Genomic DNA, 50,241 nt, shown 5'->3' with positions numbered 1-50,241 from the left:
CGGCCGGCTCCCCTCCGCGCCCCGGGCTCCCCTGGCCCGCTCGCGCTCACTCCGCCTCGCACGACAGCGGCACGCCGTAGCCGCGGACCACCGGCCGACAGGGCCGTGCCCGCGCACGACGGGTGTGCCCGCCGCGGTGACCGGACGGACACCTCCCGTCCTCGCGACGGGCCGTTCCCCTGGTGCCGTCCGCGTACGTCGTCGCGGTGCGGAGGTGCCGCGGCACGGCACGGGACGGTGTGTTCCCGGGAACCGCCGGCGCCCCGCCGTCCGGCCTGAGCCGTGACGGCCCCGGCGTCACGGCGTGCGCGGTGCGGAGCGAGCGGCCGGCTGCCCTGCGCGCCGCGTACCGAACGCGGTGCCTCCTCAGCCTGGAGTGGTCTTGTCCCGTACGCCTCGCCGTACCCGTACCCCTGGTCGTTCCGCCGGTGCTCCGCACCGCTCCCGCGCGCCGCTGTGGCGGGCGCTGCTCGCCCTCGTCGTCGTGGGGGTCTCGCTCTTCTTCGCCCTGACCACCCCGGCCCGGCTGGGCCTCGACCTCAAGGGCGGGACCCATATCGTCCTGGAGACCCGCGACGGTCCCGGGGTGCGGGCCGACGGGCCCGCGACCGACCGCGCGCTGGAGGTGCTGCGCCAGCGCGTGGACGCCCTGGGCGTGGCCGAGCCGTCGCTGTCCCGCGCGGGCGAGAGGCGGATCGTCGTCGAACTGCCCGGAGTGCAGGACCCCCGCGAGGCCGCCGAGGTCATCGGCCGTACCGCCCAGCTGACCTTCCACCCCGTGGAGGAGGTGACCGGGAAGCGGCCGGGCGGGGACGCGCGGCGGGGGGACGGCGAGGGCGGCGCCAGGGTGCTGCCCGATCCCGACAGCAAGGGCGCGTATCTGCGGCTCGGGGAGACCTCGCTGACCGGGGAGGGCGTCAAGGACGCCGAGGCCCGGCTCGATACGGCGCAGGGCAGCGGCTGGAACGTGACCGTCGACTTCCGGGGCGGCGCCTCGGACCGGTGGGCCGAGCTGACGGGAGCGGCCGCCTGCCGGCCGCCGGACTCCCCGCAGCGGCGGGTGGCCATCGTCCTGGACGACCGGATCGTCTCCGCGCCGCGCATCCAGGAGAGCGTGGCCTGCCGCACCGGTATCACCGGCGGCTCCACCCAGATCACGGGGAACTTCCAAGCCGACGAGGCCAAGGACCTCGCGGCGCTCATCAAGGGCGGTGCGCTGCCCGTCCCGGTCGACGTGATCGAGCAGCAGACGGTCGGCCCGTCGCTGGGCGCGGACGCGATCCGGGCCAGCGCCCAGGCGGCGGTCATCGGCCTGGTGTGCACGGGGCTGTTCGTCACCATCGTCTACCGGCTGCTGGGCGCGCTGGCCACGGTCGCGCTCGCCTGCTACGGGCTGATCTCCTACGCGGCGCTCGTGGCGCTCGGAGCCACTCTGACGCTGCCGGGGCTCGCCGGGTTCGTGCTGGCCATCGGGATGGCGGTGGACGCCAATGTCCTCGTCTTCGAACGGGCCCGCGAGGAGTACACCCGGCCCAGCCTGCGGCCGGACGAGGCGCGGAGCCGGCGCGATCTGCGGCGGTCCCTGCGCACCGGGTTCCAGCAGGCCTACAGCGCCGTCATCGACTCGAACGTCACCACCCTGCTCGCGGCCGGCCTGCTGTTCTTCTTCGCGACCGGCCCCGTCAAGGGCTTCGGCGTGACCCTGTCCCTGGGCGTCCTCACCTCGATGCTCTCCGCGATGGTCCTCACGCGGGTGCTCGCCGAATGGGCCGTACGACGCGACTGGGTGCGGCGGCGGCCCCTTCTCACCGGCATGGCGGGAGCTTCCCGGCTGCGCGCCTGGCTCGCCGGACGCACACCGCGCCTGGCGTCGCGGCCCCGCCTGTGGCTGGGCGTCATGACGGGGCTGGTCCTGGTGGCCCTCGCCGGGATCGGTCTGCGCGGGCTGGAGTTCGGTGTCGAGTTCACCGGCGGCCGCATGGTGGAGTACACCACCAGCCGGCCCGTCGACGCCGACACCGCGCGCCAGGCGGTCGCGGACGCGGGCTTCCCCCGCGCGGTGGTGCAGGAGGCGGGGGACAGCGGCATCTCCGTACGCACCGAGAAGCTCACCGACACGGAGCGGGAGCACATCCGGGAGGGCCTGGAGTCCGCCGGAGGGAAGGTGACGGTCGAACGGGACGAGAGGGTGGGGCCGAGCCTCGGCAGCGAACTGCGGGACAAGGCACTGATCGCGCTGGCCGTCGCCGTGGGCGCCCAGCTGGTGTATCTGAGCATCAGGTTCCGCTGGACGATGGCCACCGCGACCGTGGCGGCCATGGTGCAGGACGTGGTGCTGGTGGTGGGCCTGTTCGCCTGGCTCGGCAAGCCGGTCGACAGCGTGTTCCTGGCCGCGCTGCTCACTGTCATCGGCTACTCGGTCAACGACACCGTCGTCGTCCTCGACCGGCTCCGCGGCATGCGGCGGGCGGACCGCGGGACACCGCTGCCCGACCTGGCCGACGCCGCGGTGCTGCGCACCTTGCCGCGCACGGTCAACACCGGTATGGGAGCGCTGTTCATCCTCGTCGCCCTCACCTTCCTGGGCGGTGACTCGCTGACCGACTTCTCCGTGGCGCTGCTGGCCGGAGTGGTCTTCGGCATGACCTCCACCGTGCTGACGGCGACGCCCCTGGCCGTCGTACTGGAACGGTGGAAGCCCGAGGCGCGCCGGGAGCAGCCGAGCCGGCAGCGCGACACCAAGAACCCCACCGGGGCCGTGGTGTAGCGGCACGCGGACGTGGCGGCCGGGGCGCTTGACGCTGGCCGCCACGCCGCCGCAGACCGGAAGCCGGGTGTCCCTCGCGGCTGTTGCCCTGGCTGTGCGCACCCGCCCGGTGCTGGTCGTCGCGGCCTGCGCGGTCGGCGCGGCCCCGCTGCCGGCCGGGGCGACGGGGGTGCTCGGCAGCGCGGGTGTCGCCCTGGCCCTGTTCACGGTGGCCGTCGAACGGGACACCACCACCGTGCTGCTGTGTGTGATCACCCTCACGGCCTGGCGGCTGCTGCACGGTCTCAGCCTGCACGGGCTCGACGACGGCCAGGGCCTCGACCTGGTCGTCACGGTCGAGGCGGTGCTCGGGCTGCGCGACCGTCGGCCCGAACTGGCCGGCCGGGCGGCGGAGTCCGCGCCGCCGGGCCCGTCCGCTCCCCGTGCCCGGGAGCAGGCCGGACAGCGGCCGCCGCGAAACCCGGTGGAAACCGGGGGCCGCGAGGGCGAACCTGTCCGGATGAACACCTCGATGATCTCCTACGGATGGCGTGACCCGGTGACCGACGCCGAGATATTGGACCTCGCCCGCTCGCACGGGGGCGCGGCCGTTCCGGGATGGTGGGACGGCGTCCGGCCGCACAGTCTGGGCTGGGTGGGTGCCCGCGACGGCGACGGCCTGCTGGTCGGGTTCGTCAACGTCGCCTGGGACGGCGGCGACCACGCCTTCCTGCTCGACACGAAGACCCGCGGCTCCTACCAGCGCCGCGGCATCGGCACGGCCGTCGTCCGCCTGGCGGCGGCGCACGCCCGCGCGGCCGGGTGCGAGTGGCTGCATGTCGACTTCGAGCCCCACCTGCGGGACTTCTACGTCCACGCCTGCGGTTTCCGTCCCACGGACGCCGGACTGATCCATCTGCCCTCCACCGGGGCCGGGCCCGCGTAGCCGGCCACGGGTTTCCCCTTCTCCGCCGCGATCCCTTGCCGACCGCCGCGCTCTCCCTTCCTCCCCTCGGGGGCATGCCCCCTCACCGCGCGGAGGAACTCGTGGAGCGGGAATTCCGGTGTCCGCCGTGGAATTTCGCTGCTGTTCCCCTTCCGTACAGTTTTCCGCGCGGTGGTGCCTGACAGGATGCGTGGGTCCGCTCGCCCGTGACCGGCGAGATGGCGCACCATTCCTCACCTCGCATCACAGGGCTGGCCATGTCTGCTGACAACATTTCCGTGAGACCCGTGACCGGGACAGCGGCGATTCCCGGAGCACATCCGGACTCCGCGCCCGCCGCGAAGGCGAGGGCGGAGCCGGCGCGGCGCGGACACCGGTACGACATCGATCTGATACGGGTCGTCTGCGCCTGTTCGGTCATCATCGGGCACGTCGGCGGCGAGTGCGTGCAGGCGGTCGGCAAGGACCCGCACAACGGCGGCGCGGTCTACTGGACGGGGCTCTTCCTCGACTCGGTGACGAGTTGGGCCGTCCCCCTCTACTTCGCGATCGCCGGCTGGGCGGTGCTGGTGGGAGCGCCTCCGCGCGACGGGGGGACGCTGCGCAAGCGCTCGCTGCGCATGATCGTGCCGGTGGGCGTCTGGTCGGCGGTCTACCTGGCCTGGGGGCGGTGGCGGGACACGAACGGCGGCCCGACGTCGAAGCTGGCGCTGGAGGCCGTCTTCGGCACCGTCCAGCCCGCCTACCACCTGTGGTACTTCTACGCGCACGTCCCGCTGATCCTGATCCTGGGCTTCGTGGTGCTGCTGAAGGCGGGGAAGCGCCCCTGGGGAGTGGCCGCGGCGCTCGTGGTGGTCGCGGCGGGGCCCACGGCCTTCGGCGACCTCGCCGAACTGACCGGCTGGGACGTCCCGCGCTTCGGATGGCAGACCGGGACCTATTCCCTCGTGTACGCGGTGATCGGCGCCCTGCTGCTCAGCCTGCCGGCCACCCGGCGCGGGCACCGCGGCTGGTGGCTCGCCGGCGCGGTCGTGGCGCTGGCGGCGGTGCTGTGGTCGCAGCACCGCATCCACTTCGTGATCCCCAACGCCAGCGTCCTGGTGGCCGCCCTCAGCGTCTGCGTGCTGATGGCCGTCAACGGGGTGCGGATCCCCGAACGGGTGCGCCCGGTACTGGTCAGGCTGACCGACGCGGGGCTGGGGGCCTTCATGTTCCACGTACTGCTGCTGAAGACGCTCTCGCCCGCCTTCGTCTCCGCGGACCACGGGTGGCTGGGCGCGGCGGGGGCCGCCGCCGCGCTGACACTCCTCACGGTGCTCCCGTCCTTCGGTCTGAGCATGCTGTGGGGGCGGCTGAAGCTGCGGCGCCTACTGGGCTAGCGCGCACCGGGCCGAAGAGAACGGCACGACGGGTGGCGGGCCGGTACCGGAGACCTCTCCGGTGCCGGCCCGCCACCCGTCGTACCCAACCCCTGTGCGGTGCCCTCCTTTCAGCCGGGCGCTCAGCTCAGCTTGCGCTGCACCGCGCGGACCCGGCGTGCCGCCCTGCGCGCCGTCGGGCTGGTGCGCAGCAGCCGGGCGCGGACCGAGTTGCTGCCCCCGGGCAGCGCCAGCGCCGTGAGGCGGCGGCGCTTGAAGTAGCGCATGGTGTCCTCGTCGAGGTGGGCCTCCAGCCAGGCGGCGGCTTCCTCACGCAGGAGGGGGTTGCGCTTGGCCTGCATGCAGTACCCCACCGTCCGTACCAGGGCGCCGAGTTCCTCGGTCACCGTCGCGGGAACCGGGGCGCCGGCCGTGTCGTTCTCCAGGTCGGGGACGGCGAAGTCGACGATGGTCACCGGCACCCGGTTGCTGTTCTGGTACGGCGTCAGCCGGTCCAGGAGCACGTCCGTGCCCACCCTGGCGATCGCGATGCCGTAGTAGGTGGACGCCGTCAGCAGCGCGGTGGAGAAGCAGCCCACCACCAGGGTCGGCCGGCACCGCTCGTAGACGGCCTCGGCCAGCACCGGGCCGTCCAGGATGTGCAGCCGCACCCCCTCCTGGGCGGCGGTCTTCTCCAGCACCCGCGAGTAGCGTGCCGGGGCGGTCGGGTGCGGCTTGAACGCCACGCATGTGTGACCCGCCGCCACCGCCCCGCGCAGCATCCGCGCGTGCAGCTCTTCCTCCTCCTCGAAGGAGAGGATGTCCAGCGCGGCGAGGTACTGGCCCAGCAGCACGGCGGTGGGGCGGTCCGCCGCGACGCGGGCCAGCTCCGGGTCCCCGGCCGCGGCCTTGCCCAGTTCGCCGAGCACCTTGGTGAAGGCGTCACCCGGCACGATCTCGGGCGCCACGCCGTGCTCGGCCAGCAGCATCGGGCGCAGCCCCGGCACCAGGTCCAGGTGCAGCAGCCGCCGGATGCGGCAGCCCAGCCACTGGGGCAGCCGGTCCCGGGTGGGGCCGTAGCTCATCAGGCCGTCGGCGTAGACGTGCACGGCGCTGCCGCCGAAGATGGTGGCCAGCGCTTTGGCGGGACTGACATGGACCGACTCCACGACCAGCTCGACCGGCGCGTCCCCGAGCCGCCACAGGTGACGGAACATCCGCTCCCACACGGGCGATTCGTCCCGGGGCGGGGACCAGGCGCTCGGGTGGTAGGGGCGGATGGCCTCGTTCCAGTCGACGACCTCGTCGAACCGCTCCGCGAGGCCGGCGAACCCGCTCATCGCCGCGAGCCCGGTCGCCGCCTCCGGCGTCGGGGCGTTGCTGGACACCAGCAGGATCCTGCGGGCCGCGTGCCGCGGCCCGAACTGCCCCGCGTCCAGGGAGGCGGCCAGGGTCGCCGCCCCGTAGAGCGTGGAGACCTCGAAGATCTGCACGGGCTGGGACACGGTCAGGCCGCCTTTCCGACGGAGTGGAGGCGCCGCAGCCTGTCGGCGCGCTCGTGGTCCATGCCGGCCAGCGTCTCCTCCAGCACGTCCTGGGGCATGCCCCGCAGCGCGGCGGCCGACATCTTCTTCAGCCGCCTGGCCACGGGGGCGTGGTAGCGGCGGACGTGGGAGAGGTGGAAGGCGATCAACGCGCAGTAGGTGCGCACCGCCTTGGGGAGGAAGCGGTCGCCCTCGGGGTCGTCGGCGAGGTCGGCGAGCAGGGCGTCGTGCGCGGGGATGAAGTCCAGTTGCCGGGCGTCGCGGATCTGGGTGAGGGAGGTGGTCACCCCGCGGCGGTAGAAGACGCCGAGCAGTCCCGCCACGGCGAAGGAGCGCGCCCGCAGGTGCAGCCGCCAGGTCCATAGCCGGTCCTCCGCGGTGCGCAGGTTGGCCGCGAACCGCATCGCGCCGTGGTCGAACAGGCTGCGGCGGTAGACGCCCGCCCACACGAACGGGTAGTCCACCATGGTCTCCGCCTGCGGCGGGGCGATCACGTCCCGGGGGTGCAGCACGGTGTCCCGCACGGGAGCGGGTGCGCGGCGCACCACTCGTCGGGTGTCGGTGCTCTGCACGTGGTCGGTCCGCACGAAGTCGCAGTCCAGCTCCTCGATGGTCCGGACGAGTTGGTCGAGGTACCCGGGGCCGTACCAGTCGTCACCGTCGAGGAAGGTGAGGTACGCGCCGCGGGCGGCGTCGATCCCGCTGTTGCGGCTCTGGGCGATGCCCTTGTTCTCCTCGTGCCGGATGACCGTGGTGTGGGGCAGCCGCTGCTTCCACCGGTCGAGTATCCGCGGGGTGGCGTCGGTGGAGCAGTCGTCGACAAGGATGAACTCGGTCGTCGGACCGGCGTTGTTGGCGAGGCTTCTGAGCGTGTCTTCCGCGAATTCCTGCACGTTGTGGCACGGGACGATGACGGAAAGTGTGAACATGGGCGATCCAGGCGATAAGGCGGAATGAAATGAACGGGCTCATCGGGCGGTACGGTGAACACCCGGTGAACGGCGGGGACCAGAGGGGCGAAAAGAAGGCGAACGGTGGGGTGGGGCCGGCCGGGGTATGGCATCGGGTGATGCGGCCGGAGTTCCAGCGTAAACGTGGGAAAACGCGTCGACCTGGCGCTTTCTGAAGTCCCGGAAAACGGCAATGTGTTCATTGGGGGCGCATAAGGCGCAACACCGAGCAGTTGTCCACCCGCTCGGTGAATTCTTCGTGATTCATCTCACGCCGTCCACGCCCCGGTGCGGACGGCGCCGCCCCGGACGTCCGGAAGGATCCGGGGCTTATCCGTCGTGGTCGGCACCGGCCGCGCCGAAGGGACTGTCGATCACATAGCGCCAGTACCCGTCGGGGCCGCGCCGGGCCACATCCGTGGCGGTGCCCGACACCGTGCCCTCGATCTCCCAGTCCACGATCAGCAGGGCGATGTCGTGCGCGACGTGCACGTGCCGGGGACGTACCCGGATCGGCAGTCCGAGGCCGAGGAACGGGGCGTTGTGCCGGGCGATGCCGGCCCTGCCGTGCACGGCGGGACCCGAGCGGGGCACGAAGGCGGCCCCGCCTTCGTACATCTCCTCGACGGCTCGCGGGTCACCGGTGTTGAACCGCTCGGCGAACGCGGCGGGAACATCCTCCGCCCGCGTCGGGAGCGGGCGGGCGGCGGTGGAGTGGGCAGCAGTGGGGCGGGCATGTGTCATCGTTGCGATCCCTCTTCGGTGCGTGTCGGGTGGGCGCCCGGGACGCGGCAACGGTAGGAGACGCACGCGTGACTCACCGAACGGTAGGCCAGGTCCCACCGGCCCCTCCGACGCCCGGGCTGCCCGACGCCCCTCACGCGCGGGGCACCGCGCCGACCCCGGGCTGCCCCGTGGAGATCACCCTCGCGGCCCTGCGCGGACGCTGGACCACCCTCGTGGTGCGCGAACTGCTCCGCGAGGAGTCCCGCTCCTACAGCGAGTTGGCCGCCTGCCTTCCGGCGCTCTCCGACAAGGTGCTCAGCGACCGGCTCGCCCACCTCGTCACGGCCGGCGTCGTCGTGAGGGAACGCGAACCGGGGTGGCCGCCCACCGTCGGCTACCGGCTCACTCCACACGGCCGCGAGCTGGGCCCTGTGCTCCAGGCGCTCTGGGACTGGGGCGCCGCCGCGCCGCCCGGACCCGCCGGGCGCTGAACCCCTTCGCCGCGCGCACCGCCACGGCTCCACCGCCCACTCTGCTCCCGGACAGCCGAGGGACCCACCCGCCGGGCCGCCCACAGGGTTTGGTCGGTGTCGCTCCCGGCGGGTGGGAGTTCGTCGCTCGGTCAGTGGGGGATGCCGTCGATGATGTCGCGGGCGTCCTGGCGCAGCAGTTCGGCGCAGACGCGGGAGCCGAGTGTGCCGGGGTCGTTGGAGGTCTCGCCCCAGATGTGGGCGTGCGCGAACTTGGAGCCGTCCCTGCTGAACACCATTCCCCTCAGGCTGAGCTGTCCGTCGGGTTCGGTGGTGCAGTACCCGGCGATCGGCGAGTTGCAGTGCCCGCGGAGGCCGTGGAGCATGACGCGCTCGGCGGTCGCTTCGGTCTGCATCTTCGGGTCGTTGAGTCGCTCCAGCAGGCCGGCGACGGGGGCGTCGTCGCGGCGGCACTCCAGTGCCAGGACGGCGGCGCCGACGGCGGGCAGCATCTCCTGCACCGGGAACTCGTAGACGATGCGGTCGGTCAGGCCCAGGCGTTCCAGGCCGGCGCGGGCGAGGACCATGGCGTCGGCCCGGAGGTCACCGGTCTTCCCGTCGAGCTTGTCCAACCGGGTGCCGACCGCACCACGAACTCTCACCACGTTCAGGTCGGGGCGGCGGGCGAGGATCTGCGCCTTGCGGCGCACCGCCGTGGTCGCCACCGTGGCGCCGGGGGGCAGGTCACCGAGGGACTTGACGGGGCTGCCGTCCGGCACGACCAGGACATCGCGCACATCGGCGCGGGGCAGCATCGCGGCGAAGATCAGTCCTTGGGGCAGCGGCTGGTCGCCGGGTACGTCCTTGAGGCAGTGGACGGCCATGTCGATGTCGCCGCGCTGGAGCTGCTGGTCGATGGCCTTGACGAACAGGCCCTTCCCTCCGAGCCGGGCAAGGTCGCCCTGCCACTTGTCGGCCTCGGTGGTGGTCGGCACCGTCTCGATCCTCAGCTCGGGCAGGAGCTGGTGCAGCAGGTCGGCCACCAGCTGGGTCTGGGCGAGGGCCAGGGGGCTGGAGCGGGTGCCGATCCGCAGCACGCGCTCGGGGAAGTCGGTCGTCACGGGTGTCTCTCCTGGGGTCGGTGTTCGAGATAGGCGGGCACGGGCCCGGCGCAGGCCCGGGTGAGGCGGAAGGAGTGCCGCTCGTGCAGCAGCTCCACCGCGATCTCCAGCGGCACCCATCGGCAGGCAGCCAGCTCCCCGTGCTCCAGCAGGATGCGGCCGGCCTCCTGAGGCGTCACCGGCGAGGTGCCGAACAGGAACGTCATGCGCGGCCGCCGGCCCGGTGTGAGGGGCAGGACCCACTCCTGGACGAGGAGACTGCCCGCCGGCCGGTCCAGGGCCAGCTCTTCGCGCAGCTCCCGCTCCAGCGCGTCACGCGGCGTCTCGTCCGCTTCAACGAGCCCGCCGGGCAGGCGCCACGGTGTGCCGTCGTCCGCGCCCCGGGGCTGGACGATCAGCACCCGGTGGGCCTGGTCGGTCAGCAGGCCGTAGGCCGCGGCGGGGAAGCCGGGCGGGGAGGAGTGGCGGCTCATTCTTCCCCGTCGTCGTACCAGTCCGAGTCCCAGTCGTCCGGGCGCGGGTAGCGGCGCTCCGGGGTGTGGGTGCGGATGTAGCGGTCTGCTAGCCGGCCCTGCGTCTCACCGGGCTTCCCCGTGGCGCTGCGGCTCGTTTCCTGCCTGGCGGCCCGGATCGTGTCCTTCTTCTTGCCCATGCTGCGGTTCTGGCCTTCCTGGTGGTGCGGTGGTGGGGCCCACCCCGGCCGGCCCGGTGCCACAAGGGGGAGCACCGGGGACGGTGTCCGGCCGGGGTGGGAGTCGATGGCTGCTACTTCCGACGGCGGCACGCGGTTCCGTGCCGGTAGCGGTTCCAGTGCGGTTTCGCCTCGTCGGCGCCGCGGACCTCGACACGGTGCGGGCAGTCGGCCGCGAAGTGGCCGTGGAACTCACCGAACCCGAGAGCCCATCGGTAGAGGGCGTGGGGCCAGACGAGGCATTGGAAGAACCACATGCCCAGCCGGTCGAGCCGCTCCTTGGGCGGTGGTGGCTCGGTCTCTCCGGGCATGCTCATCGCGAAGGCCGGGCCGCGGCCGATCGCGGTGAGGATGGCCGCGCCTGAGCAGAACCAGACGGGTACGGCGCTTAAGCCGACAGTCGTGAGTGTGGTCACCATGCGTCTTCCCATGTGTCGTTCTTCCAGCTGGCGTCGAGGAGGAGCACCGCTGTCTCCAGCTGGACCGCCAGGTCGTCGGGCAAATCAGTGCGGGCGACGGTGAAGGAGCTGCCGTCCCTGATGTGCTGGAGGGCGGCGCGCCGCAGTTGCCGGGTGAGGCGGTAGGCCGCGCGGGTTCTGGACGTCGTGACGGTTGCCTCCCGGGCACGCCACGCCTGCCGGGCCAGCACGTTGGCCCGCTCCTCGGCGCTGCTGTTCGCCCAGAGGGTGCGGAGGAAACAGCTCGTCAGCGCGCCGTCGATACCGTCCCGCTCCAGCGCAGTGGTCATGATCCGGACGAGGGTGTGCACCCTGTGCTCACGCACGGGGACGGCTGCGGGATTCGGCCGCCCGCCCTTCCAGCGCCTTGACGGCCGCGCGGCCGGCCTCGCCGTAGGGTCTGCCGTGCATCTTCCGCGCGCACGGCAGGCATACGGAGATCGCGGCGGCTGGGCCGGAGCCGCGCTCTTCGTAGAAGATCGGCTCCACGTCCTCTGCTCTGTCGCGGTGCCAGGCGCACCATCCGGCGCTCATGACCGCACCCCCTGGGCCTGCCGGGGCACAGCGGCGTCGTAGGCCCCGCACTCCTCCTCGGTGGCCAGCCGCAGATGCTGGATGCGGGCGGTCCACTCGATGCCGCGCGGGGTGACGAGGCGGACCTCGTCCTCGTCGATGACCGTCTGCACGCGGCCCACCCAGGGCGGCTCGGGCGGGACGAGTTGCCGGGTGGCCTCGTCAACGAGGTAGGCGCCTCGGGCAGGGGCGCTCATGAGGCCCTGCCAAGGTGTCGGGCGCGGCTGGCGGAGTAGGCGGCGCACGCCCCGTACAGGTCGGCCCCGTCCATCAGGGGTGCGCGGGGCGGCACGATCCAGGAGTGGCCCTGGACGGTGTGCGGGGCGGTGACCACCGGGTGCGGAACCGTGACCGTGGACCCGGCGGGCAGCAGAGCCCCGGTCGGGAGGTCCCAGCCGTCAGCGGTGCCGGGAGCGACGAGCCAGTGCACGCCGCGCACGGTGCTGAGGACGGGACCGGCCGGTGCTCCCATGCGGCTGAGGTAGCGCAGCACCGACGTCCAGCCGACACGGGACGGGACGGCGACGACATCCCACGCGCGGCCGGCGGGCAGCTCGGCCACGTCACCCCGGTCCCAGGCGATGAGGACCTGCGGGATGCTGGCGCCGGTAGCGGCCACCCACTGGAGCGGGGGTCCTCCCAAGCCGTGGACAGCGCCATCAGCGAGCTGTGCGCGGCGTAGATGTTCGCCGGACGGACGTCGGAGTGGTACTGCGTCGATGGTCACGGGTCTCGCGCTCCCTGGTCTGCACGTTTGCGGTGCCGACCTGACCTCTGGCGGGGGTGCAGGTCGGCACCAGCTGTGCTGATCACGCTATGGAAGCGCGTGATCACGTTACAGGGACTATGTCACCTATCCGTGTGCGCAATTCTCGCGCGACTAGGACGTGTTGTCCTGGTGGAACGGTTTTTTTGGTTACCAAGTGGTCGAGTTGTACGACAGATCAGCTGAAGCGAGGGTCATAGGAGAGGGTCAACACCCAGGCGGGCGGCCAGCCCGCGGAGCGGTGTTGAGCGGCGTCGCTCAGCCTCCAGCATCTCTCGCACCGTGGCCGCGGCGAGGGTCTGGTACCTGATCCACTCCGGCTGGTCCCGCTCGACCTCCAGCAGTGTTTCCAGCGCTCCGTCCCAGTCCCCTGTCTCGTACTGGGCATGGGAAACGTCCACCCGATGAGCGGCGCTGTGTACAGGGCGGGAGATCGCGGAACGGTCTACGCGAGCTGCCACCTCCAGCGCATAGGCGTGGTCAGCCTGCTCACCTGCAATGGCCACGTTCACCTGCTGCGTCAGCACGTCCACGGTCGAGAACGCTGTGCCGTAAGCCCGGACGGGTCCGGAGCGCACCGCAGCAGCTTCAGCGAGGTTCAGGTATCCACGAGCTTCGTCGTGCCGGTCTCGGCGCGCGGCTGGCGTAGCAGCGGCGACGAGGAGGTTGCCGAACACGGCGAATTCGATGGGCCTGGCTCTGCTGAATGATGGCTCCAGCGCTTCGGCTTTTCGCTCGGCCACTTGCTGGGCCTGTTCCCAGCGCCCCTGTCTCAGCAGGACCCAGGACAGTGTGCTCACGCCCATGCCAGACATCAGCGGATCGGAGGCACGCTCGGCCGCCTCCAGTTGTTTTCGGACGGCGTCGAACGCCCAGGAGGCATGACCAGCTTGAGTCGAGAGAGACGCCGCCAGCTGGTACGAGAGCGCCAGCTGTGCCCACGCTTTCTCGGCGCCCGTGCCCGTCAGCTCCCGAACTAGCCGGTTGCCGTCGCGGAGAATGAGAGGGAGCCGTCCGGCCAGAGTGCTGTAGGCACCCGCCCAGTACAGGGAGGTCGCCTCACGGACCGCGTCCATCCACTCGTCCGCGTCGGGGGCCTCGTTCAACGCGGTGTCCGCCAAGACGCCTGGAAGCGCGTCCACGTCCTGGATGGCGTCGCGGAGGGCAAGGAGCCCTCCGTCGTCAGTCTGGGAGTGCTGCGTCACGGTGGGCTGCCCCAGAAGTCGCTCCAGCTCCACGTCCAAGGCGGACGCGATCTTTCGCAGAGTACCGATCCGGGCGGTGGTCCGGCGGCCTTGCTCCAGCTTCCGAATTGTGTCCACGGACACGCCCGCCTGCTCGGCCAGTTGCTCTTGAGTCATCTCGCCTCGGAAGTCGCGCAGCTTGGCGATGCGCGCACCGATGTGGTCGCTCATGTCTACCCCCGCCAGAGAGTCTGTGCTCTCCACGCTACGCCGGGTATTCGCGGTCCGTTAAGGCTGAGGCTTGTGTGACCTCATTCGGGTGGCTGGCTACCCCTACGCCGAGATGCGGTGGCCGACGACTGGCCGCACCGTGGTGTCATGGCTGCACCGATCGTCGTCCATGCGCCCGATGAAGAGGGCGGGCGCCGCGTCCGCGCGTCCGACACGATCCTCGGCCGCGCCTTCAGCACCACCGACCTTCTGGAATTCCTCCGCCGCGCCGGCCTAGACCCCGACGACACAGCCCTGGACGACCCCGGACTGATCGAGTGGCGCGGCGGCGGCCCCGACGTGTGGGGACCGCCGCCGCCTAAATCCGTCCACCCGGCGGCGGTCGCCAAGTCCACGAGCAGCCGGCTGTCATGACTACCCAGGTACGAGATCGGTTGCAGTCCTTCTCACTGTTCGCTGTCCACATGCCTCACATGCTTACCGACCAACCAGCCGAGGCGGCTCCGTCGGCAGTACTCGGCGGGGCCTTCCGTAGAGGGAGCAAGGTGTCCAGAACCCTCAAAACGGAATGATTCCCCCTCCGGCCGCCCGGGGTCCAGGCAGCCACAGCCCGGCCGCCGGCCGGGTCCGCCACCCACTGGGCTCGCCCCGGCCCCGGCCACGCTCTCAGTTCGTCGCCGCGACCACCGGTGTCCACCGGATCCTGGTGCTGCACAGGGACACCACGGCGGCCGACGCCGCGACCGCGGCCATGCCCCAGGCCAGACTGCTCGCGCTCGCGAGGAAGCCGATGAGCGGCGGGCCGGCCAGCAGTCCGGTCGTCCCCATGGCGGCGACGAGGGTCAGCGAGTCCGAGCCGAGCCGGGCCGCGGCGGCGTAGACGCACGGGGTGACGGCGGCGATCCCCAGTCCGACACAGGCGAAGCCGAGAAGGGCCGGCACCACGCCGCCGCTCACCAGGGCGAAGGCGAGCCCGGCACCGGCCAGCGCGCTGCCGAGAAGGACGACGCGCCCGTCCCCCCATCTGCCGCGCCAGCCGTCGGCGAAGAGGCGGGCGAGCACCATCATTCCCGACACTACGGCGATCCCCAGGGGCGCCACCTCGGCAGATGCCTTGGCTACCTCCTTCATGTAGAGGGTGGACCAGTCGTTCATGGCGCCCTCGGCAATGGTGCCGAACACCATGGCGCAGCACATCCACAGCGCCATACGGGACGGGACGGCCCACCGGCGGCCCTTCTTGCTCCCCGCCTCCGCCTCGCGCGCGGCCGGTTCGTCCGCGAGCAGCCCGGTGCGCGCGTACGCGCCCAGCAGCAGGAGGAGGGCGGCGGCCACGCCGAAGTGGGCCGTGACCGAGGGAGTCGCCAGCGTCGTGACGGAGGCGAGCAGGGCCGCCAGCAGTGAGCCGCCGCTGAAGGTGGCGTGCAGCCTCGCCATGGCGTTGCGGCCGTGTCCCGTCTCCAGCGCGGCGCCCTGGGCGTTCATCGCGACGTTGAGGCATCCGACGAACACCCCGTCCACGCACATCACCAGCAGCGCCACCGGGTAGTCCGGCGCCGCCGCCAGGGCGAGGAGCAGCAGCGCCAGGGCCAGGTGGGAGGCGAGGGCGAGCCGCCGCGAGCCCAGCCGCCGCATCAGCATCGCCACCAGGGGGAACGAGACCGCGGCACCGACTCCCGCGGCCATCAGCAGGACGCCCACCTCCGCGGCTGTCAGCCCGAGGTCCTTCTTGAGGGCCGGGATGCGCGAGGCCCAGGTGGCGTACTGGAACCCGAGGGAGCAGAACAGCGCGGCGATGGCCAACTGGCCGCGGAGGAAGGCACGGCGGGCCGGTGCCGGGGTGGGGCCGCCGTCGCCGGCGCGGACGTCGTGGTCGCGGGACTGGTGCATCAGCTCACCTCGTGGTGCGGGGACGGTCGGCGTTGCGGAGCGCTTCCCGTCGCGGGCGGTCCGGTACGGCCGGGCGGCACCGGTTTGGACATGTACACCGCGTCGGTGCCGTAGCCGCTGCCGGGGGGCAGCACCCGCGGGTGGGGGACGAAGCCGCGCGCGGACCAGAATCCGGCGCTGCCGCCGACGGCGATCAGCGAAAGGCGTGCGTCCCCACGTGCCCGGGCCGCGTGGCCGAGGTGGCGCAGCAGCACCTGGGCGAGCCCCCGGCGGCGCAGGGGCCGTGCGACGACGATGTCGTGCAGGTGGAGGTTCCCGGTGCGGAACCCGGCGCCCTCTTCCCGCCCCGGCCCGCCGCCGCGCCCCGACCGCATGGGCCCGGCGCCCTCCCTCCGTCCCAGTTCCGGGTAGTGGAAGGGCGGGCAGGGCAGGGCGAGCGCGTAGCCCGCGCAGCGCGAGCCGACGTCCAGCAGGAAACACGTGCCCGGCGAGACGGACGCCCTGTCCTGCAGCGCCGCCCGCCCCTCGGACAGGCCGAGCGGGGCGTAGGCGTCGCGCTCCAGTTCCACGATGGCGTCCCAGTCGCCGGGGGCGATGCGGCGTACGCGCACGGCCTCAGCCATGGCGGCTGTCCTCGTCCGCCGCCCGCCCGGTGGCCCGACGCCCCGGCCGCGGTCCTTGGGGCCCCGTCACGAAGCAGGGGAGCGGGGCGATGCCGTTGAAGCCGCGGGTCATGTAGCTGGTCGCGTACGCGCCGCAGGACAGCACCCACACCGGGTCGCCCGACGCCAGGGTCTCCGGCACCGGGACGAGCCCCCGCGCGGGGGAGCAGGTGTCGGCACTGTCGCAGGTGGGGCCCGCGACCACCGCCGGGACATAGGGGCCGGTGCGGCCGGGGAACACCAGCCGGTAGCGCACGTCGTCCATCTCGTAGAGGCCGTTGAACTTGCCGCAGCTGAGATAGAGCCAGTACCGGCGCCCGCCGTCCGGCATCCTCCGCCGCGCGAGGCGGGCGACGTGGGCACGGATCGCTCCGTGGTCGGCGACGAGGTGGCGGCCCGGTTCGACGACGAACCCCAGGGAGCCGCCCGCGATCCGGCGCAGGCCGGCCATGCCGTCCCGGATCACCGCGAAGATCGTGTCGAGGGGCGGCTCCAGCGGCCGTCCGTCGTCACCGAGGTAGCCCAGTGCCGGCAGGCCGCCCCCGAGGTTGACGTATTCCGGACGGATCCCGCGCCGCATCAGGGCGCGCAGGACCTCCGCCAGCACCGCCAGCGCGTCGTGCCAGGCCCGGGCGGTCAGCTGCTGGGAGCCGACGTGCACGGACAGCCCGGCGGGCACCAGGCCCGCTTGGCGCGCCCGCTCCAGCACCCGCACCGCCTCGCCGGGCGGGCACCCGAACTTCTCCCCGAGCGCCCACACGGCGCCGTCGCCGCTGGTCGTCACCCGGCAGAAGACGCGGGCGCCGGGAGCGTGGGCGGCGAGGGCGGCCACGTCCTCCCGGCTGTCGGTGGCGAAGTCCCGGATGCCCAGCCGGTGGGCGGCGGCGATGTCCTGGTCGGACTTGACGGTGTTGCCGTAGTGCATCCGGCCGGCGGGGATCCCCGCCCGCAGCGCCCGCTCCGCCTCGCCGGGGCTCGCCGCGTCGATCCCGGCGCCCCGGTGCGCGAGAAGGGTGAGTACGTCGTCGACCGGGCACGCCTTCATGGCGAACCTGACCCGGGCCCTCGGCAGTTGGCGGCACAGGGCCGCGTAGCGCTCCCCGATGCCGGCCAGGTCGTAGACGATCCGGTCCTCGTCGGCCGCGGCGAGCGCAGCGGCCAGGTACGGGCCGAGCCGCGCGGTGTCCGCCGCCGCCGGGGCCGGCACCGTTCCCGTGCTCGTCACCGGCCCACCGTCCCCGGCCGGCCGTACGGATCGAGGGGCGTGTCCGCGGCGGCGGCCACCAGCCCGCCCCATGCCTCGGTCAGCAGCGCGAAGTCCTCGATGTCGCCGCGGGCTTCGGCGAGCAGCCGCTCCCGGCGGGCGTCGAGCCGGTCGGCGAAGACCGCGTACCGCCCGCCCAGCCGCCGGTAGGCGGAACCGAGGACGTCGAGCCGCTCCACGTTCTCCCGCTGGTCGAGCCGGGCGCTCTCCCTGGCCAGCGCGGCGACGGCCGGGGCGCGGACCTGTCCCAGCTCGTCCAGCAGCGTGTCACCGGCCTCGCGCATCCCGGCGTAGACGGAGTGGAAGTGGAGCATCGAGAGGAGGAACTTGGCGAAGCGCAGCTGGTAGGCCAGGAAACCGGCGTCCGTCCTGCGCTCGGCGGTGTAGTAGTTGACCACGTTCCGGTTGTGCAGGACGCCCGGCAACCGGGCCTCGCGCACCAGGTGCAGCAGGAAGTAGTCGCTGCCGATGGTGTCCCGCGCGGGCGGCAGCGGCACTCTTTCCTGGACCCCGTGGAAGCTGATGTTGCACATGTCCACGCGCATCGGGTCCACCAGCGTCAGTACCGAGTGGTCCCGCTCGAACGGCCGCGTACCCGCCCCGCGGAACGACTCCTCGGCAAGCCCCCGTTTCCGCTCGGCGGGCCAGTGCGCGGGCGCCCACAGGCCGACGACCTGCCGGTAGATCTCCGGGTCGGCCGCCCGGATCTCCCCGATGTCCACGGACAGCTCGCCCACGAAGGAGCTGCCCACCATCGCGACCGGGCGCTGCGCGTACTGTGCCGCCAGCGCCGTCTCGCTCACGCCCGCCGCGGCGTCGGCGGCGCGCTTGCCGAGCGAACGCAGCTCGTGGTGGACGGGGAAGACCGGGCGGCCCTCCACGGTCTGGTACCGGCTGTCGGAGTCCCTGCGGTGGACCGACTCGCAGCCCAGCGCGGCGGCGGCCAGGAACGCCCGGTCGGTGCAGGCCCCGTAGGAGAGTCCGTCCGGAAGCAGCAGGTCCAGCAGCAGTTCCGGCTTGGTGCTCCCGGCCCGCTCGACGACCCGCTGGAGGAAATCCCGCTGCCGTGCCTCGTCGAGGTGGTGCACCGTGAGGCGGGACGAGGCGGGGAGCCGCCGTACGGCCCCGGCGTGCTCGGCGCGGACCGCCGGTGCGCAGGAGTCGAGGACCAGCAGATGGACCTCGGCGTCGAAGTGCTCGACGGCGTGGGCCGCCTCCTCACCGACGGCCGTGATCGTGTGCGCACAGGGCCTGTTGGTGGGCAGCGTCAGACAGATACGGCGCATGTCTCATCCCCGGTGACCTCGGCCTGGTCGGCGCCGTCCTGCCCGTGCCAGGAGTCGAGCCCCAGCAGCCTGGCGCCCAGCCCGGTCAGTTCGGCGGGCCCGTAGCGCAGCGACTCGTGCTTCCTGGCGTCGCCGAGCAGCGTCGCGTTCCAGTCGGGGGTGCTCAGCCGGCGCCAGGAGTCGATCCGCGACCGCCGCAGCGTCCGGTGGGTCTCCAGCGCCGGCATCATCGACAGGTACTGGACCGCGCGCACGCCCTTCCGGGAGGTGTTGGGAGCCACCCCGTGCGCCAGCAGGCCGTTCCAGATGAGCAGGTCGCCGGCCTCCAGCTCGGGCCGTACGACGGGCATCTCCTCCCGGTCGACCGCGGGCCGGATCGGGTCGCGGTCCTCGGGCTGGAGGGCCTTCCACCTGTCGAACCGCCGGAACAGCTCGGGGCAGCACTGGAAGCCGCCCAGCTCGGGTTCGGTGTCGTTGAGCGCGATGATGCCCTGGACGCGCTGGGGCGGTATGCCGAGCGAGGTGTCGATGTCCCAGTGCAGCTCGATGTCGAAGCCGCGCTCCCGGTGCCCGATCAGGGACCTGGCGCGGTTGCGGACGTTGGGCGGGTTGAGGTTGAGCCGGTCCAGGGTGACCCACAGCTCTTCGCAGTCCCACACGTCGGCGAACGCGTCGTAGACCCGCTGCGTCTGGCGGCTGTCCCAGATGAGCTGGTGGTGGTACGCCTCGACGAAGCCGTAGACGTGCAGTTCCCGTTCGAGGTCGGAGCGGAACCGGCGCTCCTCGTACCAGGTGTCCGGGCGGTCCGGGTCGAGGCCCTGGAACTCCCAGGCGAAGTCCAGCAGGCGCCGGGCGGCCGAGGCGGGTACCGCCTCCTTGACGACGATGTAGCCCCAGGTCTGCCAGAAGGAGAAGTCCTCCTCGGACAGCACCCGCAGGGGACGCGTCTTGCGGAGGTCGCGCAGCGCCGTGCGGGCGAGGTAGGTGTCGCCGTCGGCACTGAAATAGGGGATGTCCGATGCGGCTCGGTGGAGATAGCGGTCTGAGGTCGCCATGACGGTACTCCAGGTGCTCACTGTCGCCCTGGCTCGGCCGGGGAGCGGCAGTCTGAACGAACGGGTGATCGCGCGGATGCGTGTGAGCGGATGCGCGGGCGGTCGGGGCCCGCTTGGTGGCTGTCCGGCGGAGCTGTGCGCGGGTGACGGCGGCCAGGCGACGTGCGGGGTGGCGGCTCCCCGCCGCCGTGGACGGCACGGAGGTCCGCGGCCGCTCTCGGGCCACGGGTGCGTGTCGGGTTGCGACCGCTCACCTCGCGGCTCCGGGGCAGCCGCGAGGTGAGCCCCGCGCCCCGTGATGACGGAACGCGGGCCACACGTGCCTCTGCTGTGACTCGCGCCTCACCCAAGTTGGACTAGACCAAATCGAATGCCAACTCCCGCCCACGGCACGGGCGATGGGTTCGCGTCACCCTTCCCGGCCTCCCGACGTGCAAAGAAGAGCGGCGGATCAGGCCTTGACACGGGCCGCTACGCTGAGGGCGCGTTTATTGGTCTACACCAAGACGCGTGGGTGACGGCGGTGCCGCGCACCGCCGTCACCCACGCGTTCCCGAGCCCACCGAAAGGCGCGGTCGATGTCCGAAAAGAGCGCCCCCCCGGCCCACCGCCGGGGAGCCCGTCGGCCCTTCGTCACCCCAGGGGCGGAGGCCAGTTGAGGATCTTCTTGGGCCGGGGCGGGGCGTAGGTGCGCACCTTGGACGTGGACAGGCCGAGGCCGACGAGGGACTCGGCGATCTTCACGGCGGCCGTCACACCGTCGACCACGGGCACCCCGGTACGGGCGACGACGCGCTCGGTCAGCCCGGACATGCCACCGCAGCCCAGGCAGATCACCTCCGCGCGGTCCTCCTCCACCGCGCGGGCGGCCTGTTCGGCGATGGCGTCCACGGCGGCCTTCTCGTCCCGCTCCAGGTCGAGCACGGCCAGTCCGCTGGCGCGCACGGAGGCGCAGCGGGCACTCAGCCCGGCCACGTGGAGGCGCTCCTCGATCAGGGGGACCGTACGGTCGAGGCTGGTGACGACGGAGTAGCTGCGGCCGAGGAACTGCGCGGTGCTCGCGGCGGCCTCGGTGATGTCGACGACGGGGACGTCGAGCAGCTCCTGCAGCCCCTCCCGGCCGTGTTCGCCGTACCCGGCCTGGATCACCGCGTCGAACGGCCCCGGGTGGGCGCGGACGGCTTCCATCACGGCGACGGCGGCCAGATAGCTCTCGTAGTTGCCCTCGACGGACTCCGCGCCGAAGGACGGGGTCAGCGGAACGATCTCGGTGCCGGGCGCCGCCGCGTCGGCCGCCTGCCGGCCGATCGCGTCGGTGAGGGACCGCGTGGTGTTCACATTGACGACGAGGATGCGCATGGTGCGGCCTTCCGCTGGTCGGTTCACTCGGCGGCGACGGCGATGGCCTCGCCGTCCACGTCCTGGAAGGAAGCGGTGCGGTCCGCGATGACCGCGTAGAGCACGGCGGCGAGGAGGGCGCCGATGAACCAGGAGAATCCGGCCACGGCGTGGAAGAAGGGCACCAGGGCGAGGACGACCGCGGCGGCGGCGCTGGGGGCGAACGCCGCGACGGCCCTGGGGTTGTAGCCCCGGCGGTAGTGGTACTCGCCGTGCGCGTCCTCGGTGTAGAGGTCGGGGACGTTCACCCGGGACCTGCGCAGCAGCCAGTAGTCGGCCATGATCACTCCGAAGAGGGGGCCGAGCAGGGCGCCGAGTCCGCCGAGGAAGTAGTTGACCACGACCGGGCTGTTGTAGAGGTTCCAGGGCAGGATGACCAGGCCGAGGACGGCGCTCACCACGCCCGCCCTGCGGAAGTTCAGCCGGCGGGGGAACAGGTCCACCAGCGCGTAGATGGGCGCGACGAAGTTGGCCAGTAGGTTCACCGCCACCGTCAGGGCGATGAGGGCCAGTGAGGCGAGGGCCAGCAGGAACATGTTCGGAATGGTCCTGACGATGTCCGTCGGGCTGGTGATGACGCGGCCGTCCAGTGTGAACTGGGCGCCGCTGAGGACCGCCACGATGACCGCGAAGAAGAGCATGTTCAGCGGAATGCCGATCACGTTGCCGCGGACGATGGCGCCGCGGCTCCTGGCGGAGCGGGTGAAATCGCAGAAGTTCAGCACGAAGGTCCCGTAGACCACCACCCACAGCGCGGCGCCCTGCAGGATCTGCAGCCACATCGCCCCGCCGGTGAGCGGTTCGTCCACGGACAGCGAGACCGAGCCGTCGGCGCGGAAGAACATCCAGACCGCGAGCGCGCACATGGTGAGCAGCGTGGTGGGCGCCGCGAAGGCCATGTAGCGCCGGATCATCTGCATCCCGTAACTGACGATGAGCACCTGGAGGGCCCACAGCGCCAGGAAGGTGATCCAGCCGAGCGTCGACTGGCCGAGCAGGGAGTTGGAGTCCAGGCCGCGCAGGCCGGGGAACATCGCCGTGAGAAGGGCGGTGAGCACGGAGGAGGCCAGATAGGTCTGGATGCCGAACCAGGCGATGGCGACGGCACCCCGGACACCGGCCGGTACCTTCGCGCCCTTGATGCCGAACGCGATCCGGCTCATGACCGGGAAGGGGACGCCGGTCTTGTGGCCCATGACCCCGGAGAGGGTCAGCAGGAGGAAGAGCAGCACGGAGGCGAGCGCGAAGGCCGCCAGGATGCCCCAGATGTTCAGGCCAAGCGCGAACAGGCCGATGGCGAACGCGTAGTTCCCGAGGCTGTGCACGTCGTTGGCCCAGAGGGTGAAGACGTTGTAGGCGCCCCAGCGGCGCCCTTCCTTCTTCGTCGGGGCGAGGTCGTAGGTGTAGAGACCGGTGCTGGCGGCACCGCCGGTCTCCACGGACGGCCGCTCATCCACAGCAGGCATAGGGGCTCCGGGGAGGGAGGAGGGGAGCGTTCAGATGTTTCCACGAAATGGAAGGAGGATTTCGCTGGCCAGAACGTAGTTTTCTCCGAGCGACACCGTCAAGAGGTGGGAACGAAAGAGTCGATCACGCGGAAGAACCCGTGCTGAACAGCACAGAACCCCCGCAACGGCTCCACGGGCGCTGTGCTTCCCGGGCGCCGGGCGCCCGGCGCGGGGCGCGGAGGTACGGGGGAGAAGAGGGAGTGGCGAACTCCGTGGGGCCGGGGAGCCCTTCCACGGAGGTCCGCCCGGGACTCAGCCCGCCGCCGAGTCGGCGGCGTTGTTGCGGAGTGCCTTCGCCACCTCGTCCTTGTGGCTGGGGGCGTGGATCTCGCTGGAGAGAGCGGTCTCCACCTTGAAGTCGATGTTGACGACGGGACCGGTCTTCCCCGCCTCTTCGACCGCCTTCCTCAGTTTCCGGCCGGTGACGGTGCAGCCGCCCTCGGCCTTCGCGCCCGGAGCCAGCTCCCCCAGCCGGAGGCGGCAGGTGCCGAGTTCGGGGAAGAAATCCGGCAGGGTGCCGGGTTCGCCGCCGCTCAGCGTGACCTCCACCCGGGGGCGGACCCGCTCCTCCTCCATCGTGTTCTCCACGGTGACGGGCACGGCCACCGAGGAGCACTCGGGCCCGCACGCCTCCGAGCCCTCGTCCACCTGGACACCGTCGTCTCCACGCTCCGTCTCGACCGGCACGGTACGGCCCAGTCCGGCCACCGCGGAACGCAGCCCGGCATAGGCGCGCTTCGCCGCGCGCGCGTCCTCCTCCCGTACGGACAGGCGCACCATGCCCGCGCGCGACTGCGCGGCGGGGCTCTGGTCGGTCACCCGGGCGTCCATGCCCGTGTAGCCGAGGAGCCGCCGCGGACGTTCGGCGTCCACCCAGTAGACCCCCTCCTCGCTCACGCCGTCCCGGGCCCTGGTGCGGAACCGCAGCGCGTCGGAGGGGACCCCGGGGGGCCGGGAGAAGCGGGAGGGTGCCGAGCGCGCGGGTGTCCAGGGGGCGTCGTCGCCGTCGGGGTGGTAGGAGCTCAACTCCGTGCCCTGGCTGCGGGGTGACAACCAGCCCAGGTCGAGACCGAGGACCCCTCCGGTGCCGGCGGTGTCGCCGGCACCGCGGATCTCCACCCAGCGGCCCGCGAACGCGTCGGTCCGGTCGCCGTCCGTGCCGAAGACCTCCCGCCACATCGTCCGGTCCGCCTTGACGAAGGTGGACGCCTGGGCGATGTGCGCCACCGTCGCGGTGTGCCCGTCCGCCCGGAGCGTGCCGTGGACATCACCGGCCGGCAGGGCCCGCAGATCGGCGGTGACACGGGTGGTGGGCGCGTCGGGAGCAGAACCGGTGCGCCAGTTCCACGCGCCCTTCCAGTGCAGCACCTCGGACCGCTCGACCGCCTGGGCCGTCCCCCGGATGGTGAGGGCGGGCTCCTCGGGTTCCGGTTCCTCGTCCGCACAGCCGGTCAGGAGGACGGCGCCGAGCACCCCGACCGTGAGCAGCGCCCTCCCGGGCCCGTGTCCTGCGTTCTCCGTACCGCGCACGCTTCTCCTTCTTCCGCTTCCCCGCGTGCCGCCACGCGGAGGCGTGGCGGCACGCTGACCGGTCACGCCCCGTTGGATGGCGGCTGGCGGCACGGCGGTTGCTGCGTACTTGTACGTATGGCGGGGGGTGCGGGAGGCGGGCAGGCTGGCCGGGACCGGGGGCGAGGACGGCGGGCACCGCGGCATCGGACGCGACCGCCCCTCCCTCCGCAGAACCTTCCGACCCACTACGGGGAGCTTCCGACAGTGCGCATGCTCAAGACCGCCGCGACGAGTGCCGCGGCCTTCGCTCTCGTGTCCGCCGTGGTCCCGGCCGCCCAGGCGGCGACGGACGGGGCGCCTTCGCCCGCCGACACCTCCGCGGTCTCCGTGCGGCAGAGCGGTTACGTCTTCTTCTACAGCCAGTACCCCAGCCGTGAGGCCACCTGGAAGGCCTGCTACGAGGCCAGGAAGTCCTACGAGCAGAGCGGCTACCAGACCAGGTGCACCGAGATGGCCGGCAACCAGGGGGTCGAGCTGATCTACTGGCGCTGAGCCCGCCGGCCCGGTACGGGGAGGCCCCGTACCGGGCGCATCGTGCCGACAGGGTGCTTGTCCGGTTCCTCCCCGGGCAAGCACCTTTGTGCTCACCGGAGTCCGTCCGGGGACGGCCCGATGGTGACCGTCCGGTGAAGGACAGGACGGTCCGCTTCCTCTTCCGGCTCATTGTGCTCACCAACAACCGCCCGTCCCACTAGGCTCACCCGTCGGTCGGCCCGGGGGAACGCCTGGCCGTCGACGAGGAGGAGAAGAGGATGCGCAGGACCATCACGGGAGCGGCCCTGATCATGGCCGGGATTCTGCTGACCGGCTGTGGCGGCGACTCGGGGGACGGCGGGAAGAGCGAGGGCAAGTCCGCCTCGGCGGCGAAGCCGAAGAAGAAGTGGGGGCCGCCCGAGACCCACAAGGTGACGTTCGAGGTGAAGGGCACGGGCTCCTCGCAGATCGGATGGGCGGCAGGGGACAACCACTTCGAGACGGCGGACCTCCCCTGGAAGAAGACGGCCCAAGTCACCCTCCAGGGCGCCGAGTTGAAGGCCGGCGTGCAGATCTACGTCACCCCGCAGTCCGTGAAGGGCGCCGACGGCACGTTCGTCTTCCCCTCCTGCGCCATCGAGGTGGACGGCAAGCAGGTGGACGAGAACCCCGGCGGGGAGAGTTCGCAGGGCTGCAAGTACACGCTGAGGGGCTCCTGAGCACTCCCGGCGCCGGAAGCGCCGGAAGCCCGCGCGGCAGCCGGGGCACGGGGCCTCGTACGCCAGTGAGGCCCCGCGCCCCGGCGCCGCCGGCCGGGTCGCCGCAGGGCCGGTGCCGCCGTTCCGCCGCGGTCGGCCCGCCGCGGTCAGCCCGGTGTGGTCAGCCGGGCCCTGCGGCGGCGGCCCAGCCAGGTCTGGACGATCACGACGAGGACGAGGAAGGCCCCGCTGACGACCTGCTGGTAGGCGGAGTCCAGCGAGCCGATCTGGTTGATGACGTTCTGGATGACCTTCAGCAGCAGGACCCCGACCAGCGAGCCGCTCACGAACCCCATACCGCCGCTCAGCAGCGTGCCGCCGATCACCACGGCCGAGATCGCCTCCAGCTCCATGCCCTGCCCAAGGATCGTCACCCCGGAGGCGAGCCAGGCGGCGTTGAGGGCGCCGGCGAGTCCGGCCAGCAGGCCCGACAGGATGTAGACCGCGACCTTGGTCCGGGCCACCGAGGCGCCCATCAGCGAGGCGGCGTCCTCGTTGCCGCCCACCGCGTAGACGTTCTGTCCGAACCGGGTGCGGCGCAGCAGCAGCCCGCCCAGGAGGAACAGCGCCACCGTGATCCACACCGGTACGCCGATCCCCAGCACCGTGCCGCGGCCCAGGTCGGCGAAGAGCGAGCCCTTGGCCACCAGATAGGTCTCGGCGCCCTCGTCGGTGAGGTTGAGCATGAGGCCCCGGGCGCCGAGCATCGTGGCGAGCGTGACGATGAACGGCGCCAGCCGCAGCCGCGCCACGAGGAGACCGTTGACCAGGCCGATGCCCCCGCACACCGCCAGCGGCAGTGCCAGTGCGGCCACCGGACCGTACCGGGAGCCCCACGCGGCGAGCACGCCGCCGAGGACGAAGACGGAGCCCACCGACAGGTCGATGCCTCCGGAGACGATGACGAAGGTCATGCCGAGCGCGACGATCGCCAGGAACGCGGAGGAGACGGCGAGGTTCTTCAGGTTCCCGGCGTCGGCGAAGGAGTCGAAGGACACCGAGGCGGTCAGGACCGTCAGCAGCAGGGCCACCAGCGCGCCGTGCCGCTGCGCGAAGGCGCTCAGCCGCTCGGCCCGCCTGCCGCCCGCGCCGCTCAGGGGCCTCCTCGTCCACGGCGGCCTTCCGGCCGCGCCCTGTGGCGGCGGGCCGGGCGAGCGCTCGGTCGTACGCGTCGCGCTCACTGCTTCCCCCTCCCGCGTGCCGCGCAGACCGCGAGCACGATGACGACGGCCTGGGCGATCTGCGTCCAGGAGGGCGGCAGATCGTGTTTGACGAGCGTGGCCGTCAGCAGCTGGATCAGGACGGCGCCCGCGACCGTTCCACTGATCCGCACCTTTCCGCCGCTGAGCGGCGTACCGCCCACGACCACCGCCGTGATCGCGGACAGCTCCATCAGGGTCCCCAGCGAGGTCGGGTCGCTGGCCTGCAGCCGGGCGGTGGCCAGGTACCCGGCGAGCGCGGCCAGCGCGCCGGAGACGGCGTACACGCAGAGCAGCACGCGCCGCACCGGCAGCCCCGCGAGCCGGGCCGCCGGGCGGCTGTCACCGATCGCGAGGAGCTGGCGCCCGAAAGTGGTGCGCCGCACGGTGAAGGCGACCAGCACCACCAGGGCCAGCGCGATCAGCGCCGGGTAGGGGATCCCGAGCAGGTCTCCGGAACCGAGCGAGCGCAGCGCGGGGTTGCGGACGTCCTCCAGCTGCGGCACCAGCACCAGGGCGAGCCCCCGGCCACCGACCATCAGCGCCAGCGTCGCCACGATGGGCTGCACCCCGACGACGGCGATCAGCGAGCCGTTGACGAGCCCCACCAGCACCCCGCCGGCCACCGCGGCCAGCAGCGCCGTCACCGGCCCGTAGCCCAGGTAGAGCGCGACCAGTGAGGTCGAGAGCGCCATCACCGAGCCGACCGACAGGTCGATGCCCTCCGAACCGATGGCCAGCGCCATGCCGAGCGCGACGATCAGCGTCGGCGCGACCTGTACGGCCTGGGTGCGGAAGTTCTCTGCGGACAGGAAGTGCTCGGTGAAGGCGACGTTGAAGACGAGCAGCACCGCGAGGCCCGCGTAGACGCCGTAGGACCGCAGCCAGGCGGTGGGGGCCGTCCGGTCGGCCCCTGCCCCGCGGTGGACCGCTGCCTCAGCCATGCGGCGCCTCCTCGTTCGGCGGGATGCCGGGGCGGGGGCCGTCGTGCTCCGCCGCCGCGGCGATGGTCTCCATCAGCCGGTCCTCGGTCACCTCGGTCCCGGACAGCTCGCCGACCACGGCGCCGTCCCGCAGGACCACCACCCGGTCGGAGCCCGCCACCAGTTCCTCCAGGTCGGAGGAGATCAGCACCACGCCGAGGCCGTCGCGGGCGAGTTCGTCGACGAGTTTCTGCACCTCGGCCTTGGCGCCGACGTCGATGCCGCGGGTGGGCTCGTCCAGCAGCAGTACCTTCGGCGCGGTGGCCAGCCACCGCGCGAGCAGCACCTTCTGCTGGTTGCCGCCCGACAGTTCGCCCGCCTTCTGCCGGGGCGAGGACGCCTTGATGCGCAGGCGTTCGATGAAGGTGTCCACGAGCGCGTCGATGCGCGCCTCGGAGACCAGCCCGGCCCGGGAGAGCCGGGGGAGGATCGCGAGCGCGATGTTCTCGCGTACCGACAGGCCGGGAACGATGCCCTCGGTCTTGCGGTCCTCGGGCAGCAGGGAGACGCCCGCCCGGATGGCGGCCGGCGGCGATCCGGTGCGCAGCGGGGCACCGGCCACCAGTACCCGGCCGGAACCGAGGGGGAGGGCGCCGGAGACCGCCTTGACGGTCTCGCTGCGGCCCGAGCCCAACAGCCCGCCGAGCCCCACCACTTCACCCGGCCGCACCTGGAAGGAGACCCGGCGCAGCTGGTGGGGGACGGTCAGCTCCTCGGCGCGCAGCACCGGCTCGCGCGCGGTGGCCGCGTGCTCCCCGCCGAACCTGGTGGTGCCCTCGGCCCGCACCTCGCCGGCCTCCCGGCCCAGCATCAGCGAGACCAGCCGCAGCCGCTCCAGTTCCCGCAGCGGCCCGGTGTGCACACGGCGGCCGTCGCGCAGCACGGTGACCGTGTCGCACACGGCGTACAGCTCGTCCAGCCGGTGGCTGACGTAGACGACGGCCACGCCCTCCTCCCGCAGAGCGCGGATGACGCCGAACAGCGTCTCCACCTCGCGGGGCTCCAGCGAGGAAGTTGGCTCGTCCATGATCACCACGCGGGCCGCCACGGAGACCGCGCGGGCCAGCGCCACCATCTGCTGGGCCCCGACGCCGAGTTCGCCCAGCGGGCGGCGCACATCCGCGCTGACGCCGTAACCGCGCAGCAGTTCGGCGGCCTCGCGGTGCATCCGGGAGAAGTCGATCAGTCCCAGGCGGCCGCGCGGCTCCCGGCCGAGGTAGAGGTTGCGGGCCACGCTCATCAGCGGGACGAGGTTGACCTCCTGGTAGATGGTGGAGATCCCGGCCCGCTGGGCGGCCATCGGGGTGTCGAAGGTGACGGGTTCGCCGTCCCGGCGCAGCTCTCCCTCATCGGGGCGGTGGACCCCGGTGAGCACTTTGATCAGCGTCGACTTGCCCGCGCCGTTCTCCCCGACCAGCGCGTGCACCTCGCCGGGCGAGACGGCGAAGTCCACCTCGTCCAGGGCCAGCACGCCGGGGAAGCGCTTGGTCAGCCGGCGGACGGACAGGGCCTCCATCAGTAGGCCTTGTTCAGGTCCCGCTCGGCGTTGGCGGGAGTGTAGGCGCTGTCCTTGATGACGATGTCCTGACCGACCTTCTCACCCCGGGTGAAGTCCTCCAGGGTCTGGAAGGCGAGCGGTCCGAAGCGTGGATTGGACTCGATGACGGCGTGGATCCACGTGTCGACCACGCCCCGCACCGCGTTGCGGGTGCCGTCCACCGTCACGATCTTCACCTCGCCGGGTTTCTTCCCCGCGCCCTTGAGCGCGTTGACCGCGCCGAGGCCCATCTCGTCGTTCTCCGCGTAGACGGCGTCGATTCCCGGCTCGGACTGGATGAGCTGCTCGGTGACCTGCTGGCCCTTCTCCCGCGAGAACTCACCCGTCTGCTGGAAGACGACCCGCAGACCGGGCGCCTTCTTCTTGATCCGCTCCCGGAAACCCTTGGTGCGTTCGGTGGTGACGTTGTTGCCGGGCGTGCCGAGCAGAATGGCGACCTCGCCCTTGCCGCCCGTCGCCTTGATCACCTGGTCCGCCGCGCGGCGCCCCTGGGCCACGAAGTCCGAGCCGATGAAGCTCACGAAGTCCTTGCAGGGCCTGGCGTTGATCTTGCGGTCGATGGTGACGATGGGAATCTTCTTGTCGGCGGCCCGCTGGAGGACCGGCTCCCAGCCGTCGGAGTTCAGCGGCGCGATGACCAGCAGATCGGCGCCCTTGGCGATGAGGTCCTGCACATCGCTGATCTGCTTGGAGAACTGCGACTGCGCGTTGGCCGTCAGCAGTTCCACCCCCCGTTTCTTCGCCTCGGCCTTGAGGGAGGCGGTCTCCGCGATACGGAAGGGATTGGCTTCCTTCTCCGACTGGGAGAAGCCGACCGTCGCGTCGTCGAGATCCAGTTTCTTTCCGCCGTACCGGGCGAGGGTGCAGGTTTTCGCGCCCTTGGCGGGTTCGGCGGCCACCTGTCCGCTGTTCTCCCGGGCGTTCGCCGATTCCGGTTTCGTGCCGTCGGCGTCGTCCTCGGACTTGGCGCAGGCGAGGGAAAGGGTGAGAGTGGTGAGGAGCGCTGTCGTCGCCGTGAGGCGTCTTGCGAGCGGCTTCATGCCGGTGGTTTTACATCGTTGGAACGGCACGTGTAAATACTCGGTACGTCAACTGCCCCGTGCATACGCGAAGTTCGGTGGGGCCTCGCTCCCCGCGTCCCGCACGGGCGGTCGGGGCCCGTACGGGACATGTCCGCGTGGGCCCGGGGCGGCCCCGGGGCTCACCGGGGTGCGCGGCCCAGCGTGCTCTCCCTCTCCAGCAGGGTGAAGTGCGGCTGGAGCTGCCGGGGCCGCCCCGGGGCGGCCAGCTCCCCCGACAGCCGGCCGACCAGCGACTCGACGGCCAGCCGGGCTATCGCCTGCTTGTCGGGGGCGACGGTCGTGAGGGTCACCATTCCGTACCGCCCCTCCGTCAGATCGTCGAACCCGACCACCGCCACGTCCTCCGGTACCCGCAGCCCCCGCTCGGCCATCACCCGCATGGCACCGATGGCGACCAGGTCGTTGTAGGCGAAGACCGCGTCCGGGCGCTGCCCGTCGTCCAGCAGGGCGGCCATCGCGGCGGCGCCGTCGGCCCGGTCCCAGCCCTCCACCCGCGCCACCAGCGCCTCGTCGGCGGCGACCCCGGAGGCGGCCAGCTCCGCCTGCCAGCCCAGCAGCCGCAGATGGGCGGGCTGGCTGGGGCGGTCGCGGCGGGCCCCGAGGAAGGCGATCCGGCGGCGGCCGAGGTCGAGCAGATGACGCACGGCGGCACGGGCCGCGGCGATGTTGTCGATCGCGATGTGGTCGTAGGGCAGGTCGTAGCGCCGCTCGCCGATGAGCACCAGCGGCGCGTCGTCGGTACGGGCCGCCAGGTCCTCTGCCTCCAGTTCGAGCGGGTTGAGGATCAGCCCGTCGATGACCCGGGTGCTGAAGCCCTGGGCGACCAGCAGTTCGCGCTCCCGGCGGCCCTGGGTGTGGTCGAGCAGGACGGTGTAGTCGTGCTCGGCGGCGGCGTCGATGACCGCGCCCGCCAGCTCCGCGAAGTAGGGGTTGCCCAGTTCGGGGACGGCCAGGGCGATGATGCCGGTGCGGCCTTTGCGCAGGTGACGGGCGGTCAGGTTGGGCCGGTAGCCCAGTGTGTCGATGGCCCGCTGCACCTTCTGCCGGGTGGCCGGGGTGACGTGCTGGTAGTTGTTCACCACATTGGAGACCGTCTTGATCGAAACACCCGCGTGTTCCGCCACGTCCTTGAGACTCACCCTCACCTGGGCCCCATTTCCTGTGTCCTTGTGTCCGTCACGCACCCTGGACAGGCTCCGACGACGCGTGCTGTCATGCCAACTGCCCTTGTTTCCAACGTTATACAAAACGTCGGACGCCCACAGACCAACACCGGACCCAACCCCTGGGTCCGAACACCTGGGCCCGGACACCTGAGCCCAACACGTGGGCCCAGGACCGGACCAGGGGCAGGACCGCGACCGGTCCTGCCCCTGGATCCGGAGAACGGCCCGCACCCGAGCCCCGGCACCGGCCCGACGGCCGGTCCCGGGCGGAGTCGCATCCACACACAGCAGACCTCATCCGGAGGCCCCCGTGAGACGCGCACACCCCTGGCCGGCGGCGCTCACCGCCGCTTTCGCCCTCCTCGCCCTGCTCGCCGCCGCACTCGGCTCCTCGCCCCCGGCCGCCGCCGCCCAGCCGGACCCGCCCGCGGTGCACGGCCTCAAGGGCGAGTACTGGACGCAGTCGGCCCCCGGCGCCTACGACTTCGGCACCCTGAAGGCCACCGCCTTCGACCCCGGGCTCGACTTCGACGATCTGGAACCCCGGCTGGGGGAACGCGCCGGCCGGTCCGACCACGTCAGCGTCCGCTGGACCGGCAAGCTCACCCCCGACAAGAGCGGGGAACACACCTTCCACATCATCGGTGACAACGGCTTCCGCCTGTGGGTCGGCGGCAAGCTCGTCATCGACCACTGGGTCGCCGACTGGGACCGGGAACAGCACTCGGCGCCCGTCGACCTGACGGCCGGCACCGCCTATGACGTGAAGGTCGAGTACTTCGAGGAGGTGGGCGGCTCCAACCTCCACGTGCGCTGGACGCCGCCCGGCGGGCAGAAGACCGCCGTGCCCCGCTCCGCCCTCACCCTGCCCGACGGTTTCGCGTACGACGGGCCGGCCGAGGCCCACGTCCTCGCCTCCGGCCGCACCCTCCAGCTCCGCTTCCCGCGGCCGCTCGACGCACCGCCCGCCGGACTGCGCGACCACCTCCAGGCGGTCATCGGCGGCGCCGAGTGGCCGCTGGGCACGCCCCGGCGCGCCGCGGAGGACCCGTACGCGCTGCTCGTCCCGCTCACCGAACCCGTCGTCGGCCGGGGCGGCACCGCCGAGATCCGCTACGACGGCGAAGGCGGGCTGACCGGCGCCGACGGCACGGCGGTCGGCGGCTTCTGGACCAGCGGCGACAACCGCTCCGAGCACCAGCTCACGACACGCTGGGCCAGGCAGGTCGGCCCCGGCAACGCCCTGCCCGCGTACCCGCGGCCCCAGCTGAAGCGCGAGAGGTGGCGGAACCTGAACGGCACCTGGCAGTTCGCCGGTGCCGAGCGGGGCGAGCAGCCGCCGGTCGGCACCCGCAAGCGGCTCGAGGAGAAGATCCTGGTGCCCTACCCGGTCGAGTCCCGGCTCTCCGGTGTGGAGCGGCACGAGGAACGCATGTGGTACAAGCGGACGTTCACCGTGCCCCGGGACTGGAAGGTCGGCTCCCGCGCCGCGGGCAAGCGGCTGCACCTCAACTTCGACGCCGTCGACTGGCAGGCCACGGTCTACGTCAACGGGAGACGCGTCGCGACCCACAAGGGCGGCTACGACCGCTTCACCGTCGATGTGACCGACGCGCTGAGGGCCGGTGGCCGCCAGGAGCTGGTCGTCGGCGTCTGGGACCCGACCGACGCGGCGGACGGCCCCAATCCACCCGTCGGCAAGCAGCGGCTGAGCCCGGAGGGCATCTGGTACACCCCCTCGTCCGGGATCTGGCAGACGGTGTGGATGGAACCGGTGGCCGCCGACCACACCACGGAGGTGAAGACCACCCCCGACATCTCGGGCGAGAAGGTCGCGGTCACGGCCCGCGGCGTCCGCGACGGGGTGCCCGTCACCGCCGTGGTCCGCGACGGCCGCAAGAAGGTCGGACGGGCCACGGGCCACGGCAGCGAGCCGTTCGACGTGCCCGTACCCGACCCGCACCTGTGGTCACCCGACGACCCGCACCTCTACACCGTCGAGCTGCGGGTCGGCCAGGGGCGCTCGGCCGACACCGTCGAGAGCTACTTCGGCATGCGGCAGGTCGGCGTGGAGACGGTCGACGGCAAGCGGCGCATCGTGCTCAACGGGAAGCCGGTCTTCTCCATGGCCACCCTCGACCAGGGCTTCTGGCCCGACGGCCTCTACACGGCCCCCACGGACGAGGCCCTCGCCTTCGATCTGAAGGAGCACAAGCGGATGGGCTTCAACTCCGTGCGCAAGCACATCAAGGTGGAGCCCGACCGCTGGTTCTACCACGCGGACAGGCTCGGCCTGCTCGTGTGGCAGGACATGCCCTCCATGCGGTCCGACCGCAGGCCCGACAGCGCGGCGCGGGCGCAGTACGAGCACGAGATGAAGCAGATGATCCGGCAGCACGACAGCCACCCGTCGGTGGTCATGTGGGTCACCTTCAACGAGGGCTGGGGCCAGTACGACCAGGCACGGATCGCGGACTATGCCAAGGGCCTCGACCCGACCCGCCTCGTCAACAACATGAGCGGCCACAACTGCTGCGGCGCCGTGGACGGCGGCAACGGCGACGTGTCCGACGCGCACGGCTACCCCAGCGCGCAACTGCCCCGGGCGGACGGGAAGCGGGCGCTGGTCAGCGGCGAGTACGGCGGCCTCGGGCTCGCCGTGCCGGGGCACGCCTGGCCGGTACGGCACACCTACGTCGGGGTGGAGAAGGACAGGTACACCGACGAGTACCTCGCCAAGCTGGGCGAGGTGGAACGGTACGCCGCATGTGACGGCAGCAGCGGGGCCGTCTACACCCAGATCACCGACCTGGAGGGCGAACTGAACGGCCTGCTCACCTACGACCGCGAGGTGGTGAAGCCCGACGTGGACCGGCTGAGGGCGGCCCACAGGAAGCTGATCGAGGGCGCCGCCGACGGCACCCTCACCTGCGACCGGTAGCCGGCCGCCGGCCCCGGACGCCGCCGGCTCCCCCGCACCGCGCGGAGGCGGGGGAGCCGGACCCCGGCGGGCGGCGGCCCCGCCGGGCCGACGGTCCTCCGGGGCGCCTCAGCCCCTGGCACCGGAACACGCCCCGCCCCGGTCCCGGAACAGACCCCGGTCCCGGTCACAGGAACCGCGTCACGTCACCCGCTCCCCGCCGCACGATCTCGGGCTCGTCACCGGAGAAGTCCACCACCGTGGTCGGCTCGGTGCCGCAGTCGCCCGAGTCGACGACGGCGTCCACCACGTGGTCGAGCCGTTCCTTGATCTCCCAGCCCTGCGTCAGCGGATCCTCCTCGTCCGGCAGCAGCAGCGTGCTGGACAGCAGCGGTTCGCCCAGTTCGGCCAGCAGCGCCTGGGTGACGACATGATCCGGAATGCGGACCCCGACCGTCTTCTTCTTGGGGTGCAGCAGTTTGCGCGGCACTTCCTTCGTCGCCGGGAGGATGAAGGTGTAGCGGCCGGGCGTCGCCGCCTTGACCGCGCGGAACACGTCGTTGTCCACGTGCACGAACTGGCCGAGCTGGGCGAAGTTCTGGCACACCAGGGTGAAGTGGTGCCGCTCGTCCAGGTTGCGGATGGACCGGATGCGGGCCACGCCGTCGTGACTGCCCAGCCGGCATCCCAGAGCGAAGCACGAGTCGGTCGGGTACGCGATGAGCGCGTCCGCCCGCACACTGTCGGCCACGGTACGGATGGTGCGCGGTTGCGGGTTCTCGGGGTGGACGTCGAAGTACTTTGCCATCCGTCGAGCCTATGCGCCCGCCGGCCGCGCGGGAGAAACCCGGCCCCGGTCCGGCCCCACCGGTCCGGCAGCCCCGGCACGTCGCCCGCCAGCCCGCCATGCCGGACACGTCCGGTCCACCGGCACCCATGCGCGACCGGTCCACCGGCTCCCATGCGCGATCAGCACCGGTCCACCGGGCCCGTAGAGTGACAGCGTGGATCTTGTGGGTGCCTGCCGCGCGTTCGTGTACGTGAGCGAACGCGGCAGTTTCACGCTCGGTGCCGCCGCCGCGCACATGTCGCAGTCGGTGGCGAGCCGCCGCGTCGCCGCCCTGGAGCGGCACCTGGGCGAGCGGCTGTTCGAGCGCAGCTCCCGCCAGGCGCGGCTGACACCCTTCGGCCGCGAGCTGCTGCCCGCCGCCCGGCAGCTGATGACGGCCGCGGAGGAACTGGAGCACGAGGCGGAGACCGCCCGCCGCAGGCCCGTCCGGCTGGCCCTCCCCGAAACCTGCCCCGCGCCCGGCCTCGCCCGCCTCGTGGCCGCGGCCCGCGCCCAGGGCATCGCCCTGGAGGTGCGTACCGCCGCCCCCGCTGCCCGTCCGCACCTCGTCCGCTCCCAGCAGGTGCGGGCCGCGGTCGTCACCGTGCCGCCCGACCAGGCGCGCTGGTCCGTGCCGCTCGGGCTCGCCGGGGTCGCACCGCCGCGGGCCCGGCGCGTCTACCTGGAGACACTGCGCCCCCGGCGCACCGACCAGGGCCCGCCCCGCCGCGTCTGGCTCCAGCCCGAGGACGACGTCCCGCACGTCAGGGACCGGGTCGTGCGGGTGCGCGACGCCGTCGGGCTGCGCCCCGCACAGCTGGCGGTGGCGACGAGCCTCGCCCAGGCAGCCTCCGAGGTGTTCACCTCGGAGGACCTGCTGCTGTGCACGCCGCTCCAGGCCCGGGAGTTCGGCCTGCACTGGCGCCCGGTGGGGGAGCTGCGGCTGGAGCGGACCTTCGGCCTGCTGGCCGTCGAGGAAGGCGACGCCGAACGTCTCGGAACCCGCCTGGGCGGGGCTCTCGCGGAGTGCCTGGGCGCGGCCGGTGCGGCCGGTGCGGCCGGGGATGCCGGGGAGGACGGGGATGCCGGGGAAGACGGCGTGCCGGTGAGGGGAGAGAGGAAGACGTGACCGCCGACCGCCTGCTGCGCGAGCTGCGCCGGACCCTGCGGGAGGGAGGACTGCGCGGCTCCTTCCTGGTGCGTGACCTGCGCTCCGGCGAAGAGCTGGGCATCGACCCGGACACCGAGCTGCCCGTGGCCTCCCTCGTCAAGATCCCCCTCGCACTCGCCACGCTCGACCGCGTCCGGCGCGGCGAACTCGACGGGGCGCAGACGCTGGAGGTGCAACCGGGCCGCGAGACCAGGCCCGGCCCCACCGGGCTGACCCGCTTCCGGCACCCCGCCCGGGTCGCCCTCGACGACCTGCTCTACCTGAGCACCTCGCTCAGCGACAACGTCGCCGCGAACGCCCTGTTCGGCCTCACGCCGCCCGCCGACGTGGACGCGCTGCCGCGGAAGCTGGGCCTGCGGGGCATCACGGTCCGCCACGCCCTGGGCGAACTGACCGACGCCCCCCTCGAAGACCTCCCGCCCGAGGCCGCGCACCTGGCGCACTCCCTCGCCATCGCCGCCGGCACCAGCGGCCACGGCCACCGTCTGCCGCAGCTGGACGTCTCGCGCACCAACACCGGTACCGCCCGCGCCTTCACCGATCTGCTGGAGGCCCTCTGGACACCCTCGGCCGTCCCCTCCGAGGTGGCCGCGCGGATACGGTCCCTCATGGCCGACAATGTCATGCGCCAGCGGCTGGCACCCGACTTCAGCTCCGACACGGCCACCTGGGCGTCGAAGACGGGAACACTGGTGAACCTGCGCCACGAGGTCGGGGTCGTGGAACACGAGGACGGGGACGTCTTCGCCGTCGCGGCCCTCACCGAGTCCCTCGTTCCCGCCGCCAGCCAGCCGGGAGCCGAGGCGCTGATGGGCCAGGTCGCCCGCGAACTGCGCGACCAGCTGCGGCACGCCTGACCGGGAACGCCATCAGGTTCACTTATGGATAAGCCCAGAAAATCTTGAATTGCTTTGAGGTCGGTTCTGTCGCACGCTCTTGCCACCAGGAAGCGGCGCGGAACAGCGCACGCACGAGGCGGGCGGAAGAGGGGCCATGAGGACGATCGGGCTGATCGGCGGGATGAGCTGGGAATCGACGGCGGAGTACTACCGGATGCTCAACGAGCTGACCCGGTCCCGGCTCGGCGGACTGCACTCGGCCCCGTGCGTGCTGTACTCCGTCGATTTCGCGGAGGTCGAGCGGCTACAGGTCCAGGGGCGCTGGGAGGAGGCCGGCGAACTGCTGGCCGCCGCCGCCCGGTCGCTGCAGAGCGCGGGCGTCGACATGGTGCTCTTGTGCACCAACACCATGCACAAGGTCGCCGCGCACATCGAGGCCGCCGTCTCGGTTCCCCTGCTGCACCTGGCCGACACCACCGCCCAAGCGGTGCGCGCCGCCGGGCTGCGCCGTATCGGACTGCTGGGGACCGCGTTCACGATGGAACAGGACTTCTACCGCGGCCGCCTGGAGGCGGCCGGCCTCGATGTGCGAGTCCCCGGCGCGGAGGGACGCGCCCTCGTGCACAAGGTGATCTACGAAGAGCTGTGCGCGGGCATCGTGCGCGAGGACTCACGCGCCGCCTACCAGCGGGTCATCGGGGAGCTCGTCGCCCAGGGAGCCGAAGGGGTGATCCTGGGCTGTACCGAGATCGAACTCCTCATCGGCCCGGAGCACAGCCCGGTCCCGGTCTTCCCCACCGCCCGGCTGCACGCGGAGGCCGCCGTCGACGCGGCGCTGGCCGGACACCCTTCCTGACGACGGCGACCCCGCGGCCCCCTCTTTCCCGAACCGGCACCGGCCCCGCCCACCGTCCGGACGCGGGTCACGGCCGCCGGTCGTCGGGCCCTGGGGGCAGGAAGTGCGTCTCCGCGTGGACGCGGGAGCCGAGCGCGGTTCCGAAGGGGCAGTCGGGAGCGAGGGTGCCGAGCAGCTCGTACGCCTCGTCGCGCAGGCCGGCCAGGCGCGCGTGGTACGCACGCAGCACGGTCGGCTCGGTCATCATCGACCGCAGTTCCGCACGGCTGGCCTGAGAGACCGGCGCCTGGCGCAGCAGGGCCAGGGCCCGCTCCCGGCGCCGGCCGGTCAGGGTGCTCAGCAGGTGGACCAGCAGATAGGTGGGCGTCTGGTTGCGCAGGTCCTCGCCAGGGCCCCCGTGCAGGTCGTCCTCGTCGTTGCGGAACTGCGCCAGCAGGCCGAGGGTCTGGCCGAAGCGCCGCCAGCCGGCGATCCGTTCGGCGGCCCCCCGGCTGGGGTGTCCGGTGCCGATGGCGAGCCGTGCGGCCATGGCGCAGGCCATCGCGTAGATCGCCCCGCTCTTGTCCCGGTAGACGGCCAGCACGTCGCGCGGGCCGGAGCTGTCGGGCCGGGTGAGCAGGTCTCCGAGCTGGCCGTTGCTGGCGGTGGTCCAACCGTCCAGATACGTCCTGGTCAGGTCCTCGCGGACGGGGCCGGGAGCCTCCATGGCGGCCAGCGCCCGCAGCGGCAGCGCGTAACCGCACTCCAGCGCCGCCGTCAGCACGACGCCGCCGGGCATCCCGTACAGGCGGGGCCGGCCGTGGTCGTCGGCGAGGTCGTCGAAGGCGTTGGCGGCGCGCCACCACAGCGCGTGCACGGCGGCGACCGGAACGGCCGGGGCCGGGTCGCCGGTCATGGAGGCGTGCACCAGCAGCGGCAGGGACAGCTCATGCGGCGAGGCCCTGCCCTCCGCGACGAGCCGGCCGAGCGGCTCCCGCAGATGCGCCTGTCCGGGGAGGTACGCGTCGAGGAGTCCGGCGACGTACCGGCGTACCAGCGGGAAGACGCGGGTCAGTCGCTCCTCCGCGACGGGGGAGCGGGGCGGTGCGGGGGACTGCGTGGCGGGGGGCAAGAGGTGCCTCCGTTGTCGGGTGACAGGGAATCGCGGAGCGGACCGGATACCGGCCGTCCGCGGGCGGCGGCCCGGCGTCGGGCGGGCCGCGACGACGTCCGCCGCACAGGGCGGCGACGCGGCGTCAGGGTCTGGCGGCGCGGGGGAGGGCGGCGGTGGTGTCCGGCGTGCGTGCGGCGGGCCGGATGCCCCGTGCCCACAGACCACCGGCGGCGGTGGTGACGGCGATCGCCGCGGCGGTCGCCGCGAACGCGGTGGAGAAACCGCTGCCCGAGTCCAGGAGCGCGAAGAAGACGGCACCGAGAGCGCAGACGCCCAGCGCCGCGCCGAGCTGCTGCACCGTGGCGACCACTCCCGAGGCGGCACCGGCGATGTCCTCCGGCACGTGGCGCAGCGTGGCCGTCAGCACCGGCCCGACGAACAGCCCCAGTCCCGCGCCGGCCACCCCCAGCGAGCACATCAGCGTCCCCGCCCCGAGGCCCGCGGCGCTCACCGCGCAGCCGAGATACCCGGTGGCGGCGAGCCCGGCCGCACCGCACAGCAGCCACGGCTGGGGCACCCGCCGGACTCTGGGCACCAGGAGGGAGGCGAGCGCGAACGCGGCGGCCGTCGGCACCATCCCCACGCCGGTCATCAGGGGTGACCAGCCCAGCCCCTGTCGGAGCAGCAGACCGAGGGTGAGGATGAAGGCGCCGAGGCCGCCGTTGACCACGGCCACCACGGCGAGCCCCCGGCCGAACCCGGGGCAGCGCAGCAGGGCCGGGGGCAGCAGCGGATCGCCCCCGCGCGCGTGCACCGCACGTTCGTACCTGAGGAAGCGCAGCGCGACCGGGACCGAGGCGGCGAGCAGGGGAAGGGACCACGGCCCCGGACCGGAGTGGCCGCCGAGCAGCACAGGGCCGATGAGCAGTCCGAGAGCGAGCGCGGCCAGACCCGTCCCGGGCAGGTCCAGCCGGGCGCGGGTGCGCGAGGCGCCACGGGCACGCGGGGTGTCCGCCGCGTCCCGGGCGGGGCCCGGCGCGTCCGTTTCCCGGGCGGGGCCCGGCGCTCCGGCCGGGGTGTGGGAGGCGGAGCCTGAGGTGCCGGCGGCCCACGGCAGCGCGGCCAGCGCCGCCACTCCCACCGGTACGTTCACCAGGAAGACCGAACGCCAGCCCAGGCCCGCCGGATCGGCGGTCAGCAGCCATCCGCCGAACAGCTGCCCGCACACGGCGCCGAGCCCCATCACGCCGCCGGTCAGTGCCAGGGCCCTGCGCCTGCCCGCGCCGGTGAACAGCGTCTGGGCCGACCGGTACACCTGCGGCACCAGCAGCGCCGTGCCCAGCCCCTGGGCCAGCCGGAACGCCACCAGCAGCCCGGCGGACGGGGAGAGCGCGCAGCCCACCGAGGAGGCGGTGAACAGCACCATGCCGGTACGGAAGGTGCGCAGCGTGCCGGTGTGGTCGCCCAGCCGTCCGCCCGCGATCAGCCCCAGCCCGTACACCAACTGGTAGCCCGCGAGGACGAGTTGCTGCTGGCCCTCGCCGGCGCCGAGGCTCCGGCGGATCTCGGGCATGGCCACGACCACGATGAACACATCGAGGTTCGCCAGGAACACGCCGGACAACAGCACGACCAGAACCATCCATCGTCGCACCGCGCCCTCCGTCCACTCTCCTTGCCACTACTGTAAGCGATGAGTCGCTACCCTGGGCAATCGCATGCAAGTGCCCCCGTACGCCCGGGACTTCCCGGATCGCACGCCGCGGCGCGGGCGAAACCCCGCGATCGCGGCTGGTCCGTGCCGCCTGGGCGGCCCGGCGGCTCGGGAGCGGCCCACTCGGGTGCGGCGCCCGGCGAACTCGCGGGCGTCCAGCGGTGGTTACACGTCGTGTCCACGGTCCACTCGGTGCCGCGGAGCACCTTCATGCCGCCGGGCAGCAGCCTGCCGCCGTCGGCCCGCAGCACGATGCCGGGGCCGAGGACGGCCGCAGGCCCTCGAGGTCGCCTCCGCGCGCGGCCGTCAGGAAGGCGTCCACCGCACGGTGTTGGGCGACCGGATCCGGGTCGGGTGCGGGTGCGGTGCTCCGGACGCGGAGGCGGGCCCGGCTGGCGCGCTTGTGGGTGGCGACGGGCGTGCGGCCGGTGACCCGGGCGATCCCGTCGAAGGGCCGGCCGGACAGACCGCGCAGCACGAAGGCCGGCCGTTCCGCCGGGCGCGGCGAGTCCAGCACCGCCAGCAGTGCCGGCCCGGCCGCGTCGCACGGCAGCGCCTGCCGCTCCGGGCCGGTCTCCCCGGGGCCGTGCCCGGACGGGTACGCCTCAGGGCGTGTTCTCGCCCCGGTGCAGAGGACCCCAGCGGCCCGGCTGGCGAGTGATGACGGCGGTTGCCTGGGTGAGCACCTGGGGCCCGATCCAGCCGAGCGGTTCCACGTGCCGGACCAGCGGCTCGTTGTCGGGGCCGCGTCCCCGCTCCTGTCCGGCCAGCACCCACGGGCGGGCGCGCGGGTCCTTGACCCGGGGGAGGTGGGAGTAGTCGTAGAGCCGGCGCGCCACCCACACGTGGACGGGGCGGTCCTCCCACCACTCCTCGACGTCGAGCGGGCTGGCGGACAGCCCCGGCATCGCGGCACCCGTCAGGTCGTCCATGCTGGAGGACCGCTCCAGATCGACGGCGGGGCCCCGTGACCAGCGCACGTACAGATGGCTGCGGCGGGTGACCAGCCGGGTGAGCGCGTCCAGCGTGGTGAAGACCGGCATGGGCTGGCTCGCGTCCATGGACGACTCCCGTCACTCACCGGCGCGGCTGCCACGCGCACGGACCGCCCTCGATGTCACCGTCCGCACACGCGCACCTCCCGCACGTCACTCGCTGCCCGCTCCTCGAGCGCCTCACGCACCGGGGTTTCCCCACCGCAGCAAAGCAATCACAGCAGAGGCGGGACGCCGACGACGCGGTGAGTTCCCTTGCGCGGCAGGGGTTCCGCACCGGCGGCCGCCCAGTAGGCTGGCCGCGGAGCGCGCCGCGACGCGCCACGACAGTGCTCCGAGGAGACGCGAGGGGGATGAACGCCATGCCCGGCGGGACCACGGCAGGACACCGCCGAGGTGGGGCGGGCCGCACCGTGCCGGCTGCCCTCTGCGCGGTGGCCGCTCTCTGCGCGATGGCCGTCGCGGGATGCGGCGGCTCGGACGCCGGAACCGGCGACGGCGACTCCTCGGCCCCCCACCCGGCCAAGAGAGCGTCGTCCTCCTCGCCCCGCCCCTCTCCCTCGGTGACGGCCGCCGACGGGAGCGACCCGCGGGCGTGTTCCGACGGGAACTGCGAGATCGCGGTGTCCGAACCGGTGACCGTCCGCTTCGAGATCGCGGGCCGCTCCGCGAAGCTGTCCCTGAGCGAGGTCGGCAGGAACAAGGTCGCCTACAAGGTGACGTCGGGCAGCAGCAGGACCAGCGGCGAGGCCGGCGGTGAGGGCAGCGGCTGTGTCGCCGTCTTCCGCAGCGGCGGCAGCAGCAGTTCGTGCGGCGCGGCGGGCGAGGAGCCGCCCGAGAAGGTGGACGGCGCGGTCGTGCTCCAGGTGGCATCCGGGCCGGACGGTACCGCGGTCCTCCGGCTCGTCTCGTGACCGGCCACCGGGCCCGGCCGGTCGCTCCGGCCGGCACCCCCCGGCCGCCCCGGCCTCTCCGTAAGGTGCACCCGTACCGGCCACCGGGAGGGCGGCCCTGCCGGTGACCGGCGGCGGCACAGGGCCGAGGGGGTACCGGACGGGCCGGTACCCCCTCGCCGCCGCGCTCGCGGCGGGTCCTCCCGTCGCCACCCCACCGGTGGGAGGGGAACCGCGTCATCTCACCGGTGGGAGGGGAACTGCACCACCTGCTGGTAGGTCGGCCGGTTCTGCCAGCTGGTCAGAGCGTGGGTGATGCCGCCGAGGGGGCGCTGCTGGACGGCGTCGGCGCACCACTGGTCGCCGGCCTCGCACACGTCGTCGCCCGGGTAGGTCTTCGCGGCCGGGGTCCGCGCCGCCTCGGCGAGCGTGCTCAGCAGGGTGCGGCGGCACTGCGCGACATCGCCCGCCCCGCAGAACTTCCGGGGCGCGGCGCCCGGCACCTTCTCGCCGAGCACGTTGCGCAGGTCCTTGTGCACGTACGACCACCATCCCTGCTGGAAGGCCGACCCCTTGTGGCCCACCCCGTCGCCGGGGGTGGAGGGCGTCTCGTCGATCTGGAGCGCGCGGGTGAGGGCGTCGTACAGGTCCGTTCCGAGGTTCGGGCGGAACTCGTCCTCGACCAGCAGCGGCCACCAGGCGTCCATGAGGCGGATCGCGTCGGCATGGGCGTAGGTCCTGCTGCCCGGACCGGTCTGCTTGCGCTTCGCGCCGTCGTCCAGCCAGCTGCGCAGGCTGTCGACGGCCTCCTTCTGGCCGGGGTCGGTGACCTTCTCCGTGCCGATGACCTTCAGCAGCAGGGGCAGTACGGCCTCGCCGCGCAGGTCGGTGACCGCGGCGTCCTCCATGGCCCGGGTCAGTGAGGCGCGGGAGACCTTCTTGCCGTCGCTGATCAGGGACTTGATCCTCTCGTCGAGCAGGTTGCTGCGGTAGACGGGCCCGTTCCCGAAGCCGGCCACCGTGTACCCCTTGGCTATCTTGTTGTTCCAGGACTCGTAGTAGTCCTGGCCGATGTCGTGGGGGTGCGCGGCGAACGGCGTGTTGGGGACGGTGTTGGTCTCCGGGTCCCAGCCTTGCCACTCGGTCCCCTCGTTCGCCCGGATCGGCAGGTTGGGGTCGACGTCCGGGCGGCGGGTCGGGTTGAGGCCGGAGTTGTAGTAGGCCGTGTGCCGTGCGTCGGCGTAGAACCAGTTGAAGGTGTAGCCGATCCGGGAGGCCGCCTTCTGGAAGCTCTCCGGGCCGGTGACCGCGTCCGGGTCGTTGAACATCTGGAAGCCGATCAGCGTGTCGACCTCGTGGTGGTACGTGGAGCGCAGCGCGGTGTAGGCGACGGGCTTGCCGTCGATCGTGGCCCGGTAGCGGACCACCCCGTACTTGGTGCGGTGCGCGACCAGCTTGTACGAGCCCGCCCTGGTGCCGTCGGCGAGGGTGGGCCGCCAGGCGTTCTCGCGGACCAGCTTCTCCATGGGCGTGCACCTGCCGTGGAACACGTACGCGGTGGAGTCCTTCGTCGCCGGGCTGCCGTCGGTGTTGCACAGGTCCACGGCGTAGGTGTCGGTCATGTTCTGGTTCGCCGAGGTGGCGCTCCAGGCGTAGTCCTGTCCCCGGCCCAGCTGCACATACATGTTGAGCCCGGCGAAGGCGGCGCCGCGTGCGCTCAGCCCGGGCCCCTGGATCTCCTGGAGCATGAGCAGCTGCGGCGCGAAGTAGCCGGTCTGCGGGCCGAAGACGGCCACCGGGTTGCCGGTGTCGGTGTGCTTGCCGGACACCACCAGTGCGTTCGACATGCCGTGCTTGCGCGCGAACAGGTCCTTGGGCAGCACGCCGCCGGACAGCGCGCCCTTGGCCTTCGCCAGTTCCGGCCGGTGCCTCAGGTTGGCGCCGGAGGTGGCCGACCGGTCCCGCGCGGACTCGGCCGCGGCCCCGGTGCCGGAGCCCTTTTCGCCCGTGCCGGCCGCCCGCTTCGCCGCCTTCCCCCGAGCGGCCGACCCTGTCGGGTCGTACACCACCTGCTGCTCGCTCACCGAGCCCGGGTCGGGCAGGGCCACCCCGCGCGGATTCCCGGGGCTCGCCGCGTAGTCGAACCGCTGGCCGTCGTGGAGCGTGAGATCGGCCTCCGGGTCGTTCTGCATCCGGAACGCCCGGTAGACCTTCTCGCCCTCCTCCTTGCCGTACTTGCGCTCGGCGGCCTGCTTGACCAGTGCGGCGGCCACCTGGTCGCCGCCGCCGGAGCCGAACAGGGCGCTGATGACCGTGCCGATGGCCACCAGGTCAGTGGCCTTGAACGGCTCGATCCCCTCGCCGGTGAGGATGTCGGCGTTCCCCGTCAGGTCGTACTCGCCGGGGAAGTACAGCCCCTTCTTCGCATCGTCGATGTAGCGGTTGAGGCCCTTCAGATAGGCGGTGACGTCCTCGTACGCCTGCTGTCCGCGCGGCCCGGAGTCCCTCACCCGGTCCACCTGCGCCCGCAGCTCGCTCTCCTTGTAGGCGCCGCCCAGGTAGAACTGCTGCTCCAGCTGGCGGTTGCCCTCCGCGCCGCCCGCGAAGGAGGTCAGCTCGCCCCGCCCTATGTGCCGGAACACATCCATCATCCACAGCCGGTCCTGGCCTGCCGCGTACCCGGCGCCGTACTCGGTGCCGAAGCGGGTCGTGCCCTTGATGTGCGGGATCCCGGACCTGTCCCGGGTGATGGTGACGTCCGCGCGGCCGCCCGGGTTCTTCCTGCTCTCCGCCTGGCCCTCGGGCACACCGAAGGAGGCGTCGTTGAAGAAGGTGCTGAGCTTGCCGTTGGTCAGCCCCGCGTAGTTGTCCACCAGATCGGCGTACTTGCCCAACTGGTCGTCGCTGTGCTTGGGCTTGGCGCCGGTGATCTTGTTGAGGATGATCTGCGCCGCGGTGGCCGAGCCGTTCTCGCCGGGCGGCAGGACGTCGTGGCACTGGCCCCGGCAGTGGTCGGTCACCTCGCCGGACGAGCCGGCCGCCTGCCCGGACGCGGCGGCGGGACGCTCCCGCGCGGCGGGGGCGGCGGGGGCGGCGAGCGCGAGTGAGGGCGCCGCGGTCACCACCAGACAGGCTGACGTGACGAGGCCGGTCCATCGTTGTCGCATCTGGCGCTCCTTCAGGCGGTCGCTGCTCGACGGGCTCGCCGCGGAAACCGGCCTCCCGGGTCCTGACCGGCACAGCTTGCCGCCACGGCATGAACAGGTCAATCGTCCTGGACGCTTGACCTGAAAGCTGTCCTGACGCAACCTCGGACCGCTGCCTGTGTCCGCGTCCGCCGCCGTAGGCGTCGGGCGTCGACCCGCGAAACCGTGAGCATCCCGGCGTGCGGGACCTGCCCGGCGCCCGCCGCCCGTACTCTCCCCCTCGCCTTCACCGGGTCTTCACCGCCCATCGGTGACGGCCGGGGCGGCCCGCACCCGAGGAGCACCCCATGGAACGGCTGCCGTCGTCGGAACGGCGCAGACAACTGGTCGAGGCGGCGATCCGGGTGATGACCCGCGACGGTGCCGGGAAGGCCACCACCCGCTCCATCTGCACCGAGGCGGGCGTCTCGCTCAGCGTCTTCCACTACTGCTTCGCCTCGAAGCAGGAACTGATCGAGAACGTCATGGAGACCATCACCGCGCACTCCGCGACACCGGTCGCCGCGCGCATCCACCCGGCGGCCGGCGTACGCGAGAACGTCCGCACCGCCCTGCACACCTACTGGGCGCATGTGCTCGCCCACCCGGACGAGCACATGCTGACCTACGAACTGACCCAGTACGCCTTGCGCCGGCCCGGTTTCGGCTACCTGGCCAGGCGCCAGTACGAGCAGTACGCCGCTGCCAGCCGGGAACTCCTCGACCGCCTGTGCACGGACCTCGGCCTCGAACTCCTCGTCCCCGCCGAGACCCTGGTGCGCTACCTGGCGTCCGCGATCGACGGCCTCACCCTCAACTACCTCGTCCTCGGCGACGGGCAGGACGCCGCCGCCGTCCTGGACACACTGGCCGCCCATGTGGTCGGCCTGGTACGGCGCAAGGATCCCGGCGAGGGGACCGCCGGTGACTGAGGCCGTCCGCCGGTGACTGAGGCCGCACGGGGGCACTCCGGCGGGGGTGCCTCAGCCGGGCAGCTTGGCGAGCTGGGCGCGGACCACCTCGGGTGCCGGCTTCGTCCTGTCCGGCTCGACGAGATTGGTGCCGAAGAAAACGGCGAGCGTGCCGCCGGAGCGGATCACGGTGAAGGTCAGGGGCACGGTCTCGCCGTCCATCGTGCTCTTCAGCCGGTAGGACACCCCCTCGTCGCCCTGCGCGGGGTCCGGCAGCGCGGCGAGGCCCCGGTAGGAACCCACCTCGTCCTTGAAGCCGTCACCGCACTTCTCCACGGCGGTCCGGAGGGCCGCGACGATCCTCGCCGCGTCCGCCGCCTCGTGGCCCATCAGCCCCACGGACGTGACCAGGCCGTCCTCCCGGCTGGTCGTGACGGCCCCGCGGGACTTCGGCGCGGGGACCGAGGTGTGCGCGGCCATGTGCACCAGCGGCGAGCACACCGCCGGTCTCGCGCCGCCCGCCGCCAGCGCGAGCTTCGCCTCCGCCTCGTCCCCCGGCAGGGGCTCGACATCGACCCCCTTGACGTCCCCCTCGCGCAAGAGCGCCTTCTTCAGCGCCGCCCTGCCGAGCGGGGCCTGCGACGGGGGAGCGGCCTGGGAGGTGCTCCTGCCGTCACGCTTCCCGGGGGGACCGTCCTTCTCGGAGGAGTCGTCGGACGAGCACCCCGCCAGGACCGCCGTGGCGGCGAGGGAGAAAGCGGCCGCCGTGACGGCGGTCCTGCGCAGCTGGTGGGTCACGATGGTGGTCCTTCCGGCAAGACACCCGACCGGTTCGGGTATCCAGGTGACCCCGCCGCGGGCCCGGAGGTTGCCCCGCGGCCCCCTCCCGATCACAACGGTCCGGTATCGGCGGCGCCACCCACCCCGGTGCCGGAGCGATTGCACTGAAGAGGTGAGTGTCCGCGCCAATGCCGTCCGAACGGGTACTCGTGTTCATCCGAGTCCAACCCCCGGCGCGGACCGAGCGCCTTCGAGTGGCGAAGGAAACCGAGAGCAGTGACAGACGTAGCAAGCCAGGGCCCCACACCCGGCGACGACCGCCCGGTGCTCACCAACCGGCAGGGACACAAGGTCTACGACAACCAGAACCAGCGGACCGTCGGCGCGCGCGGACCGGCCACGCTGGAGAACTACCAGTTCCTGGAGAAGATCAGCCACTTCGACCGGGAGCGCATCCCCGAGCGGGTCGTCCACGCCCGCGGCGTCACCGCCTACGGCTACTTCGAGAGCTACGGACAGTGGGGCAACGAGCCCATCGGCCGCTACACCCGGGCGAAGCTGTTCCAGGAGCGGGGCAAGCGCACCGATGTGGCCGTACGGTTCTCCACCGTCATCGGCGGCCGGGACTCCTCCGAGGCGGCCCGCGACCCGCGCGGGTTCGCCGTGAAGTTCTACACCGAGGACGGCAACTGGGATCTGGTCGGCAACAACCTGGGCGTCTTCTTCATCCGGGACGCCATCAAGTTCCCCGACGTCATCCACGCCCTCAAGCCCGACCCGGTCTCGCACGAGCAGAAGCCGGCCCGGATCTTCGACTTCATGTCGCAGACCCCCGAGTCGATGCACATGCTCGTCAACCTCTTCAGCCCGCGTGGCATCCCCGCCGACTACCGGCACATGCAGGGCTTCGGTGTGAACACCTACAAGTGGGTGAACAGCGAGGGGAAGACCGTCCTGGTCAAGTACCACTGGATGCCCAGGCAGGGGGTACGCAGCATGACCGAGGAGGACGCGGCGGCCGTCCAGGCGCAGGACCTGGGGCATGCGACGAAGGACCTGTACGAGGCGATCCGGCGCGGCGACCACCCCGAGTGGGAACTGCTCGTCCAGATGATGGACGACCACGAGCATCCCGAACTGGACTTCGACCCGCTGGACGACACGAAGACGTGGCCGGAGCAGGACTTCCCGCCCAAGCGGGTGGGCCGCCTGGTCCTGGACCGCACGGTCGGCAACTACTTCGCCGAGAACGAGCAGGTCGCCTTCGGCACCGGTGTTCTGGTCGACGGCCTGGACTTCTCCGACGACAAGATGCTCGTCGGGCGGACCTTCTCCTACAGCGACACCCAGCGCTACCGGGTGGGTCCGAACTACCTCCAGCTCCCGGTCAACCGCGCCAAGAACGCCACGGTGCACACCAACCAGCGCGACGGTCTGATGACCTACGAGCAGGACCCGCACGGCGGCGACCCGGAGGTCAACTACGAGCCGTCGATCACCGGGGGACTGCACGAGGCCCAGTACCCGACCTCCGACGACGAGGGGCCGGAGATCCGGGGGCGGGTGACCCGCAAACGCATCCCGCGCACCAACGACTACCTCCAGGCGGGCCAGCGCTACCGCCTCATGGAGGACTGGGAGCGCGACGACCTGGTGAAGAACTTCGTCACCCTCATCTCCCAGGCCGACCGTGCCGTCCAGGAGCGGATGGTGTGGCACTTCCTGCTGGTCGAGAACGACCTCGGCCTGCGGGTCGGGGAGGGGCTCGGCATCGGCCCGCGGGACGTCGCCCACCTCGAACCGCTGGCCGGCCAGAGCCTGACCGACGAGGACCGTGAGCGGCTCGCCAACCTCGGCGACAACCCCCCGAGGGACGTCACCGGTCTCACCATGACCCACTGCGTCCCCGACGAGAGGCACGTCGTCACCCGCTGAGGGGCCGGCCCACGGGCCGCACCGACGGGCCGCGCCCACGGCTCGACGCGGAGGGCCGGCGACCACCGCCGGCCCTCCGGCCACCGCGCCGGATGCGGGAACGCGGAAACGCGGGAACGCGGGGACACGGGAACGCGGGGACACGGGGACACGGGAACGCGAGGAGGCGCGAGCACACATGGCAGCATCGAAGCGCTACGCGGTCGCGGCATCCGGCAGGTGGGTGGACGAGGAGGACGGCCGCCGTCTGCCCGCGGGCGAGGTGCACGCCTGGGAACAGGGCCTCAACCAGACCGTCTGCGGCCTCTCACTCAGCCGCTCCCAGCTGGTGCGGTTCCCCCACATCGGGTGGCCGGACATCTTCCCCGACTCCGGCGGAGCCGCGGACCGCGTACAGCGGGTCTGCCCCCGCTGCGCGTCGGTCGCGGGCCGCCGGGGCGCCGACGCCCGCCCCCGCTGGCACCGCACCGACCCCCGGCCGTGACCGGGCCGCCGCGCGCC

General features: G+C 72.4%; 46 protein-coding genes. 15 read left to right on the top strand and 31 right to left on the bottom strand.

Annotation, left to right across the window (positions count from 1 at the left end):
* Positions 1–382 precede the first annotated feature (382 nt).
* From secD to FM076_RS02435, 3 genes are all read left to right on the top strand, one after another.
* Positions 383–2,767 (top strand): protein translocase subunit SecD, encoded by a 2,385-nt coding sequence (gene secD / locus FM076_RS02445; RefSeq protein WP_173868302.1) that lies wholly within the window; start codon positions 383–385, stop codon positions 2,765–2,767.
* 499 nt (positions 2,768–3,266) lie between these two features.
* Complete coding sequence (locus FM076_RS02440) at positions 3,267–3,692, top strand: GNAT family N-acetyltransferase (RefSeq protein WP_173874459.1); 426 nt, start codon at positions 3,267–3,269, stop codon at positions 3,690–3,692.
* Between the two features lie 257 nt (positions 3,693–3,949).
* Complete coding sequence (locus FM076_RS02435) at positions 3,950–5,071, top strand: acyltransferase (RefSeq protein WP_173868301.1); 1,122 nt, start codon at positions 3,950–3,952, stop codon at positions 5,069–5,071.
* A gap of 122 nt (positions 5,072–5,193) precedes the next feature.
* Here the strand turns inward: FM076_RS02435 and FM076_RS02430 are convergent, their stop codons facing one another.
* From FM076_RS02430 to FM076_RS02420, 3 genes are all read right to left on the bottom strand, one after another.
* Positions 5,194–6,555, bottom strand: coding sequence for a polysialyltransferase family glycosyltransferase (locus FM076_RS02430; RefSeq protein ID WP_345944859.1), 1,362 nt, complete (start codon positions 6,553–6,555; stop codon positions 5,194–5,196).
* Positions 6,556–6,557: 2 nt separating this feature from the next.
* Positions 6,558–7,523 carry a glycosyltransferase family 2 protein gene (locus FM076_RS02425; protein WP_173868300.1) on the bottom strand — a complete coding sequence of 322 codons (966 nt, stop codon included), beginning with the start codon at positions 7,521–7,523 and terminating at the stop codon, positions 6,558–6,560.
* A 351-nt stretch (positions 7,524–7,874) separates the two neighbouring features.
* A complete protein-coding gene (locus FM076_RS02420; RefSeq protein WP_173868299.1) occupies positions 7,875–8,288 on the bottom strand; it encodes a YybH family protein in 414 nt (137 codons plus the stop codon).
* A 68-nt stretch (positions 8,289–8,356) separates the two neighbouring features.
* Between FM076_RS02420 and FM076_RS02415 the strand changes: the two genes are divergently transcribed.
* A complete protein-coding gene (locus FM076_RS02415; RefSeq protein ID WP_173868298.1) occupies positions 8,357–8,761 on the top strand; it encodes a winged helix-turn-helix transcriptional regulator in 405 nt (134 codons plus the stop codon).
* A gap of 131 nt (positions 8,762–8,892) precedes the next feature.
* Here the strand turns inward: FM076_RS02415 and hemC are convergent, their stop codons facing one another.
* From hemC to FM076_RS02370, 9 genes are all read right to left on the bottom strand, one after another.
* The gene (hemC, locus tag FM076_RS02410) at positions 8,893–9,861 is read right to left on the bottom strand and encodes a hydroxymethylbilane synthase (protein ID WP_173868297.1); all 969 of its coding nucleotides are present in this window, start codon (positions 9,859–9,861) and stop codon (positions 8,893–8,895) included.
* Complete coding sequence (locus FM076_RS02405; RefSeq protein ID WP_173868296.1) at positions 9,858–10,334, bottom strand: NUDIX domain-containing protein; 477 nt, start codon at positions 10,332–10,334, stop codon at positions 9,858–9,860. The genes hemC and FM076_RS02405 overlap by 4 nt, the downstream gene beginning before the upstream one ends.
* On the bottom strand, positions 10,331–10,513 hold the full coding sequence (locus FM076_RS02400; protein ID WP_173868295.1) for a hypothetical protein: 183 nt from the start codon (positions 10,511–10,513) through the stop codon (positions 10,331–10,333). The genes FM076_RS02405 and FM076_RS02400 overlap by 4 nt, the downstream gene beginning before the upstream one ends.
* A gap of 113 nt (positions 10,514–10,626) precedes the next feature.
* On the bottom strand, positions 10,627–10,971 hold the full coding sequence (locus FM076_RS02395) for a hypothetical protein (RefSeq protein WP_173868294.1): 345 nt from the start codon (positions 10,969–10,971) through the stop codon (positions 10,627–10,629).
* A complete protein-coding gene (locus FM076_RS02390) occupies positions 10,965–11,300 on the bottom strand; it encodes a hypothetical protein (protein ID WP_173868293.1) in 336 nt (111 codons plus the stop codon). The genes FM076_RS02395 and FM076_RS02390 overlap by 7 nt, the downstream gene beginning before the upstream one ends.
* Before the next feature lie 28 nt (positions 11,301–11,328).
* Positions 11,329–11,544 (bottom strand): hypothetical protein, encoded by a 216-nt coding sequence (locus FM076_RS02385; RefSeq protein WP_173868292.1) that lies wholly within the window; start codon positions 11,542–11,544, stop codon positions 11,329–11,331.
* Complete coding sequence (locus FM076_RS02380) at positions 11,541–11,780, bottom strand: hypothetical protein (protein WP_173868291.1); 240 nt, start codon at positions 11,778–11,780, stop codon at positions 11,541–11,543. The genes FM076_RS02385 and FM076_RS02380 overlap by 4 nt, the downstream gene beginning before the upstream one ends.
* The gene (locus FM076_RS02375; RefSeq protein ID WP_173868290.1) at positions 11,777–12,202 is read right to left on the bottom strand and encodes a hypothetical protein; all 426 of its coding nucleotides are present in this window, start codon (positions 12,200–12,202) and stop codon (positions 11,777–11,779) included. The genes FM076_RS02380 and FM076_RS02375 overlap by 4 nt, the downstream gene beginning before the upstream one ends.
* A gap of 341 nt (positions 12,203–12,543) precedes the next feature.
* Positions 12,544–13,764, bottom strand: a complete 1,221-nt coding sequence (locus FM076_RS02370) for a helix-turn-helix transcriptional regulator (protein WP_173868289.1) — start codon at positions 13,762–13,764, stop codon at positions 12,544–12,546.
* A 147-nt stretch (positions 13,765–13,911) separates the two neighbouring features.
* On the opposite strand from FM076_RS02370, the gene FM076_RS02365 reads away from it, so the two are divergent.
* Positions 13,912–14,178, top strand: a complete 267-nt coding sequence (locus FM076_RS02365) for a hypothetical protein (protein ID WP_243274271.1) — start codon at positions 13,912–13,914, stop codon at positions 14,176–14,178.
* Between the two features lie 252 nt (positions 14,179–14,430).
* Here the strand turns inward: FM076_RS02365 and FM076_RS02360 are convergent, their stop codons facing one another.
* From FM076_RS02360 to FM076_RS02325, 8 genes are all read right to left on the bottom strand, one after another.
* Complete coding sequence (locus tag FM076_RS02360) at positions 14,431–15,654, bottom strand: MFS transporter (protein WP_173868288.1); 1,224 nt, start codon at positions 15,652–15,654, stop codon at positions 14,431–14,433.
* Positions 15,654–16,277 (bottom strand): GNAT family N-acetyltransferase, encoded by a 624-nt coding sequence (locus FM076_RS02355; protein WP_173868287.1) that lies wholly within the window; start codon positions 16,275–16,277, stop codon positions 15,654–15,656. The genes FM076_RS02360 and FM076_RS02355 overlap by 1 nt, the downstream gene beginning before the upstream one ends.
* Positions 16,270–17,541, bottom strand: coding sequence for a type III PLP-dependent enzyme (locus tag FM076_RS02350; RefSeq protein WP_428814639.1), 1,272 nt, complete (start codon positions 17,539–17,541; stop codon positions 16,270–16,272). The genes FM076_RS02355 and FM076_RS02350 overlap by 8 nt, the downstream gene beginning before the upstream one ends.
* Positions 17,538–18,866: a DUF6271 family protein gene (locus FM076_RS02345; RefSeq protein WP_173868285.1), complete on the bottom strand. Its 1,329-nt coding sequence runs from the start codon at positions 18,864–18,866 to the stop codon at positions 17,538–17,540. Before FM076_RS02345 ends, FM076_RS02350 begins: the two co-directional genes overlap by 4 nt.
* Positions 18,848–19,921, bottom strand: a complete 1,074-nt coding sequence (locus FM076_RS02340) for a phytanoyl-CoA dioxygenase family protein (RefSeq protein ID WP_173868284.1) — start codon at positions 19,919–19,921, stop codon at positions 18,848–18,850. Before FM076_RS02340 ends, FM076_RS02345 begins: the two co-directional genes overlap by 19 nt.
* A 633-nt stretch (positions 19,922–20,554) precedes the next feature.
* Positions 20,555–21,280: an aspartate/glutamate racemase family protein gene (locus tag FM076_RS02335; protein WP_173868283.1), complete on the bottom strand. Its 726-nt coding sequence runs from the start codon at positions 21,278–21,280 to the stop codon at positions 20,555–20,557.
* A gap of 23 nt (positions 21,281–21,303) precedes the next feature.
* Positions 21,304–22,785 (bottom strand): NCS1 family nucleobase:cation symporter-1, encoded by a 1,482-nt coding sequence (locus tag FM076_RS02330; RefSeq protein WP_173868282.1) that lies wholly within the window; start codon positions 22,783–22,785, stop codon positions 21,304–21,306.
* 294 nt (positions 22,786–23,079) lie between these two features.
* Positions 23,080–24,357: a hypothetical protein gene (locus tag FM076_RS02325; RefSeq protein ID WP_173868281.1), complete on the bottom strand. Its 1,278-nt coding sequence runs from the start codon at positions 24,355–24,357 to the stop codon at positions 23,080–23,082.
* Between the two features lie 246 nt (positions 24,358–24,603).
* Here FM076_RS02325 and FM076_RS02320 point away from each other — a divergent pair, with 246 nt between their 5' ends.
* Together FM076_RS02320 and FM076_RS02315 are read left to right on the top strand one after the other, a co-directional pair.
* Positions 24,604–24,891: a hypothetical protein gene (locus FM076_RS02320; protein WP_173868280.1), complete on the top strand. Its 288-nt coding sequence runs from the start codon at positions 24,604–24,606 to the stop codon at positions 24,889–24,891.
* A gap of 260 nt (positions 24,892–25,151) precedes the next feature.
* The gene (locus FM076_RS02315; protein ID WP_173868279.1) at positions 25,152–25,592 is read left to right on the top strand and encodes a hypothetical protein; all 441 of its coding nucleotides are present in this window, start codon (positions 25,152–25,154) and stop codon (positions 25,590–25,592) included.
* Between the two features lie 146 nt (positions 25,593–25,738).
* Here the strand turns inward: FM076_RS02315 and FM076_RS02310 are convergent, their stop codons facing one another.
* From FM076_RS02310 to FM076_RS02290, 5 genes are all read right to left on the bottom strand, one after another.
* A complete protein-coding gene (locus FM076_RS02310; protein ID WP_173874457.1) occupies positions 25,739–26,728 on the bottom strand; it encodes an ABC transporter permease in 990 nt (329 codons plus the stop codon).
* 80 nt (positions 26,729–26,808) lie between these two features.
* Complete coding sequence (locus FM076_RS02305) at positions 26,809–27,774, bottom strand: ABC transporter permease (RefSeq protein WP_173868278.1); 966 nt, start codon at positions 27,772–27,774, stop codon at positions 26,809–26,811.
* On the bottom strand, positions 27,767–29,329 hold the full coding sequence (locus FM076_RS02300) for a sugar ABC transporter ATP-binding protein (RefSeq protein WP_173868277.1): 1,563 nt from the start codon (positions 29,327–29,329) through the stop codon (positions 27,767–27,769). The genes FM076_RS02305 and FM076_RS02300 overlap by 8 nt, the downstream gene beginning before the upstream one ends.
* On the bottom strand, positions 29,329–30,411 hold the full coding sequence (locus tag FM076_RS02295; RefSeq protein ID WP_173868276.1) for an ABC transporter substrate-binding protein: 1,083 nt from the start codon (positions 30,409–30,411) through the stop codon (positions 29,329–29,331). Before FM076_RS02295 ends, FM076_RS02300 begins: the two co-directional genes overlap by 1 nt.
* Positions 30,412–30,572: 161 nt before the next feature.
* The gene (locus tag FM076_RS02290; RefSeq protein ID WP_173868275.1) at positions 30,573–31,598 is read right to left on the bottom strand and encodes a substrate-binding domain-containing protein; all 1,026 of its coding nucleotides are present in this window, start codon (positions 31,596–31,598) and stop codon (positions 30,573–30,575) included.
* Positions 31,599–31,929: 331 nt separating this feature from the next.
* Between FM076_RS02290 and FM076_RS02285 the strand changes: the two genes are divergently transcribed.
* Positions 31,930–34,560 (top strand): PA14 domain-containing protein, encoded by a 2,631-nt coding sequence (locus tag FM076_RS02285; RefSeq protein ID WP_173868274.1) that lies wholly within the window; start codon positions 31,930–31,932, stop codon positions 34,558–34,560.
* 166 nt (positions 34,561–34,726) lie between these two features.
* Here the strand turns inward: FM076_RS02285 and FM076_RS02280 are convergent, their stop codons facing one another.
* Positions 34,727–35,347: an L-threonylcarbamoyladenylate synthase gene (locus tag FM076_RS02280; protein WP_173868273.1), complete on the bottom strand. Its 621-nt coding sequence runs from the start codon at positions 35,345–35,347 to the stop codon at positions 34,727–34,729.
* 196 nt (positions 35,348–35,543) lie between these two features.
* On the opposite strand from FM076_RS02280, the gene FM076_RS02275 reads away from it, so the two are divergent.
* The 3 genes from FM076_RS02275 to FM076_RS02265 all read left to right on the top strand — a co-directional run bounded on the left by FM076_RS02275 (position 35,544) and on the right by FM076_RS02265 (position 38,234).
* On the top strand, positions 35,544–36,497 hold the full coding sequence (locus tag FM076_RS02275) for a LysR family transcriptional regulator (RefSeq protein ID WP_173868272.1): 954 nt from the start codon (positions 35,544–35,546) through the stop codon (positions 36,495–36,497).
* Positions 36,494–37,396 carry a serine hydrolase gene (locus tag FM076_RS02270; protein WP_173868271.1) on the top strand — a complete coding sequence of 301 codons (903 nt, stop codon included), beginning with the start codon at positions 36,494–36,496 and terminating at the stop codon, positions 37,394–37,396. The genes FM076_RS02275 and FM076_RS02270 overlap by 4 nt, the downstream gene beginning before the upstream one ends.
* A gap of 136 nt (positions 37,397–37,532) precedes the next feature.
* Positions 37,533–38,234 (top strand): aspartate/glutamate racemase family protein, encoded by a 702-nt coding sequence (locus FM076_RS02265; protein WP_173868270.1) that lies wholly within the window; start codon positions 37,533–37,535, stop codon positions 38,232–38,234.
* Positions 38,235–38,301: 67 nt separating this feature from the next.
* On the opposite strand, the gene FM076_RS02260 is transcribed toward FM076_RS02265, so the two are convergent.
* From FM076_RS02260 to FM076_RS02250, 3 genes are all read right to left on the bottom strand, one after another.
* A complete protein-coding gene (locus FM076_RS02260; protein ID WP_173868269.1) occupies positions 38,302–39,345 on the bottom strand; it encodes a polyprenyl synthetase family protein in 1,044 nt (347 codons plus the stop codon).
* Between the two features lie 124 nt (positions 39,346–39,469).
* The gene (locus tag FM076_RS02255; RefSeq protein ID WP_173868268.1) at positions 39,470–40,981 is read right to left on the bottom strand and encodes an MFS transporter; all 1,512 of its coding nucleotides are present in this window, start codon (positions 40,979–40,981) and stop codon (positions 39,470–39,472) included.
* Positions 40,982–41,646: 665 nt separating this feature from the next.
* Positions 41,647–42,102, bottom strand: a complete 456-nt coding sequence (locus FM076_RS02250; protein WP_173868267.1) for a DUF6098 family protein — start codon at positions 42,100–42,102, stop codon at positions 41,647–41,649.
* Between the two features lie 287 nt (positions 42,103–42,389).
* Between FM076_RS02250 and FM076_RS02245 the strand changes: the two genes are divergently transcribed.
* The gene (locus FM076_RS02245) at positions 42,390–42,950 is read left to right on the top strand and encodes a hypothetical protein (RefSeq protein ID WP_173868266.1); all 561 of its coding nucleotides are present in this window, start codon (positions 42,390–42,392) and stop codon (positions 42,948–42,950) included.
* Between the two features lie 221 nt (positions 42,951–43,171).
* On the opposite strand, the gene FM076_RS02240 is transcribed toward FM076_RS02245, so the two are convergent.
* Positions 43,172–46,096: a penicillin acylase family protein gene (locus FM076_RS02240; RefSeq protein WP_173868265.1), complete on the bottom strand. Its 2,925-nt coding sequence runs from the start codon at positions 46,094–46,096 to the stop codon at positions 43,172–43,174.
* Positions 46,097–46,422: 326 nt separating this feature from the next.
* Here FM076_RS02240 and FM076_RS02235 point away from each other — a divergent pair, with 326 nt between their 5' ends.
* The gene (locus FM076_RS02235) at positions 46,423–47,046 is read left to right on the top strand and encodes a TetR/AcrR family transcriptional regulator (RefSeq protein WP_173868264.1); all 624 of its coding nucleotides are present in this window, start codon (positions 46,423–46,425) and stop codon (positions 47,044–47,046) included.
* 51 nt (positions 47,047–47,097) lie between these two features.
* Here the strand turns inward: FM076_RS02235 and FM076_RS02230 are convergent, their stop codons facing one another.
* Positions 47,098–47,823: a hypothetical protein gene (locus FM076_RS02230; RefSeq protein ID WP_173868263.1), complete on the bottom strand. Its 726-nt coding sequence runs from the start codon at positions 47,821–47,823 to the stop codon at positions 47,098–47,100.
* A 258-nt stretch (positions 47,824–48,081) separates the two neighbouring features.
* On the opposite strand from FM076_RS02230, the gene FM076_RS02225 reads away from it, so the two are divergent.
* Together FM076_RS02225 and FM076_RS02220 are read left to right on the top strand one after the other, a co-directional pair.
* Complete coding sequence (locus tag FM076_RS02225; protein WP_173868262.1) at positions 48,082–49,740, top strand: catalase; 1,659 nt, start codon at positions 48,082–48,084, stop codon at positions 49,738–49,740.
* A gap of 178 nt (positions 49,741–49,918) precedes the next feature.
* The gene (locus FM076_RS02220) at positions 49,919–50,224 is read left to right on the top strand and encodes a hypothetical protein (RefSeq protein WP_173868261.1); all 306 of its coding nucleotides are present in this window, start codon (positions 49,919–49,921) and stop codon (positions 50,222–50,224) included.
* The last annotated feature ends 17 nt before the right edge of the window (positions 50,225–50,241 follow it).

The sequence above is a fragment of the Streptomyces albus subsp. chlorinus genome (assembly GCF_013302895.1).
Taxonomy (GTDB): Bacteria; Actinomycetota; Actinomycetes; order Streptomycetales; family Streptomycetaceae; genus Streptomyces; species Streptomyces chlorinus.
This window is presented reverse-complemented; position numbering and strand designations above follow the sequence as displayed.

Coding starts and splice junctions, on each gene's coding strand:
- FM076_RS02440 (WP_173874459.1), top strand. CDS start 3,267: ATGAACACCTCGATGATCTCCTACGGATGGCGTGACCCGGTGACCGAC.
- FM076_RS02435 (WP_173868301.1), top strand. CDS start 3,950: ATGTCTGCTGACAACATTTCCGTGAGACCCGTGACCGGGACAGCGGCG.
- FM076_RS02425 (WP_173868300.1), bottom strand. CDS start 7,523: ATGTTCACACTTTCCGTCATCGTCCCGTGCCACAACGTGCAGGAATTC.
- FM076_RS02420 (WP_173868299.1), bottom strand. CDS start 8,288: ATGACACATGCCCGCCCCACTGCTGCCCACTCCACCGCCGCCCGCCCG.
- FM076_RS02405 (WP_173868296.1), bottom strand. CDS start 10,334: ATGAGCCGCCACTCCTCCCCGCCCGGCTTCCCCGCCGCGGCCTACGGC.
- FM076_RS02400 (WP_173868295.1), bottom strand. CDS start 10,513: ATGGGCAAGAAGAAGGACACGATCCGGGCCGCCAGGCAGGAAACGAGC.
- FM076_RS02395 (WP_173868294.1), bottom strand. CDS start 10,971: ATGGTGACCACACTCACGACTGTCGGCTTAAGCGCCGTACCCGTCTGG.
- FM076_RS02390 (WP_173868293.1), bottom strand. CDS start 11,300: ATGACCACTGCGCTGGAGCGGGACGGTATCGACGGCGCGCTGACGAGC.
- FM076_RS02385 (WP_173868292.1), bottom strand. CDS start 11,544: ATGAGCGCCGGATGGTGCGCCTGGCACCGCGACAGAGCAGAGGACGTG.
- FM076_RS02380 (WP_173868291.1), bottom strand. CDS start 11,780: ATGAGCGCCCCTGCCCGAGGCGCCTACCTCGTTGACGAGGCCACCCGG.
- FM076_RS02370 (WP_173868289.1), bottom strand. CDS start 13,764: ATGAGCGACCACATCGGTGCGCGCATCGCCAAGCTGCGCGACTTCCGA.
- FM076_RS02365 (WP_243274271.1), top strand. CDS start 13,912: ATGGCTGCACCGATCGTCGTCCATGCGCCCGATGAAGAGGGCGGGCGC.
- FM076_RS02360 (WP_173868288.1), bottom strand. CDS start 15,654: ATGCACCAGTCCCGCGACCACGACGTCCGCGCCGGCGACGGCGGCCCC.
- FM076_RS02355 (WP_173868287.1), bottom strand. CDS start 16,277: ATGGCTGAGGCCGTGCGCGTACGCCGCATCGCCCCCGGCGACTGGGAC.
- FM076_RS02345 (WP_173868285.1), bottom strand. CDS start 18,866: ATGCGCCGTATCTGTCTGACGCTGCCCACCAACAGGCCCTGTGCGCAC.
- FM076_RS02340 (WP_173868284.1), bottom strand. CDS start 19,921: ATGGCGACCTCAGACCGCTATCTCCACCGAGCCGCATCGGACATCCCC.
- FM076_RS02335 (WP_173868283.1), bottom strand. CDS start 21,280: ATGCGCATCCTCGTCGTCAATGTGAACACCACGCGGTCCCTCACCGAC.
- FM076_RS02330 (WP_173868282.1), bottom strand. CDS start 22,785: ATGCCTGCTGTGGATGAGCGGCCGTCCGTGGAGACCGGCGGTGCCGCC.
- FM076_RS02315 (WP_173868279.1), top strand. CDS start 25,152: ATGCGCAGGACCATCACGGGAGCGGCCCTGATCATGGCCGGGATTCTG.
- FM076_RS02305 (WP_173868278.1), bottom strand. CDS start 27,774: ATGGCTGAGGCAGCGGTCCACCGCGGGGCAGGGGCCGACCGGACGGCC.
- FM076_RS02300 (WP_173868277.1), bottom strand. CDS start 29,329: ATGGAGGCCCTGTCCGTCCGCCGGCTGACCAAGCGCTTCCCCGGCGTG.
- FM076_RS02295 (WP_173868276.1), bottom strand. CDS start 30,411: ATGAAGCCGCTCGCAAGACGCCTCACGGCGACGACAGCGCTCCTCACC.
- FM076_RS02280 (WP_173868273.1), bottom strand. CDS start 35,347: ATGGCAAAGTACTTCGACGTCCACCCCGAGAACCCGCAACCGCGCACC.
- FM076_RS02265 (WP_173868270.1), top strand. CDS start 37,533: ATGAGGACGATCGGGCTGATCGGCGGGATGAGCTGGGAATCGACGGCG.
- FM076_RS02250 (WP_173868267.1), bottom strand. CDS start 42,102: ATGGACGCGAGCCAGCCCATGCCGGTCTTCACCACGCTGGACGCGCTC.
- FM076_RS02245 (WP_173868266.1), top strand. CDS start 42,390: ATGAACGCCATGCCCGGCGGGACCACGGCAGGACACCGCCGAGGTGGG.
- FM076_RS02240 (WP_173868265.1), bottom strand. CDS start 46,096: ATGCGACAACGATGGACCGGCCTCGTCACGTCAGCCTGTCTGGTGGTG.
- FM076_RS02235 (WP_173868264.1), top strand. CDS start 46,423: ATGGAACGGCTGCCGTCGTCGGAACGGCGCAGACAACTGGTCGAGGCG.
- FM076_RS02220 (WP_173868261.1), top strand. CDS start 49,919: ATGGCAGCATCGAAGCGCTACGCGGTCGCGGCATCCGGCAGGTGGGTG.